This window comes from Cereibacter ovatus (assembly GCF_900207575.1).
In the GTDB taxonomy this organism is placed as follows: Bacteria; Pseudomonadota; Alphaproteobacteria; order Rhodobacterales; family Rhodobacteraceae; genus Cereibacter_A; species Cereibacter_A ovatus.
In genome coordinates this window covers 220716-275812 of record NZ_OAOQ01000004.1, presented here as the reverse complement: position 1 = coordinate 275812, position 55097 = coordinate 220716, and the positions used below count along the sequence as shown (strand labels likewise).

The window sequence follows — 55097 nt, the reverse complement described above, 5'->3', positions numbered from 1 at the left end:
AGGCGGCGGAGGCGGGCCACGGGATCAAGGTCGTCCTCCAGTTCAAGTGGATCGGAGGTCATCATTGCGAAGTTCGGCATGTCGGTGCCGTCGTCGATCTCGCCGGTTAGCGCCAGCCCCGTATCGTCCAGCCCCGGCAGTGCCAGCGGGGTTGCTGGACCAGGCAGGCTTGGCGGCGCATTGGTCAGCACCGGCCTGACCACGAACAACCCAAGGATCAGCGCCACAAGGGCAAGCACCGCCATCTGCACCAAGGTCATCGCATCGACTGTGCCCAGCGAAGAGAACAGCCCCGCCTCGGCCAGCGTTCCTGCGTCCGGCGGCGCCTCGAACGCCAGCGACCGCAGTGTAAGCCGGTCGCCCCGCGACTCGTCCAGCCCGACCGCAGAACCGACCAGTTCGCGCAGAACGGCCAGCTCCTCTTCAGGGCGCGCCTGCCAGGACACTGTGCCGTCAGGGCCGGTCGTCTTCAGGCCATCCACCAGCACCGCCACCGTGATGCGTCGAACCGAGCCCGGTTGGCGCAACAGTTCCCGCTGGGTCTGGGACACCTCGAAGTTTACCGTCTCGCGGGTTTCGCTCGAGTTGCTTTTTCCGCCATCGCCGCCCTTCGCATCCCCTTCGGGCAGGTTCGAGGCCACGGTGACATCCGGCGAACCCTGCGTCGAAGAACTGGTGCGCTCCTGGGTCTCGGACGAGATCTGCACCCGGCCCTGAGGATCGAAATTCTTTTCCACAATCGTTTCGGTGGCGGTTTCGACATCCACGCTGACCTCGACGACGGCCCGACCGGGTCCGACGCGGGCTTCAAGCAGACGCTCGACATTGCGCCGCATCTCGGCGGCGCGTGTGTCGCCAGCCAAGGTTGTCGCATCGCGATCAGTGCCCGCGAGGATCAGCCCGCCCACACTATCGATCACCGAGACATCCTCGGGCTTCATGCCGGTCACGGCCGAGGCCACCAGGTGCTTGAAGGCACTGGCCTGTTCCGGCGTCAACGTGCCGCCTGACGTTGTCACCGTCACGCTTGCAGTGGCGCGTTCGTCCCGCCGGAACGGTTGCGCCGGGGCGCGGGCAATGTGAACACGCGCGGCCTTCACTTGCGGCGTGGCGAGAATCGTCCGTGCCAGCTCGCCTTCCTTGGCCCGCATATAGGCCGCATCGAACATCTGCGATGTCGTGCCGAACCCCGACAGACCGTCAAGCAGTTCATAACCCGCAGCGCCAGAGGCCGGCAGGCCCTCGGCCGCAAGCGTCATGCGAACCTGATCCCGCTGGCCTGCATCGACATGGATCGAATCGCCCCTGACCTCGTAGGCGACGCCCTGCGCATCAAGCGCGGCAATCACCTCTCCGGCAGCCTGGCCTTCAAGGCCGGCGTAAAGCAGCGCCATGCTGGGTTGCCCGGCAAGCCGCGAAAGGCCGAAAACGGCAAGAAACATTGCCAGTGTCGCCCCTGCGACCACCGCGCGTTTCCGGCCATCAAGCGCGCTCCACATCGAAATCAGGTTCTGCACATCGGTCTCCGAAAGTGGCTGGCTTCTGCCTTGCCGCATCAGCAATGCCGGATGTGGCTTAACAATCGGTTAGGAGGATCCGGTTTATAGAACGGACATCGAAGGGACGGAGACGATCATGGCAGATGCCACGGAACAGCAACCCGAAGCGCCACGGAAGCGGTCGAAGCTTCCGCTGATCCTTGGACTCGTGCTGGCGCTTTTGCTGGGCGGCGGGGGGTTCTGGGCCACCTGGTCGGGGCTGATTCTCGGGTCGTCCGACCATCAGACGGTCACAGAGCCAGCGGTGACGCCGCTGCCTGATCTTGCCTTTGTTCCGGTGGAGCCGATCGTCATCAGCCTGGGGCGGGGCGCGTCGATGTCGCACCTGAGGTTTGCCGCCCAACTTGAGGTGGGTGCGAACCACACGTCCGAGGTCGCGCTGCTGATGCCACGCATCCTGGATGTGCTGAACGGCTATCTTCGAGCGGTCGAAATCTCGCGGCTGGAAGATCCAGCCGCCTTGGTCGAGCTTCGGGCGCAGATGTTGCGCCGTATCCAGATCGTCACCGGAGAGGGCCGCGTGCGCGACCTTCTGGTGACGGAATTCGTGCTGAACTAGGAGGTCGGAATGACACTCATCGCGGACATCCTGATGGCTGGCGGTGCATTTGGGGCTGCGCTTTATTGCTATGTTCTGTCCCAGCGCCTGCGGCGGTTTTCCACGCTGGAAGGCGGAATGGGCGGTGCGATTGCCGTCCTGTCGGCACAGGTCGACGACATGACCCGCGCGCTTGACAAGGCACGGGCCGCGGCCACGATTTCGGCAAGCTCGCTTGAAGCCCTGACGGGACGGGCCGAATCCGTCGCCTCCCGGCTGGATCTTCTGCTCGCCTCGATGCACGACCTGCCGGACACACCGGCAGAGGCGCGGGCCGAGTTCGAACCCGAGGCCGACCGGCGGCTTCGTTTCGTCCGGCGGCGCAGCCTTCGCGAAGACGCCGAGGTTGAAGCATGAGCGGTCGGTTTCGGCCCAAGGGACGCGGGGCCCTGATTGTTCTTGCGCTGCTGCTCGCCTCGTCGGGGGCAATGCGGCTTGGCTCTGGCTTGGGTGTGGCGATGGCCCGTGCGCCCGACGCGGCGACGGACGGCGCCCCTCTGAATTGCCCCGAGCCGCCACTTGCCTTGGCCGAGGCGCTGCGCGACCGCGAATCGGAGGTCCGCGCGCAGGAAGATGCGCTGAAAGAACGCCGCGCTGCACTCGACCTTGCCGAGACGGCGATCGAGTCACGTTTGACCGAGTTGGCAGAGGCAGAGGCCGAACTGTCAGAGACCCTCGCACGCGCTGACGGCGCCGCCGAAGGCGATCTGGCACGCCTCACATCGGTTTACGAAACGATGAAGCCGAAAGAGGCGGCCGCATTGTTCGAAGCGATGGCGCCCGAGTTCGCAGCGGGCTTCGTGGGGCGCATGCGCCCCGAAGCAGCGGCGGCCGTGATGTCAGGCATGTCTGCCGAAGCAGCCTACAGCGTAAGTGTGCTTCTCGCCGGCCGCAACGCCCTCGTCCCTACCGAATGACGAGGACGTTGCTGTCTGCTTGAGCAATTTCTTTACCAAGTTCAGCCTGAACAACGCGATCAGGCCGCGGCATGACGGTATCTGTCGGTTCGCTCCTGCCTGCCGGATCATCGCCAGGACGAGGGCGATGACGGCGGCAAGAAGAGCCCTCACATGGGCGAGGATCTTGCGGATGTTGTGGCCGCAGCCGCAGAGGACGGCGAAGAGGGCGTCGCCGAGGGTGCCTTTCAGGAAGCAGCGTGACAGCCGTCCGTCGGTCTTCATGTGGCCGATCTCGGGCTCGATGCTGCTGCGCCGTCGGAGCACCCTCGCCAACGCCGGGGTCAGGCCGCGGCGGGTGCCGCTGATCAGGACTTGGGTGTGCTGAACTCCATGGCCCTTGTAGCCGCGATCGACGACAACCCGCTTCGGCGGGTGGCCGGTGAGGATGCTGACCTGCTCCAGCGCCTCGCCGAGGGTGTGGCCGTCGTAGGGGTTCCCCTGCAGCGAGCGCATGCCGACCACGAAGCCACCCGTCAGCGTGGTGGCCACGGTGACCTTGGTGCCGAACTCGTAGCGGACGCGGGCCTTCCCTTTTGAGATGCAGTCGACCTCGGGCTCATGGAGCGAATAGATCTTGCCGGGATCCTTCGGCCGCTGGTGCAGCAGCCGCGAGACCAGCACGAGCTTGTCCAGCACCCGCTTGCGCAGCGGCCCTGCGGGGATCTCGTCGATCTGCCGGCGGATGTCCCGCATCACGCGGCCGGTGTAGCCCTTCAGCGTTCTCAACGCCTTGCGCATGCGCCGGAACTGCTTCGCGTGCGCGTAGCGGCCGACCTGCGCCGCCAGCCGTGGCGCAAGGCGCGCATAGGTCTGGCGCAGATCGATGCCCGCTTCCCGGGCCAGATCCACCAGTTGGCCGCGCGCCCGCGCGTAGAGCCGGGAGTCCGTTGGGTGCGCAATGTTCTTCTCCATGACGGTGGTATCGACCGCCACCTCGTCCAGGCTGGCATCATCAACGGTGCCCGACTTCCGCCCGGCCTCGATGGTCTTTGTCAGCAGCCATTCGACCCCCTCTTCCCCGATCCGCTTCCGCCACCGGATCAGCGATGTCGGGTCAATCGGCGGGCGGTGTTGAAAGAAGGTCTCGCCGGTGAAGTGCTGGAAGTACGGGTTCTCGACCCAGCGCGCGACCACAGCCTCGTCTGACAGCCGGAACGCGTGCTGCAGATAAAGAAGCCACCAGCCGCGGCGACGTCGCCGGCCGACCCGTCGTGGACGGGAAGAACCCGGCCCATTCGCGCTCGAAGAACTCCCAGTCGATCAGCGCCGCCAACGCGACCAGCTCGTGGCGCAGGTCGATCATGTCGACGAGGCGCGGTCGGAAGAGATCGTTCTGCTCGGGAGGACGGGAGCGGTGCTTCATGCGGTGAGCCGAAATTGCAGGGTTCTGGGCTAAATCCTATGAAATCCTGCAGGCCATGGCGACAGAAACCTCCAGTTTCTATCGATGCATCAACCACTTCGCCGTTGTTCAGGCCGGACGACCAAGTCCGCCAAAGCACATTCTGTTCGAAAACAATCGGCCCCACGTCGGCAGCAAGTGCCAGCAGCCCCTTGGTCAGGCGCAGGCGCCAGTCGCAGATCTGCCACCGCTTCGCCCCGTAACGCCGCACAACATCGGCGACATGAACGCCGGGGCGATACCTCTCGGAGGCGATCCGGGCCTTCTCCTCATCGCTCCACCGCCGCCGACCCGACGGACCCTCAACCACCTCGATCCGCCCCGCAAAGCCATCCGGCGAGACGTCCATATAGCCGTCCATTTTGACGTCCACTCCCGTGAAAAACACCCGATCATTCGCACGTTCGGCAGATCACGGACAGGAGAGGATCGGCGCGGCGCTTACGATCGAGATGCTCCTGGAGCCACCGCTTACGCAATTTGTTCGTGAGGGTGGCGGAACGCTCATGGAATGAACGGCCTGGAACCCGCGCATTGCGCATTCAGGCACCCTATGCATGCTTCTGCTTTAACAGCCGAAGAGCCTCGGAGCGCGCAAAGGCCTGTTGGGCCGTGTCGCGCTTCATCGTCCAGTCAGCTGTCTGCCGCGCAAGAGCGAGGTTGATCTCGGCTCGTCGACCATCGGCCCAGATCTGATAGCGCAGAGACAGCCGTGCCGCGAGAAGCGGGTCGATATCGTCAGCCGCCGGAACCTCGAGTCCGCGCAGCAAGTCGATGCTTTCCTGTCGCGCACGGGCGGCGCGTTCCAGATCAGCAAGACGCATGTCAAGCATGAGACTGGCGATACTTTCCATTTTCTCTAATGATTTGCCGTTCATTTCGCCCGCACCTTCCGACGCATCGCTTCCGAGAACCGGATTGCCGCCGCCACAGCCCGATATTGCTCGGGTCGGATCTCGTCCCCGATCTTGACCGTCGCATGGATGGCGCGGGCGGTCGGCGGATCGCAATGGATCGGAACGCCGGCCTCGATTGCACGTTCGCGGATGCGAGCGGCGATCTCATCGACGCCTTTTGCCACGCAAACCGGGGCCCGTCGGTCGCCGCGTTTCCACTTCAATGCCACCGCATAATGGGTGGGGTTCACCACGATGACATCCGATTTCGCGACATCCTGAAGCATCCGGTTGGTTGCCACATCCATCGCCCGCCTGCGCCTTTGCGCCTTCACATGGGGATCGCCCTCGGAATCCTTCGATTCGTCGACCAATTCCTGGCGCGACATCCTGTGGCGACGCAGATGCTCGGCCCGCTGCCAGAGATAGTCGAGGCCGCCGACCGCCGCCGAGAACAGGACGACAAGCAGAAGAAACTCCATCATCATGCGGAACATAAGGACAGCGGCGAGTGCTGGCTCCATATGCAGCATGTCGAGCACTTCCGGGCCGTGGCGCATCATGCTGATCGCAAAAAGCAGGCTGACCGCAACAAGCTTCAGGAAACTTTTGGCAAATTCGAACAGTCCATTGCGGCCGAAGCGATTGCGAAAACCAGCGAGCGGCGAGATCCGATCGAGTTTGGGATTAAGCTTGGTGGGCGCAAAAACAAGAGCACGCTGGACTGCAAGAACGGCCAGAACGGCTGCTGCCGGCAGAAGAAACAGCGGCGCCAGCGAAAGACCAATCTGCCCCATCAGCCCCCCCATCGGGGCCCTCGCCCCGGCCATCAGCTGCGGCGCAATCTGGTCGGCCTGACCAAGAAGGACCATACCGATCTCGCCTGAGGTGCGAAGAATAACGCCCCCAAGCCCGAGGATGACGACGAAAAGGCCGCCATAGCCAGCCGCCGTCGCAAGATCCTGCGAGCGCGGGATCTCACCTTTGCGGCGGGCATCATCGAGCCGCTTCTGGGATGCCTCATGCGGTTTTTCCTGGTCGTCGTCCGGCCCGCTCATGGCTTTGCCGCGAAAGGCGAGGCAAGAAAGCCATGCAACGCCTCGAGCCAGAGCGCGAGCGCGGCCGGAGCTGCCAGCGAGAGAAGAAAAAGGCCACCAAAAGTGAGTGCGGGCGCCCCGACAAAGGTGACCATGAGTTGCGGCATCGCCCGATTGATTACGCCCAGTGCGATGTTGAAAATGAAGGAAGCCGCGACGAAGGGCATCGACAAGGTGAAGGCCAGCGCGAATGTGCGGGCGATCTGGTCAAGCCCCCAGGCCGAGACATCCGCAGCCAGCGGCAGACGCCCCGCGGGCAGAAAGTCATAGGAAAGGATGAAAAGTTCGGCCGCCCTGACATGCAAGCCGTTCGCGACCGCCAGCGCCAGCCCCGCCATGACCAAGAGGTTGCCGATCACAGGCTGCGGTTCGGTCGACGGGCCGCCAAAAGGTTGCGAAAGCGACATCGCCTGTGCTGCAATCGTTCCCGCAGTCAGAAGCGCCAGAACGAAAAGGCGCATCCCGATGCCGAGAAGCAGGCCCGCGGCAGTCTCGGTCAGCAGAAAGTAGGGCGAGCCGTCAAAATCGGGGATGCGCGTCTGGACTGCGGGAAAGACGATGGCGCTGAAGGCAAGGGCCAGCACAAGCCGGATACGCTGCGGAACGACCATCTCGCCGAAGGCCGGCAGAAGTGCCATGGCCGCGCCGATCCGAAGGAAGACCATAAAACCCGCACGAAACGCCTCTTGCGCAAGAAGAACCAACTCGGTCAGGCTTTCCTGAAACGTCATGCCGGAACCGTGCCGACCATCGAGGCGCGCGCTTCGGCGCCGATTTCGTCATAGGACAGCACCGGCACCATCAACCCCTTCGCCGAAGCCACCGTCCTGAGAAACCGCCGCCGAAGGGTCGAGGTAACAAGTGCTGGCTGAATGCCATTGTCCGACGCCCGGGCGATCCGGTCGGCCAGACCGTTGGCGAGACGGCTGAACGCCTCGGGTGGAAGCGCCACGTCGCGCAGACCACGCTCGCCTTCGATCTGATGGGTGACGAACGCCTTTTCCCACTCTGGCGCAAGCTGAATCAGAGGAATCGTCCCGTCGTCGCGCCGCAGTTCGGCAACGATCTGGAAACCAAGACGTTGGCGCACATGTTCACAGATCGCCTCGGCCGTGCCAAGCGACCGCGCTTCCGAGATCGCCTCGAGAATTAGCGGCAGGTTGCGGATCGAGACCCGCTCTTCCAGCAACAGCCGAAGCACGGCCAGCAGCAGATCAACCGGCACGCGATCAGGAACAAGTTCATCCAGAAGCCGCCGGTTCGCCTCGGCCCTTGCGCGATCCGAGAGATTCACGAATTCGTCCAGCAGCCGCCGCAGCCCCTTCAGGGTGAGAAGCCGCGCGAGGTTGCCCTTCATCACCTCAAGCAGATGCGTCGCCAGAACCTCGGCCGGCGTGACCACCGTCAACCCCGCAAGCGCCGCATCTTCTTGATGATAAGGCATAATCCAGCGCGCGGGGGCGCCATAGACCGGCTCTCGCACATCGACGCCCGCGGGCGCCTCTCCATCGCCCAAAAGAACAAGAACGCGGTCCGGCACCAGCCGATCCCGCACCCTCTCGACCCCCTGAAGACGAATGCGGTAGGTGCCGGGCGGCAGCATGGCCTCATCGGTGACGCGAATTTCGGGCAGGATCAGACCGAAGGCACTGGCAATGTGGGTACGCATGTTCGTGATCCGCGCATCAAGCCCCGTCGCGGGATCCAGCACCATCCCGACCAGATTTGGCGCGAATTCGATATGGATATCGTCGAAATCAAGCACATCCCCCAAGGGGCGCTGAGGTGCGGGCTCGGGCTCGGCAGCCGGTTCGGCGGCCGGTCGGGCCTGCCGTTTCCAGCCGGCATAGGCCAGCGCCGCGAGGGAAATGGCCGCAACCATGAACGGCAGGAAGGGAAGTCCGGGAACCAGCGCGAAGACCGCCATCAGACTTGCAACCGTGCCGAGAGCGCCCGGATAGCGTCCGAGTTGCTCGAAAAAGGGCACGTCGGCGGCGCCGGTCGTTCCCCCGCGCGCCAGAAGCAGCGCCGCCGCGATCGAGATGATGACCGCCGGAATCTGGCTGACGAGCCCGTCGCCAATGGTAAGAATCGCATAGGTTTCAAAGGCACGGCCAAGCGGCATGCCATGAATCAACACACCGACCAGCAAGCCGACCACGATATTGAGGGCCGTGATAAGAAGGCCTGCCACCGCATCGCCCTTCACGAACTTCGAAACACCATCCAGCGAGCCGAAGAAATTGGTCTCGGCAAGTTCGACCTCGCGCCGGCGCTTGGCTTCGGCATGATCGATCGCGCCGGCAGACATGTCGCTGTCGATGGCAAGCTGTTTGCCGGGCATTCCATCCAGCGCAAAACGCGCGCCAACCTCTGCCATCCGCCCGGCGCCCTTCGTGATGACCATGAAGTTCACGATGAGCAGGACACAGAAGATGACCACACCCATCATCACACTGCCATTCATGATGAAGGCGGCAAACCCTTCGATCACATGGCCCGCGGCGGCCGTTCCGGTATGACCATTGCCGATGATGAGTTTGGTCGATGATACGTTCAGCGACAGCCGCAGCATCAGCGATGCAAGCAGGATTGTTGGAAAGGCCGAGAACTCCAGCGGACGCTCAATGAAAAGCGTGACCGTGAACATCAGGATGGCAAGCGAAAACGACAGGGCCAGCCCAAGGTCGAGCATCCAGGCCGGCACCGGCAGGATCATCATGATAATGACCGCCATCAAGGCAAGGGCCAGCAGGACCGTAGGTTGGAACAGTTTCTGCACGGAAATCGAGGGCATCTTGGATCACTTTCCAAACAGAGGACGCGCCGAGGCCGCGAGCGGCACGAGGGAGCCGGTCGATCCCGCGTCACCAAGTTGCAACAATGGATAACGGTTCGTGCGGACAAGAAACTGATCGGCTGGCGTGGCGTCATCGCTCAGTCGGGAATAAAGTTGATCGAACCTGCTTCTGTAACGCTCGGCCAGCGCAGGCGTTGCGGAATGATAGGCGCCGGCGGCCTCGGCCCAGTCGCCAGATCGGTCCTTGAGGGTTTTCAAGTAGCTTGCCGCGTAAAGCGCATTGGCTTCGGGATCGAACATCTGGTCGGGCGAGGTGAAAGCGCCACCATGCCAGCGATGATTTAGCTGGAAGCAGCCGACGTCGAAATTGCTTGAGCCATTGCGGATGTGATCTTCGGCAAAGCCAACGGCCTCTTCACGACTGGCGAACCAGTGGCCCTGCCCAGCGACATTGACGGCCCAAGGCCATGGCCGAAGGGGACCGCCATCGGTTGCACGACCCGTCTCTGTCAGCGTGATCGCGAGCAGCACGTCACGAGGGACACCGGTTTGACGTGCGGCGCGGACTGCCGCCTGCTCACATAGCCCGGCATCACGGGCACTCGCCTCGGCGGGCGCACTGATAGTTACCGCCAACGCGAGCGGGCCGGCAAATATGGCCAATCGTTTCACGACGGCAATCCTCATCAGGGTTTCACCCTTCGTTCCGGTTACCGGCGAGCATCGCGGACGAATCCTACGATCCGGTTACCGACTCAGCGATCCGGATTGCGCAGAAGCGCCTCGATCCGCGCGCGTGCGGCTGAACTTTCCGAAATGAGCGCGCGGCTCCGCGCGAGCGGGCCAGAATCCCCATCTCCTTTAGACTGCGGCGACGACCCGGCCCCCGTCAAAAGATCGGTCTCTGGCGTTTGCGTCACATCCTCCGTCGCGCCCGACGAACTAGCCGACGGACGAGATGCCGGATCTTCCTGCACAACAGGCGATCGAATGTCTGGCGCAACAGCATCCGCGCCCTGTGTTGGCAGAACACGCACCTCCAAACGAGCCGCCTCGGCCGGAAGCTTCGGCCCATCCCGCAGCCAGAAGTCTGCCGGCCCGGAAAGACTCAAGGCGAGCAGGCGCTCGGCCAGCATCTGTCGGGTTGCGTCTGGAAGCTCTGGCCGGGGCTTGTCTGCGCCCATTACGGCATGAGCGAGGATCGCGCTGTCTGCGCCTCGCTCTGCAAGTATTTTCCAGATTTCAGGCTCTATCGTCGGCGCGAGATCCGACCGCCTGAAGGCAGTCTCGAAATCGCCGGTAGCGGCAAGTGCAAGCCGGTAGGCATGCCCGAGGCGGGCGCCGACCTCGGTTCCCTGGTTTTCCGCAAGCAACGCCGCCATTGTCGTGAGATCCGCACCTGGCGGCACCTCACCCCTGCCAATGCGCTCAAGAGTGAGAAGAGCAAGCGCCTCGGCGCCAGTCGGACCCGTTCGCCGACTGATATTCGAGAGGTCTTCAAGCGATGTTCCGGCGTCCTCAGCCAGATCGAGACGGGCATCTGCAAGATGTGCCGCCACACCCGCATCGCCGGGAGCCCGCATCATCGCATCGCGCACGGATCGGGCGCTTGCAGCATCGCCAAACGTCAGAAAGTCCTCGGCCAAACGCGGGCCGAGGTGGCGGCGCAGGTGCACCGGAAGCGCCGAGAAGCTGCGCAAAACTGCGGGGCTGTTCAACGAGCGCCCCGAAACCGGAGGCTGGGCGAGCACCGACCAGAGCGAAGCGGCGGTGTCACATCCCGCCATCCCGGCGAGCGGACCTTCTGGGTTTCTTTTTCCATCAAGCACTTGCGCCAGAGAGTCCCAAAGCTCGCGGTCGGGATCGCTGGCCTGAAACGCATGCATCAACTGGCGCGCCTCTGCACCGAACCCAAGATAAAGATAGAACCGGATTGCGATGCCGAGATCCTCAGGGCGAGGTTCGTCGAATTCGCCACTCAGGCCGGCAAGGGCAGCGGCCATCTGTTGGGCGACAGGCTGGTCGTTGCCCCAGGTCGCAATGGCGAGCCGATCATCGGATACGCAGTCAGATCCCGCGGCCGTCAGTGTTTCAGGCAGCCGATCTGCAGAGGCGGGATCGAACCCCGGCGTAGGCAGTATCTGCATCTGGGGCGGAAGTGCGTCTGTCGGGCTTTCGTCAACAGTGGGCGGCGCGACGAAATCGACAGCACCAGACGCGGCGCCGCGGCTGAGTTGCTCGATGAGCGACATTCGCATGGCTTCGAGTGCCGGCTCTTGAATTACAGGTTCAAGCTGCTTCGTCGGCGTCTCGACAGCGCGCCAATCATAAGGTTTCGATTCGGCCACGGGCCTCGGACGTGGACGAAGCCCGGCGATGGGTGGCGCGCCCGCCGCGGGCAGACTGTTTTCAAAGATGGACCCGACAGGAGCCGAGCCGTCCTGAATATCGATAACAATGACCCCTGGTCTGATTTCGCGCGGCATCACATGACAGTTGCAAGCCAATCCCAGATGCAATTGCCCTGCATCATCAACCCGAATGGAGGCAAGTCGATCGCGGCCAATGGATCGAAATGCGTTCGCCAGATCGAAACCGAAGCCTTCGGGCATCAATCGCAGAATATAACCGTCCGGTGACCGTCCAACCTGCCAGCCTTGAATTTTCGGGTCATCAACGACAATCCGCGTGAAACCTGGGTGCTCTCCTGTTCTGATTGCTACATTGGCAGCGATCAGCGGCGACGCGACCACAGCCAGCAGTGGGACCAGCCCCAGAAACGCGCCGCGCGGTATCATTTATGCGGCCTCCTGCTTCAGTGCACGCAGAGCCTCTTCCAGGTCGGTAAAACTTGGACGGACGTGATGGGGCGTATTCTGGCGGCCCACCTCAATACACATGTTTGCGGGATGGTTGTGCAGATTCGCGACCAGAACTTCGCGAATAAGATTGTAGAAATGCCCGTCTTCCTCGACCACGGTCTTCACGCGCGCCGAGAACGGGCCCACGATCCCATAGGCGAGGAACACCCCAAGAAACGTCCCGACCAGAGCACCGCCGATCATTTTTCCAAGAATTTCAGGGGGCTGATCGATCGACCCCATCGTCTTGATCACACCCAGAACTGCTGCGACGATCCCAAGCGCAGGCAAGGCGTCAGCCATCGACTGAAGCGCATGACTGGAATGCATCGAATGCAGGTGAGCCTTTTCCATCCGCTTGTCGAGCACCTCCTCGACCTGGTGCGGATCGTCATAGTTCATCGAAGCCGCCCGCAGCGTATCGCAGATCAGATCAATGGCCTCATGATCGTGCTGGATCCTGGGATAGCGCGAAAAGACGGATGATTCTTCGGGGTTTTCAATGTGTTCTTCAAGACCTACAGGGTTCACCCGCGCGATCCTGACAAGCTCGAAAAGAAGGCATAGAAGGTCGCGGTAATCGGCCGGCTTCCAGCGCGGCCCCTTGAACACCTTGCTTATATCCTTCAGCGTCTGCTTTACTGAAGCAAGGTCATTCGAAAGCAGAAAGGCGCCCGTCGCAGCGCCACCGATCATAATCATCTCAAACGGCAACGCCTTGATAATGATCCCGAGTTTTCCGCCCGCCAATGTGTATCCGCCGAACACCATTACGAAAATCACGACGATGCCGACGATCCCGAACATTCCGCACTCCATTTCAACCGTGGACCGGACGCTGGCAGGAAAAGATTAAAAATCCCTTCAGGATGCCCGGTTGAGGGCGTGAACGATCCGGCCGAAACGCGAGCGCCTCGCCGGTACCCCATGCGGCCTGCTTCGACGATCTGGCGCAGGCGATGACAACAGGCAGGGGGCCTGCGCCTGCAACCGCAGCACCCGTGGGGCAGGAGCGCCAGAACGGCAGGCCATCGCGCTGACCAAGCCTTTTGGCGTAAAGGTGCATGACGGGCGCCGGATGGGTGACACCCCGCGCGACGACCTCTGCGCTTGCGGAAAAGGCCCGGCCTTGCGGCGGCCCCGCCCTGCTTTTCATCTGGACGCGGGGCGCTTCACCTGGCCCGAGGTTGGTCAGATGGGGTAACCCCTGCGAACCCGGTCCGGCCACGACCTGATTGCCGGTGCCAAAGGCCAATGCGGGGCAAAACGCGCGCGTGAAGGGTCGGGCCGTTGACAGTGTGTCCGGCCGTGCTCATCTACTTCGAAATCCGGGTCGGGCGGTGGTGTCCGTGGTTGATAGGCCTTGTCTGAATCGTAACGAACCCATGCATGGGTTCCACGCGCTCCAGCATCTCGCGTTTAAGGATAAGCGCGCGTTCCCTTTGCAGGGAAGGGGCCGACCAAAGTCCACCCTCGCGCCGCCCAAGTCGCGCTGCAAGAAGGAGAACGCCCATGTGGCCAATCGCGGCAATCCTTGCCCTGCCGCTGATCGAAATCGCGCTGTTTGTCACCATCGGCGGCGCAATCGGTCTGCTTGCCACCATGCTGGTGATCCTTGGCACCGCAGCACTGGGCATCTTTCTGTTGCGCCGGCAAGGGGTCGAGATGCAGACCGCATTGCGGATGCCGCAGCGGATCGATCCGCTGAAGCCTTTGGCGGATGGCGCGGTGATATCGCTGGCCGCGGGCCTTCTGATCCTGCCCGGCTTTCTGACCGATACGGTGGGCGCGCTTTTGCTGATCCCGCCGCTGCGCCATGCGCTGATCCGTCGGATCGGGCGCAATGTCCGGGTTCATGCCACGGGATTTCAGACGAGCACGGTCCGTCGCGACCAGCCCATAGACGCCGAGTATTACGAGATCGATCCCGGTCCGCGCGACTCGTTGCGCCCGCCGGGGGATTTGGGGCGCCCGCCGGGGGATTCGGGTTGGACGCGGCATTGAGCCACCCCGACCGACCTGATACATCTGCGCCAAAGGCCGTGATGCAGGGAGTGACACGATGACCGAAGCCAATGGAGCGCCTGCCGAAGCCGGGCCGCAGGTCCGGATGCAGGTGCTGGCGCAATATGTGCGCGACATGTCGTTCGAGAACATGGTGGCCCAAAAGGGGCTTCAAACCGCCGATGTTCAGCCCGACATTCAGGTGCAGGTCAGCCTTGATGCGCGCAAGCGCACGACCGAACACCAGTATGAGGTGATCTCGAAGTTCAAGGTCACGTCGAAGAACAAGACGAACGGCGACACGCTGTTCCTGCTGGAACTGGATTACGGCGGGATCTTCCATATCGAGAACGTGCCGGAAGAGCAGCTTCACCCGTTCCTGCTGATCGAATGTCCGCGCCTGCTGTTCCCGTTCGTGCGCCGGATCATCTCGGACGTGACGCGCGACGGTGGCTTCCCGCCGCTGAACATCGACACGGTTGATTTTCTTGCGCTTTACCGGATGGAGCTGGCCCGCCGCGCCGAGGCACAGAAGGCCGCCCAGCCGCTGGCGAACTGATCAGCCGCGCTTCAGCCAGATCGCGCCGTCGCCCAGCTTGGCCACAAAGGCGGCATGGGCGGCGGCTTCTTCTTCGGTGATCCGCGACGGCAGCGGGGTCGGACGCGGGCGTGGGCGCCATTCGCCCGCCTCGCCACCGGACCGGCTGCTGTCGAGACGGGCCAGCCCGAAATCCGGCTGCCGGCCGCCGACAAGCTCTAGATAAACTTCGGCCAGAATTTCGCTGTCCAGCAGCGCCCCGTGCTTTTCGCGCGTCGAGTTGTCGACGCCAAACCGCCGGCACAGCGCATCGAGCGAGGCCGGCGCGCCGGGAAACCTTTGCCGCGCCAGCGCCAGCGTATCCAGCGCCCGGTCGAAGGGCAGGGCGGGCAGACCCACGCGCTTCAGTTCGAAGTTCAGGAATTTCATGTCGAAGGCGGCGTTGTGGATCACCAGCCGCGCCTCGCCGATGAAGGCCAGAAACTCGGACCCGATGGCGCGGAACACCGGCTTGTCGCGCAGGAACTCGTCGCCAAGACCATGAACCTCGAACGCCTCGACCGGCATCGGGCGTTCGGGGTTGATATATTGGTGATAGGTGCGACCGGTCGGCATGTGGTTCATCAGCTCGACCGCGCCGATTTCGACGATGCGGTGGCCTTCTGACGGCTCGAATCCGGTGGTTTCGGTGTCCAGAACGATTTCACGCATGGGGCAGGGTCCGGATATAGGCAAGAAGGGCGTGAACCGAGGCGCAGGCGGCGTCATGGCCAAGCGTCTCGATGATATGGGTGGCGCGGGCGCGTTTCTCGTGGTCGGGCATCTGCCGGGCAAGAATGGCGGTGAACTGTGCCTCGGTCATGGTGCCGCGCGCCAGCACGCGGGCACGTTGCAGGGCGGGCGGGGCCGTCACCAGCAGCGTGGCATCCATTCCGGCCTCGGCGCCGGTTTCAAACAGCAGCGGAATGTCCAGCACGACGATATCGGCGGCTGCCACAGCGACAAAAGCCGCGCGGTCGGCCGCCACCGCCGGATGCACGATGGATTCCAGCCGGGAAAGGGCGGTCGGATCGGCCCCGATCCAGTCGCGCAACGCCGCGCGATCCACCGCGCCCGCGACCACGGCGGCCGGGCAAAGCGCACCCACCGGCCCCACCAGCGCGCCCCCAGCGGCGTAAAGCCGGTGCACCGCGGCATCGGCATCCCAGACCGGAACGCCGGCTTCGGCAAAGAAGGCGGCGGTCGTGGATTTGCCCATCCCGATCGAGCCTGTCAGGCCCAGCCGGAACGGCGTCATTGTGCCAGCACCGCCGCGCGGGTGGCCTCGTCGATTTCGGGTCGGATGCCGAACCAGCGTTCGAACCCGGGTGCCGCCTGATGCAGCAGCATCCCCAGCCCGTCCACCACCCGGCAGCCGATCGCCTCGGCGCTGGCGAGAAGCCCGGTCTGTAGCGGCGTATAGACCAGATCCGAAACCACCGCCTTCGGGCTGAGCGCATCAAGCGGCACCCGGAATTCAGCCTTGCCGACCATGCCAAGCGAGGTGGTGTTCACCACCGTCGCCGCATCTTCCAGAATATTGCCGGCCTGAACCCAGTCTGAAACCACCAGCTTCGGCCCGAAATCGGCGCGCAAAGCATCGGCGCGGGCACGGCTGCGGTTGGCCAGCCGGATTTCAGGCACGCCCACTTCGATCAGCGCGGCCACCACCGCCCGCGCCGCACCGCCCGCACCCCAGACCACGGCAGGCCCGGCCTGCGGCACCCAGTCGGGCGCCTGCTGACGCAGGTTGGCGATGAAGCCCGCGCCATCGGTATTGTCGGCGTGAACCTTGCCATCCTTGCGGAAAATCAGCGTATTGGCCGCCCCGATCAGTGCGGCGCGATCGGTCACGATATCGGCAAGGCCAAGGATGGTTTCCTTGTGCGGGATCGTGACGTTCAGCCCCACGAACCCCAGCCGTGGCAGCATCGACAGCGCCTCGCGCAGGTCGGCCTGCGCCACATCCATCGGGATATAGTGCCCCTTCAGCCCATACCGCTTCAGCCAATAGCCATGCAGCGCCGGCGAGCGGCTGTGGGCGATGGGCGATCCGATCACCCCCGCCAGCGGAATGCGTGCAAGTTCGGTCATGTCGGGATGAAGCCTCTTTGTCCGAGATAATTCAAGAGCGGCAGAAGCGGCAGGCCAAGAACGGTGAAATAGTCGCCCTGCACCGCCGAGAACAGCCGCACACCCTCGGCTTCCAGATGATAGCCGCCGACGGAATGACGAACGGCGTCCCAGTTCCGGTCGATATAACCATCCAGCCAGTCATCGGAAAAGTCGCGCATGGTCAGGCGAACCTCGTCGGCATGGCGCCAGACCGGGCGGTTCGCCTCATACAGCACAAGCGCCGAAATCAGCCGATGGGTCTGGCCGCGCAGACGCAAAAGCTGGGCGCGCAGCGCGGCCGGGTCGGGCGCCTTGCCCCAGACCTCGGGGCCGAAGGCCAACACCTGATCGCAGCCAAGCACCAGCGCCTCGCGGTGGCGTTCGGCCAGTTTCTGCGCCTTCATCTCGGCCAGTGTACCGGCCACGTCGCGGGGAAGGGCGCCTTCGGCCTCCAACGCGGCGCGGATGCCGTCTTCGTCGATGCGCGCAGGCATCGGTTCGACCTGAAGGCCCGCCGCCCGAAGAAGCTGAAGCCGCGTTTCCGAGGCAGAGGCAAGGATCAGACGCATGGGGAGGATGCTGTGGATAATCTGCTTCTGTTCCTGACGGCGAATCCGGCACAAACAGGGCCGTTTCAGTCCGAAGCGCCGTCAAGCCCCCCTGTTATCAGGCAAAGCGCCAGAGTTGTCCACTCGTGCACAAACGCTTGTGATGGCCGTGGGTTTTTCCTCTACCCCAAGGGCGTGGACAGATGGGAAGCACGTCATCCACAAGACACCAAGCCCGCAACCATCTGTTCAAGCAGCGTAAATCGACCACTGTGAAAAATCGTCCACATCGATTCACACTTTTGCCCCCAGACCGCAGCCTGTGGAGAACCCATGGGGCAGATCCCGAAATCCAGTTATCCCTGCGCCCTACTGCATCATTCCTTTCTCTCTTTTCTTTTCTTAAGAGGATGTGCACGCCACCCGCAGGAGACGACGATGGGCACTTTTCTGGCCGAGTACTATTTGTGGACCAAATCGCTGCATGTGATCTCGGTCCTGGCCTGGATGGCGGGCCTGTTCTACCTGCCGCGGCTGTTCGTGTATCACGCCGAGGTGGTGAAGACCGGAACCGACACGGATGCGCTGTTCCAGACGATGGAACGGCGGCTGCTGCGGGCGATCATGAACCCGGCGGCGATCTCGACCTGGATCTTCGGGCTGGCGCTGGTGTTCACGCCGGGGATCGTCGACTGGTCGATGCTGTGGCCCTGGACCAAGGCGGGATCGGTGGTGGCGATGACGGCCTTCCACATGTGGCTGGCCGCCCGGCGCAAGGAATTCGCGGCCGGAACCAACACCCGGCCGGGGCGGACCTACCGGATGATGAACGAGCTTCCGACCCTGCTGATGCTGGTGATCGTGTTCTCAGCCGTGGCCAAGTGGAACTTCTGGGAGTTCTAAGACGATTGACTCGAAGGCCCGGTGCGCCTATGTGCGGCCTTGCAGGGCCGTCCGGCCCATTGCATTTCCCGTGCATCCCATTGGCGGCCGCAGTCCGTGGCCCCTTCAGTAACGGCAGATCGCCATGACCGAACGCCTCAATCTTGCCGACCTGAAAGCCAAGACACCGGCCGACCTGCTGGCGATGGCCGAGGAATGGGAGATCGAGAACGCCCCGTCGATGCGCAAGGGCGAGATGATGTTCTCGATCCTGAAAGAGCATGCCGAGGAAGGCTATGAGATCGGCGGCGACGGGGTGCTGGAAGTCTTGCAGGACGGCTTTGGCTTTCTGCGCTCGCCCGAGGCGAACTATCTGCCGGGCCCGGATGACATCTATGTCTCGCCCGAGATCCTGCGCCAGTTTTCGTTGCGCACCGGCGACACGATCGAAGGCGTGATCGTCGCCCCGCGTGAAAACGAGCGGTATTTCAGCCTGACGCGCGTCACGCGGATCAACTTCGACGATCCCGAACGGGCGCGCCACAAGGTGCATTTCGACAACCTGACGCCGCTTTACCCCGACGAGCGGCTGAAGATGGAAGTGGACGACCCGACGATGAAGGACCGCTCGGCGCGGATCATCGATCTGGTCGCGCCAATCGGCAAGGGCCAGCGCGGCCTGATCGTGGCGCCGCCGCGGACCGGCAAGACAGTGCTGTTGCAGAACATCGCCCATTCCATCGCGACCAACCATCCCGAGTGCTATCTGATCGTGCTGCTGATCGACGAGCGGCCGGAAGAGGTCACCGACATGCAACGCTCGGTCAAGGGCGAGGTCGTGTCCTCGACCTTCGATGAGCCGGCGACGCGGCATGTCGCGGTGGCCGAGATGGTGATTGAAAAGGCTAAGCGTCTGGTCGAACACAAGCGGGACGTGGTGATCTTGCTTGATTCGATCACCCGTCTGGGCCGAGCGTTCAACACCGTTGTGCCGTCTTCGGGCAAGGTGCTGACTGGCGGCGTCGATGCGAATGCCTTGCAGCGCCCGAAAAGGTTTTTTGGCGCAGCGCGGAACATCGAAGAGGGTGGCTCGTTGACGATCATCGCGACCGCGCTGATCGATACCGGCAGCCGGATGGACGAAGTGATCTTTGAAGAGTTCAAGGGTACCGGTAACTCGGAAATCGTGCTGGACCGCAAGGTGGCCGACAAGCGCGTGTTCCCGGCGATGGACATTCTGAAGTCCGGTACCCGGAAAGAGGATCTTCTGGTCGACAAGTCAGACCTGCAAAAGACCTATGTGCTGCGCCGCATCCTGAACCCGATGGGAACCACCGATGCCATCGAGTTCCTGATTTCGAAGCTGCGGCAAACCAAGAGCAACGCCGAATTCTTCGATTCGATGAACACCTGACCTGTTACGGGTTTTCGAGATGGAGACGATCTACGCCTTGGCCAGCGCACGCGGCAAGGCCGGGGTGGCGGTTTTGCGCCTTTCCGGTTCGCGGGCCCATGAGGCGGTGGCGGCCTTCAGTGCCGCATTGCCTGCGCCGCGCCGCGCCGCGCTGCGGCGGCTTCACTGGAACGGTGAGGTTCTGGATGAAGCGGTTGTGTTGCTGTTTTCCCATGGCGCCAGCTTCACCGGTGAAGAATCCGCTGAACTGCATTTGCATGGTAGTCCTGCGATCGTAGCCGCTGTGCTACGCGCCCTGTCAGAGCAACCGGGCCTGCGCCCGGCCGAACCGGGTGAGTTCACCCGACGCGCGCTGGAAAATGGGCGGCTTGATCTGGCACAGGTCGAGGGGCTTGCCGATCTGATCGATGCCGAAACCGAGGCGCAACGTCGGCAGGCGCTTCGGGTTCTGTCAGGCGCGATCGGCGCACGGGCGGAAGCCTGGCGGCGGGATCTGATCCGGTCAGCGGCCCTGATCGAGGCAACCATTGATTTCGCGGATGAGGACGTTCCGGTGGATGTCTCGCCCGAGGTTCTGGCACTTATCGATGGCCTGCTGGCGAATATGCGGCAAGAGGCGGCTGGATCTCGGGTTGCAGAGCGGGTCAGGGACGGGTTTGAGGTGGCCATTGTTGGCGCCCCGAATGCGGGTAAGTCCACACTGCTGAATGCTCTTGCACGGCGAGAGGCCGCGATTACATCCGAGATTGCCGGGACGACACGGGATGTCATCGAGGTTCGGATGGATCTTGAAGGCTTGCCGGTGACGCTTCTTGACACCGCCGGGCTGCGACAGACCACCGATCCGATCGAGCAGTTGGGCATAGATCGAGCCGTGGCCCGGGCGAATGGCGCGGATCTGCGCGTCTTCCTTCTGGATGAACCTGGGGCTGTGTCAGGAGTCGCAGCGCGGGACGGTGACATTTTCGTTCGGGCCAAAGCCGATCTGGTTGCCACGACGGACCTTGGTGTTTCCGGGCTGACGGGCCAGGGGGTGTCGGATCTCGTGTCCCTGATCACTCGACGATTGCAGGACCGGACCCTGACGGCCGGAAGTTTTACCCGAGAGCGCCATCGTCTGGCGATTGAGCGGGCGATTGGGGCTATGGAATCAGCCAGGTCTGAGGTAATGAGAGGCGCGCAACGGATAGAGTTGGCGGCGGAAGATCTGCGGCGGGCGATCCGTGCGCTTGACTCGCTTGTCGGTCGCGTGGACGTCGAGTCTCTGCTGGATGAGATTTTTGCCAGCTTCTGCATCGGGAAGTAAGGGTGTTTCACGTGAAACATTTTGACGTTGTCGTGGTCGGGGGAGGGCACGCCGGTTGTGAGGCTGCGGCGGCCGCAGCCCGGATGGGCGCGCGCACGGCACTGGTGACTCTGAAGCGGGATGGTATCGGCGTCATGTCATGCAACCCCGCAATCGGGGGGCTGGGCAAGGGGCATCTTGTCCGCGAGATCGACGCGTTTGACGGACTGATGGGCCGCGTTGCTGATGCGGCGGGGATTCAGTTTCGGCTTTTGAACCGGAAGAAGGGGCCCGCTGTCCAGGGGCCGCGCGCCCAGGCTGATCGGAAGCTGTATCGGCTTGGCATGCAAGCGGCGTTGGCTGCGCAGAACGGCTTGACGATTATCGAGGGTGAGGTGGTGGAGCTTCGCCTTCACCTTGGTCGAGTTTCCGGTGTGTTGCTCGCCGATGGAACAGGTATCGGCGCGGGCGCGGTCATTCTTACTGCGGGAACATTTCTGAACGGAACCATCCATATTGGGGACAGCCGCCGCCCTGGCGGGCGGATGGGTGATCAGCCCTCGGAACGCCTTGCGACACTTCTGGCAGATCTCGTCCCGGCACGAGGTCGTCTTAAAACCGGAACGCCGCCGCGGTTGGATGGGCGCAGCATCGACTGGTCGGGCTTGGAAATGCAGCCGGGCGATGATGACCCGGTGTTGTTTTCATTCCTCAGCCACGCCCCGCAAGCGCAGCAGATTGCGTGCGGCATTACATATACCAATGCGGCGACGCATGATATTGTTCGCAGCAACCTTCATCGGTCGGCGATGTATGGCGGGCATATTGACGGCGTGGGACCGCGTTATTGCCCTTCGATTGAGGACAAGATTGTCCGGTTTGCGGACAAGACAGGACATCAGGTTTTCCTTGAACCGGAGGGGCTGGATGATCCGACGGTTTATCCCAATGGGATTTCAACCTCGCTTCCGGCAGAGGTTCAGGAATCCTATGTTCGGACGATCCGCGGTCTTGAGCGGGTGACGATCCTGCAACCAGGCTATGCAATCGAATATGATTACTTTGACCCGCGCGAGTTGCGCCCGACGCTGGAAGTGAAATCGCTTGATGGCCTCTATTTCGCGGGGCAGATCAATGGAACGACCGGTTACGAGGAGGCCGCCGCACAGGGTCTGGTGGCGGGCCTGAACGCTGCGCTTGCGGTGCAGGGGCGTGCGCCAGTGCTGTTCGGTCGTGCCGATAGCTATATCGGCGTGATGATCGACGATTTGACCACCCGCGGAGTGACAGAGCCCTATCGGATGTTTACGTCACGGGCCGAATTCCGTCTGTCATTGCGGGCAGACAATGCAGATCAACGACTGACGCCGATCGCGCTGGGCCTTGGGTGCGTCGGGCGTCGTCGACAGGATGCATTCCTGCGCAAGGCTACGCTGTTGGCCGAGGGCAGGGCGCTGCTCGAAGCGGCAAGCCTGACGCCCGCTCAGATCGAGGCTGCCGGGGTTCGCATCAGCCAGGACGGCAATCGGCGTTCGGCCTTTGCGCTCATGGCGTTCGGACCGGAAGGCGTCGAGGCGGCCGATCGTCTTGTTGATGGTTACAGCGACCTGCCAGGGGATGTGCGTGAGCAGCTCGCCAAGGATGCCCTCTACGCGCAGTTCATCGATCGACAGGCGCATGAGGCGGCGGCGCTCCGGCGTGACGAGGCGGTCAAGATTCCCTCCGATTTCGACTACGGTGCCATTTCCGGCCTCTCGAACGAGCTGAAAGGCAAGCTTATGCGTGGTCGCCCCGAGACGATTGCTCATGCTGCGCGGATTGAAGGCATGACCCCATCAGCCCTTACCCTGATTTTGGCGCGCATTCGCCGCAGTCAGCGCGACAGGGTCGCGGGATGAACAGTGTAGTCGACGATGCCCTGAAGGGTGAGGATGTTTCACGTGAAACAGTGAAGCGGCTCCAGGATTTTGTGACGCTGGTGGTGAAATGGAATCCGGCGATCAATCTTGTCGCAAAATCCACGATCCCCGAAATCTGGCAACGCCATGTCCGGGATTCGATGCAGCTTTATCCGCTCGTGCAGGCCAATCCAAAGCGATGGCTTGATCTTGGCAGTGGAAGCGGATTTCCCGGCGTCGTTTTAGCCATTCTCGCACACCAGCGTGCACCCGAGGCGCGCTTTACTCTTGTCGAATCGGACCAGCGCAAGGCGGCCTTTTTGCGAACGGCATGCCATTCGCTTGGTCTGAACGCGCAGGTGCTGGCTGCACGCATCGAAAACCTGCCACCCCAGGCCGCGGATGTCATCACCGCACGGGCGCTTGCGCCGTTGGATAAGCTTTGCGCTCTGGCGGCACCCCATATTGCTGCCGGCGGTATCTGCCTGTTTCCGAAGGGCGGCTCTTACGCAGAAGAGGTTGCGGAAGCGCGACGGAACTGGAAGATGGATCTTGAGACGTTCGCAAGCGTCACCGATCCCGAAGCCGTCATCTTGAAGTTGAAAGCACTGGTTCATGTCTGACACGATGCTTCGCCCACCCCCGCGTATCATGGCAATCGCCAACCAGAAGGGGGGCGTGGGCAAGACCACGACAGCCATAAACCTTGCGGCAGGCTTGTCGGAACTGGGCGCGCAGGTTCTTGTGGTCGATCTCGATCCGCAGGGGAATGCTTCCACCGGCCTCGGCATCGATGCGGGTCGTCGGAAGTTGACATCGTACGATCTGATCCTGGATCGGCCGGATCTTGCCGATGTCATTCTGCCCACAAAAACCGACCGGCTTTTCATCTGCCCTGCCAATGCCGATCTTGCCTCTGCGGATATCGAACTGGCGGTGAACGAAAAGCGCAGCCAGCTTCTGCGTGAGGCCTTGCGCCAGCCAGCAATGGATGCCTTCGGCTTCGACTACGTTCTGATCGATTGCCCGCCTTCGCTCAGCCTGCTGACGGTGAACGCTCTTATTGCCTGCGATTCGGTGTTGGTCCCGCTTCAAAGCGAGTTTTTTGCGCTGGAAGGGCTGTCGCAATTGATGCTGACCATCCGCGAGGTGCGTTCGACGGCAAACACCAGCCTGCGGATCGAGGGCGTCTTGCTTACGATGTATGACAAGCGAAACAACCTGTCCCAGCTTGTCGAAGGCGATGCCCGGCAAAATCTTGGCGAACTTGTGTTCCAGACAATGATTCCGCGGAACGTCCGCGTGTCAGAGGCGCCGTCTTATGCCATGCCGGTTCTGGCCTATGATTCCGCCTCGAAGGGCAGCGAAGCGTATCGCGCGTTGTCGCAGGAAATTGCACGCCGGCACGGATTCGTTCGGACTCTGCCGGAAGCCGTTATTTGATGGAGAAGAAGATGGAACGTCGCGGGCTTGGTCGCGGCCTTTCGGCGCTTATGGCCGATATCCAGGTCGAGGTGGACCCGTCGGGGCAGGCGAGTGCCCGCCGGCCGGAACTGTTGGTGCCGGTCGAAAAGATCGTCCCGAATCCGAACCAGCCGCGCCGCGATTTCAGCCCTGACGCGCTTGAGGATCTGGCCGCATCGATTCGCCAGAAGGGTGTCATTCAGCCGCTGATCGTGCGGCCGCTTCCCAATTCGGATCGGTTCGAGATCGTCGCAGGAGAACGCCGCTGGCGAGCGTCGCAGCTTGCTCAGGTCCATGACCTGCCGGTGATTGTGCGGGACTTCGACGATACCGAAGTTCTCGAAGTTGCGATCATCGAAAACATCCAGCGTGCCGACCTTAATGCCATCGAAGAGGCGATGGGCTATCGTCAGTTGATGGACCGCTTCGGCCATACGCAGGAAAAGCTTGCCGAAGCCTTGTCAAAAAGCCGCTCTCATATCGCTAACCTTCTGAGATTGTTGCAACTTCCGGAAGATGTCCAGGGCTGGCTGCGTGAAGGCAAGCTGACGGCGGGCCATGCCCGCGCCCTTATTACAACGCCGAACGCGTCCGAACTGGCGCGTCAGGTCATCACCCGCAACCTGTCCGTCCGCGATACCGAGCGTCTGGCAAAGGGCACGCCCGAGCGGACAAAGGCCAGTGGCCCCCGCGCGAACCGGGAAAAGGATGCTGACACCCGCGCGTTGGAAGGGGATCTGTCCGCCAATCTGAAAATGGCGGTCACCATCGATCACGAACCGGGGGGTGAGGCTGGGCGTCTGATCATCCGCTACAACACGCTCGACGATCTCGATCTGCTCTGCCGCGCGCTTTCGGTCATGCCGAGGGACGGGTCCATATGAAGATCCCGGTGACGGTCAACACCGCCGCCTGAATCGCCAGGATTGTCGGCCGCAACTCCATCCCCACCGACAGGCCCAGCACCGCGACCATCGACAGGGTCGCAAGCTTCTTGCCCCGCAAAGAGATCGCGCCGGACCTTTCCCAGTCCTGAATCGGCGGCCCCATCACCGGGTGCGACAAAAGCCAGCGATGCAACCGTTCGGACGAGCGTGCAAAGCAAAACGCGGCCAAGATCAGGAACGGAACCGTCGGCACCAGCGGCAAAAAGATCCCGATCATGCCAAGCCCCAGCGCCGTCAGGCCGCCGGTCACCCAAAGCCAGTGCATTCTCAATCTCCTGCCAGGTCCGCGATCACCGAGTTCAGCACCATGCGCCCGTCGGTCGTCGCGCGCAGCCGGTTGCCGGCTCTTTCGATCATGCCAATTTCCACCAGATCGCGAAGCTTTCGCTCGTCAGGGTCCGCGCCGGAAATTGCCCTATAGCGCGGCAGGTCCAGTCCTTCGGACAGACGCAGGGCCATCATCAGATATTCCAGTCCTTGCTCTTGCCGGTCCAGCCGTGCGCGCGGCACTTCGCCATTTCCGTCACGCTCCACCTGTGCCAGCCATTCACCGGGTGACCTGGGCGCTTCGGTTGCCCAGCGATCCCCGTTCAGCGTCAGTCGCCCATGTGCGCCCGGCCCGATACCGGCATAATCTCCTGCACGCCAATAGATCAGATTGTGCCGTGATTCGCTTCCCGGTTGTGCGTGGTTTGACACTTCATAGGCCGGCAGCCCTGCGGCGGCGCAAATGTCCTGTGTCAGCACATACATATCGGCCGAAAGATCGTCGGGCGGCAGTCCCCGCAGTTTCCCGCGCTTGAAGCGGTCGCCAAAGGCGGTGCCGTCCTCGATGGTCAGTTGATACATCGACAGGTGGTCGGCGGCCATGGTCAGCGCCTCGGTCAGTTCCTGCCGCCAGTCGGCCAGAGACTGGTCCTGTCGCGCGTAGATCAGATCGAAGCTGACCCGGTCGAAGGTCGTGCGCGCCACATCGAAGGCCGCCCGCGCTTCCGCCACCGAATGCAGCCGGCCCAGCTTTTTCAGGTCGGCATCGTTCAGCGCCTGAATCCCCATCGAGACGCGGTTGACGCCGGCCTCGCGAAAGCCGCGGAACCGGCCGGCCTCGACCGAGCCGGGGTTGGCTTCCAGCGTCACTTCCAGATCATTGGCCAGCGGCCATGTTGCGCGCACCGTCTCAAGGATCGCCGCGACCAGATCGGGTTGCATCAACGAGGGCGTTCCGCCGCCGAAAAACACCGAATTCAGCACCCGGCCCGGCGTTTCGGCCCCGATACGGTGGATTTCGGACAAATAGGCGCGGCCCCAGCGATGCTGGTCTATTGTCGCAGCGACATGCGAGTTGAAATCGCAATAGGGGCATTTCGACTGGCAGAACGGCCAATGCAGGTAAAGCCCGAAGCCGCCGTTACGCCAGTCGTCCATTGCTACCCCTTGAAGGCTGTCACCTCGATCTCGACCAGCATCTCGGGCCGGATCAGCCCTGCGATGACCATGGTCGCTGCCGGGCGGATCTCGCCCAGCACGTCTCCCAGAACCGGCGTCAGCGCCTCGACAAGGCCGGCATCGGTCACCGTATATTGCACCCGCACGATGTCGGCCATGGTGAAGCCGGCTTCCTCAAGCACTCGTGCGATGGTGGCAAAGGCGGTGCGGGCCTGATCGGCGACGCCCTCGGGCATCGCCATCGTGGCATAATCATAGCCCGTCACGCCCGACACAAAGCACCAGCCGCCCTTCACCACCGCGCGGGAATAGCCCATCGTGGTCTCGAACGGGGATCCGGTGGAAATCCTTTTCACTTGAAGCAGCCATGCATCAGGTTGCGAAAGGCGCGGGCGCGGTGGCTGATCTCGTTCTTTTCCCAGCGGTCCATTTCGCCGAAGGTCTGGTCGAACCCGTCGGGCTGGAAGATCGGGTCATAGCCGTGGCCCTGATCGCCCCGCATCGGCCAGACCACCTGTCCCGGCATCACGCCTTCGAACACCTCGTCATGGCCGTCCGGCCAGGCAAGGACCAGCGTGCAGCGGAACTGCGCCTTGCGCGGGCAGGGGGCGTTCACCGCCTCCAGCTTTGCCCATGTGTCGGTCATCGCCTTCACGAAATCGCGGCCCGTGGGGGTCATCGCCCAGTCGGCGGTATAGACGCCCGGTGCCCCATCCAGCGCGTCGATGGTGATGCCGGAATCGTCGGCCAGTGCGGGCATGTTGGCGGCTTTCGCCGCCGCATGGGCCTTGATCCGGGCATTGCCGACAAAGGTGGTTTCGGTTTCTTCGGGTTCCGGCAGGTTCAGATCCGCGGCCGAGATCACCTCGACGCCAAAGGCTTCGAACAGCTGCGCGATTTCTTCCAGCTTGCCGCGGTTGTGGGTGGCGACCAGCAGCCGGTCGCCCGTGAATTTCCGCGTCATGCCAGCGCCGCCTTCTGTGCCTCCACCAGACCGGCAATCCCGGCCTCGGCCAGATCCAGCAGATGCCCCATTTCCTCGCGCGAGAAGGTGGCGCCTTCGGCCGACATCTGCACCTCGATCAGCCGGCCCCGGCCGGTCAGGATGAAGTTGCCGTCGGTGCCGGCGGTCGAATCCTCGGCATAGTCCAGATCCAGCACCGGCTGGCCGGCATAGATCCCGCAGGACACCGCCGCCACATGGTCCACGATCGGGTCCGATGTGATAAGGCCGGCCTTCAGCAGTTTGTTCACCGCCAGCCGCAGTGCAACCCACCCCCCGGTGATCGAGGCGCAGCGGGTGCCGCCGTCGGCCTGGATCACGTCGCAGTCGATCACGATCTGGCGTTCCCCCAGCGCCGAGCGGTCGATGCCCGCCCGCAGCGCGCGGCCGATCAGGCGCTGGATTTCCTGCGTGCGGCCGGTCTGCTTGCCGGCGGCTGCCTCGCGGCGGTTGCGCGAGGTGGTGGCGCGCGGCAGCATGCCGTATTCGGCCGTCACCCAGCCAAGGCCGGTGTTCTTCAGGAACGGCGGCGGCTTGTCCTCGATCGAGGCCGAGCACAGGACATGGGTCTCGCCCATCTTGATCAGGCACGAGCCTTCGGCGTGTTTCATCACATTGGGCTCGATCGAAACCGCCCTCATCTGGTTGAGCAGTCGGCCGGAAGGACGCATGGGGAACCTCATTTCTGGATTGCCGCCAGATAGGCCTCGGGACGTGTCGGATGCAACCCTGATTGACGGCGGGCAGGGGCGGTCGCTAAAGTCGGCAGTCGCTTGGAAGGCAAGGGAATGAACGAAGGCCGCAAGATCCTTTCCGAGATGAGCGACCGCTCGCGCGAGGTGTTCCGGCGGGTGGTCGAGGGCTATCTCGCATCGGGCGATCCGGTGGGGTCGCGCACGTTGACCCGCGCGATGTCCGAGAAGGTCAGCGCCGCCACCATCCGCAACGTCATGCAGGATCTGGAGTATCTGGGCCTGCTGGACAGCCCGCATGTCTCGGCGGGGCGGATTCCCACGCAGTTGGGGCTGCGGATGTTCGTCGACGGGCTGCTGGAGGTGGGCACCGTTTCAGACGAGGATCGGGTTCGGATCGATTCCAGCGGTGGCGGGAACGAAGATGATGTGACCTCGTTGCTGGACCGGGTGGGGGCGACGCTGTCGACAATCACCCATGGCGCAAGTCTGGTTCTTGCGCCCAAGCACGAGGCGCCGATCCGGCATATCGAATTTGTCAGCCTTGGGGCGGACAGGGCGCTGGTGGTGTTGGTGTTTGCCGATGGCCATGTCGAGAACCGGGTGTTCCGGCCGCCGCCGGGGCAGACGGCGTCTTCCATGCGAGAGGCTGCGAATTTCCTGAATGCGCTGGTCGAGGGGCGCTCGTTGTCCGATCTGCGCCGCAGCGTCGGTGACGAGATTTCCCGGCGGCGGCAGGAAATCGACGCGCTGGCGCATGAACTGGTGCAAAGCGGGCTGGCCTTGTGGGAAAACCCCGGCGAGCAGTCTGAACGGCTGATCGTGCGCGGACGGGCCAACCTGCTGGACGGATCGACCGAAGCCGCCGATTTCGACCGCATCCGCAGCTTGTTCGACGATCTGGAACGCAAGCGAGACATCGCCGAGTTTCTGGAACTGGCCGAGGGTGGTGAAGGTGTGCGCATTTTCATCGGTTCTGAAAACAAGCTTTTCTCACTTTCGGGTTCCTCTCTGGTGGTCTCTCCCTATATGAACACGGATCGGAAGATCATCGGCGCCATTGGCGTGATCGGACCGACGCGGCTGAACTACGGCCGCATCGTGCCGATCGTCGATTATACGGCGCAGCTGGTGGGTCGGCTGGTGTCGGACCGCGGCAAGGGATGACGGATATGACGAACGCAAGGAAAGACGAGATGGCCGAGGATCAGGCACCCCGGGACGAAATGGCAGAGGCACCCGAGTTGGCGCAGGCGCCCGGATTTGGCGAGCTGGAGGCGCTGCGCGCCGAGCGCGACGAGTTGCGCGACAAGTTCATGCGGGCGCTGGCCGATGCCGAAAACAGCCGCAAGCGTGCCGAACGTGACCGGCGCGAGGCCGAGCAATATGGCGGCACCCGTCTCGCCCGCGACCTGCTTCCGGTCTATGACAACCTGAGCCGTGCGCTGGATGCGGCTGGCGACGAGCATGGCGCTGTGGCCGCGGCCCTGATCGAGGGGGTGGAGCTGACGCTGCGCGAATTGCGCAACGTGATGACGAAGCATGGCGTGCAGCCGATCACGCCCAAGGTGGGCGATGTCTTCGATCCGCAGCATCATCAGGCGATGTTCGAGGCCCCGGTTCCCGGCACCAAGGCTGGCCATATCATTCAGGTGATGACCGAGGGCTTCATGATCCACGACCGGCTGTTGCGTCCGGCGCAGGTGGGTGTGTCGTCCAACACCGGCGCCTGATCCGGGGCCGTTCGTTGCCGGTTCCGGCGGCCGGGGCGCTGCCCCGGACCCCGGGATATTTGGGCCAGAATGAAACGGATCAGTTGACGAGGGTTTTCAACTCATAGACCAGGCGGAGGGCTTCGAGCGGGGTCAGCTCGTCGGGGTGGATCTGTTTCAGCCGCTCGATGGCGGGTGACGGTTTGGGTGTGGCGGGCGCCGGGGCGGCGCGGAACAGCGGCAGGTCGTCGATCAGGGTCTGGCGGCGGGTATTGCTGTCACGTTCGCCGGATTCGAGCGCATCGAGGACGGTTCTGGCGCGATCGATCACCGAAGCGGGCAGGCCCGCGAGGCGGGCCACCTGCACGCCATAGGAGCGGTCGGCGGCGCCCTTGTGGACCTCGTGCAGGAAGATCACCTCGCCTTCCCATTCCTTGACGCTGACGGTGGCGTTTTCGACGCCGCGCAGTTTGCCGGCGAGGGCGGTGAGTTCGTGGTAATGGGTGGCAAACAGGGCGCGGCAGCGGTTCTGGTCGTGCAGGTGTTCGAGTGTGGCCCAGGCGATCGAGAGGCCGTCCCAGGTGGCCGTGCCGCGGCCGATCTCGTCCAGGATTACCAGTGCGCGGTCGTCGGCCTGATTCAGGATTGCCGCGGTTTCCACCATTTCCACCATGAAGGTCGAGCGGCCGCGGGCGAGGTCGTCGGCGGCGCCGACCCGGCTGAACAGCTGGCTGACAACGCCGATATGGGCGTGTCGGGCCGGGACGAAGCTGCCAGCCTGGGCCAGGAGCGCGATCAGGGCGTTCTGGCGCAGGAAAGTGGATTTGCCGGCCATGTTCGGCCCGGTGATGAGCCAGATCGCCGGGGTGTCGGCGGTCGAGAGTGCGCAGTCATTGGCGACGAAGGGGGTGCCGCTGCGGCGAAGGGCGCGTTCGACGACAGGGTGGCGGCCGGCCTCGATCGCGAAGGCGCGGCTGTCGTCGACCTGTGGTTCGGACCAGTCTTCGGTGGCTGCAAGGTCGGCCAGTGCGGTGGCGAGGTCGATTTCGGCCAGCGCCCGGGCGGCAGTGCCGATGGCGCCGGCCGCGTTGAGGATCGTGGTTCGCAGGGTGGCGAAATGCGCCTTTTCCAGCTCCAGTGCGTGGTTGCCGGCGTTCAGGATCCGGGTTTCCAGTTCCGAGAGTTCGACGGTGGTGAAGCGGACCTGCCCGGCAGTGCTCTGGCGGTGGATGAAGCCGGGGTCGGCGTGCATCTTTTCGGCGTGGGTCTGGGTGGTTTCGATGAAATAGCCCAGCACGTTGTTGTGTTTGATCTTCAGGCTGGCGATGCCGGTCCTGTCGATGAAGCCGGCCTGCATCGAGGCGATGACGCCGCGGCCTTCGTCGCGCAGGCGGCGGGTTTCATCCAGATCGGCATCGAAGCCGGGGGCGATGAAGCCGCCGTCGCGGGTCAGCAGCGGCGGTTCGGCCACCAGCGCCTGATCCAGAAGGTCGATCAGCCCTTCATGTCCGCGCAGGCTGGCGGCGGCTTTGGCCAGCAGCGGGGGGGCGGTGTCTGGCAGGCGGGCGGCGACGGTTTCGGCCTGTGTCAGCCCGGCGCGGATCGCGGTCAGGTCGCGCGGGCCTGCCCGGTCCAGTGCGAGGCGCGACAGGGCGCGGTCCATGTCGGGGACGCGGCGCAGGCTGTCGCGCAGGTCTTCGCGCAGGCGGGGTTCCTCGGTCAGCCAGCGCAGGGCCGCAAGGCGGGCGTGGATCGTGGGCAGATCGCGCGAAGGGCTGGACAGGCGCCGTTCCAGAAGCCGGGCCCCGGGCGCCGTGACCGTGCGATCCACCGCTGCCAGCAGCGATCCTTCGCGCCCGCCCGAAAGCGCCGCGGTGATTTCAAGGTTGCGCCGGGTCGAGGCGTCGATCTGCACGGTTCCGCCCGCGATTTCGCGCAGGGGCGGGCGCAGCAGTGGCAGCTTTCCGCGCTGCGTCAGGTCAAGGTAGTCGACCAGCGCGCCCATGGCGGCAATCTCGGCGCGGGTGAAGCTGCCGAAACTGTCCAGCGTGCCGACCGCGAACAGCGCGCACAGCCGCTTTTCGGCTGAGGTGCTGTCGAAGCTGGACCGGGCAAGGGATGTTATCGCGCAGCCGATCTCGGGCAGGCCATCGGGTTCGCGGCCTTCGGCCAGCAGCAGTTCGCGCGGGGCAAGGCGGGCCAGTTCCGGCAGCAGGCGCGGCAGCGGGCAGGGGGTCACGCGCAGTTCGCCGGTCGAGATGTCGGCCCATGCCAGCGCCGCTTCGTCGCGGACCTCGGCGAAGGCGGCCAGAAAGTTGTGGCGGCGGGCCTCCAGCAGGCTGTCTTCGGTCAGTGTGCCGGGGGTCACCAGTCGAACCACTTCGCGCCGCACCACCGATTTCGATCCGCGCTTCTTCGCCTCGGCCGGGTCTTCCATCTGTTCCGCGATGGCCACGCGAAAGCCCTTGCGGATCAGCGTCAGCAGGTAGCCTTCGGCCGAATGGACCGGCACGCCGCACATGGCGATATCCTCGCCCTTGTGCTTGCCGCGCTTGGTCAGGGCGATGTCCAGCGCCTCGGCCGCAAGGGCCGCGTCGTGGAAGAACATCTCGTAAAAGTCGCCCATCCGGTAGAACAGGATGGCATCGGGGTGCTGCGCCTTGATGTCCAGATATTGCGCCATCATCGGCGTGACGGTTTCGTCGTTCACTTCGGCCCCCCTTCAGGTCGGCAGACCCTACAAAAGCGGGTGTGCGGGGAAAAGCCGCAAATCCTATGCCGTTGTGGCAAAGGGCCAGCGGCGCTAGAAGGGCCGTGCTTGCACAGGATGGCCCCCTCATGACCAAGACCAAGATCACGCCCGAAGAGGCGCTTCTCTACCATCTGGAACCGCGACCCGGCAAATACGAGATCACCGCCACGACGCCGATGGCGACGCAGCGTGACCTGAGCCTTGCCTATTCGCCGGGGGTGGCCGTCCCGGTTCAGGCGATCGCCGACGCACCCGAGACGGTCTATGACTATACCGTGAAGGGCAACATGGTTGCCGTGGTCTCGAACGGGACCGCGATTCTTGGCATGGGCAACCTCGGCGCCATGGCATCGAAGCCGGTGATGGAAGGGAAAGCCGTCCTTTTCAAACGCTTCGCCGATGTGAACGCCATCGATATCGAGCTGGACACCGAAGACCCGGATGAAATCATCCAGGCGGTGAAGCTGATGGGGCCGACCTTCGGCGGCATCAACCTTGAAGATATCAAGGCGCCGGAATGCTTCATCATCGAGCAGCGGCTGAAGGAACTCATGGACATCCCGGTGTTCCATGATGACCAGCACGGCACCGCGGTGATCTGCGCGGCGGGCCTCATCAACGCGCTGGAGATCTCGGGGAAGAAGATCGAGGATGTCCGCATCGTGCTGAACGGCGCGGGCGCGGCGGGGATCGCCTGTCTGGAACTGCTGAAGTCGATGGGCGCGCGGCACGACAACTGCATCATGTGCGACACCAAGGGCGTGATCTGGCAGGGTCGCACCGAGGGCATGAACCAGTGGAAATCGGCCCATGCCGCGCGGACAGATTGCCGCACGCTGGAAGAGGCGATGGTGGGCGCCGACGTGTTCCTTGGCGTCTCGGCCAAGGGGGCGGTGACGCAGGCGATGGTTGCCAGCATGGCTGAAAACCCGGTCATCTTCGCCATGGCGAACCCCGATCCCGAGATCACGCCGGAAGAGGCCCACGCCGTGCGCGCCGATGCCATCGTGGCCACCGGCCGGTCGGACTATCCCAATCAGGTGAACAACGTTCTCGGCTTTCCCTATCTGTTCCGCGGCGCGCTGGACATCCATGCCCGTGCGATCAACGACGAGATGAAGATCGCCTGCGCCCGGGCGCTGGCAAAGCTGGCGCGCGAGGATGTGCCGGACGAGGTGGCGATGGCCTATGGCCGCAAGCTGTCGTTCGGGCGCGATTACATCATTCCCACGCCGTTCGATCCGCGGCTGATCTATACCATTCCGCCGGCGGTGGCGAAGGCCGGGATGGACACCGGCGTTGCGCGGCGGCCGATCATCGACCTTCAGGGCTATGAACTGGCGCTGAAATCCCGGATGGACCCGACCGCCTCGATCCTGCAGGGCATCCATGCCCGAGCGAAGGCGGCGCAGGCCCGGATGATCTTTGCCGAAGGCGACGACCCCCGCGTGTTGCGCGCCGCCGTTGCCTATCAGCGTGCCGGAATGGGCAAGGCGCTGGTGGTCGGCCGCGAAGCCGACGTGCGTGAAAAGCTGGAAGCCGCCGGTCTTGGTGATGCGGTGCGAGAGCTTGAGGTGGTGAATGCCGCCAACTCTCGCCACATGGATGCCTACAAGCATTTCCTTTATGAGAGACTTCAGCGCGGCGGTTTTGACAGCTATGATATTCAGCGGCTGGCGACGCGGGATCGGCATGTGTTCTCGGCGTTGATGCTGGCGCATGGGCATGGCGACGGGCTGGTGACGGGCGCCACGCGCAAATCGGCCTATGTGATGCAACTGATCAATCACGTCTTCGATGCCAAGGCATCCGATGGCGCGGTGGGGGTGACGGCGCTTCTGCACAAGGGGCGGATCGTGCTGATCGCCGATACGCTGGTGCATGAATGGCCGGAAGCCGAGGATCTGGCCAATATCGCGATCAAATCCGCCCGGGTGGCGCGAAATCTGGGGCTGGATCCGCGGGTGGCGTTCGTGTCGTTCTCGACCTTCGGCTATCCGGTGTCCGAGCGCGCAGCCAAGATGGGCGCTGCCTCCAAGGTGCTGGACGGCATGAAGGTCGATTTCGAATATGAGGGCGAGATGACTGTGGATGTGGCGCTGAATGCCGCGGCCATGGCGCAATATCCGTTCTGCCGTCTGACGGGCCCGGCCAATATCCTTGTGGTTCCGGCGCGGCATTCGGCCTCGATCTCGATCAAACTGATGCAAGAGATGGCGGGTGCGACGGTGATCGGGCCGATCCTTACCGGCGTGTCGAAGCCGATCCAGATCTGTTCGGTGAACTCGACGGTAAATGATATCTTGAACATGGCAGTGATGGCCGCCTGCAAGGTGGGGTGATGCTTCTCAACCTCGGCTCGATCAACATCGACCATGTCTATCGGGTGCCGCATCTGCCGGCACCCGGCGAGACGCTGGAGGCCGGGGGCTATGCGATCGGGCTGGGCGGCAAGGGGGCGAACCAGTCGGTCGCCGCCGCCCGGGCCGGGGCGCGGGTCTGCCATATCGGTGCGGTCGGCCCCGAAGCGGCGTGGGCGCGCGAGGCGATGGCCGGCGATGGTATCGATGTGACCCATATCGCCGAGGTGGCTGTGCCCACCGGCCATGCGATCATCACGGTTGATCCGGCGGGCGAAAATGTCATCGTGATCTTTCCCGGCGCCAACCGCTCGCTGTCCGACAGGCAGGTGGCGGCGGCGCTGGCCACGGCCGGCCCTGACGATACCTTGTTGATTCAGAATGAGACTTCGGCACAGGTTCAGGCAGCCCGGCTGGCCGTCGCACGCGGGCTGCGGGTGATCTATTCCGCCGCGCCCTTCGATGTGGCCGCGGTGCAGGCGGTTCTGCCCCATGTCAGCCTGTTGGTGCTGAACAAGGTCGAGGCCGAGGCGCTTCGCACGGCGCTGGGGGCGCTGCCCGGCGTCGAGATGATCGTGACCCGTGGCGCGCAGGGGGCAGACTGGCTGCGCCCGGGCGCGGACCCGCTGCATGTGCCGGCCTTTGCCGTCGCTGCGGTCGATACCGTGGGGGCGGGCGATTGTTTCACGGGAAACCTTGCGGCGGCGCTGGACGCAGGACTGCCGCGGCATCAGGCAATGCGCCGTGCCGCCGCCGCCGCCGCGCTTCAGGTGACGCGGCCGGGCGCGTCGCAGGCGATGCCCTCCGCGGCCGAGGTTACGGCCTTTCTGGCGCGCTGACGCCCCTTGGCGCGACCCGGCGCCCGGTCTAGCGTGGCGCCAAAGGAGCGCCAAATGACCGATCACGTCACTACCCATCAGGCCGAAGAAGATACCCGAAATGAGGATTTGCGCCTTTGGCTGAACGGCCGGATCCTGCCCAGGGCCGAGGCGCTGGTCTCGGTTTACGATTCCGGTTTCATGCTGGGCGATGGCGTGTGGGAGGGCATCCGGCTTTACAACGGACGCTGGGCCTTTCTGGACGAACACCTTGACCGGCTGTTTGAAGCCGCAAAGGCGATCGATCTGGATATCGGGATGGATCGCGCGCAACTGGCGCAGGCGATCCATGACACGCAGGCCGCGAACGGGATGCAGACCGACGCCCATGCCCGGCTGATGGTGACGCGCGGGGTGAAAAGCCGGCCGTTCCAGCATCCGTCGCTGTCGCGGCAGGGGCCGACGGTCGCGATCATCATGGAACACTCACGGCCGAAACTGCCCCGGCCGATCCGGCTGGCGACGGTGCCCCATATCCGCGGCCTGCCGATGAGTCAGGACCCGAAGCTGAACTCTCATTCCAAGCTGAACTGCATCCTTGCCTGTATCGCGGCCGAAAAGGCCGGCGCGGACGAGGCGCTGATGCTGGATGTGCATGGATTCGTGAATACGACCAATGCCTGCAACTTCTTCATTGTGAGAAAAGGCGAGGTCTGGACCTCGACCGGGGACTACTGCATGAACGGGATCACGCGGGGCAAGGTGATCGACCTCTGCCGGTTGAATGGCATCCCCGTGTTTCAGAAAAACTTTTCTCTCGTCGATGTCTATTCCGCCGACGAGGCCTTTCTGACCGGCACTTTCGGCGCCCAGACCCCGGTGGGGATCGTCGATGGGCGGGTGATCGGAACCGGCCAGATGGGTCCGATGACCGAGCATCTGCGCACGCTTTACAAGGCGCTGGTGGCGGCATGAGGATCGCGATGTGGTCCGGGCCGCGGAACCTGTCCACGGCGATGATGTATGCGTTCGCGGCCCGCGGCGACTGTGCGGTGTGGGACGAGCCGTTCTATGCCGCCTATTTGCAAGCCACCGGCCTTAACCATCCGATGCGCGACGAGATCGTGGCCGGCCACGAGGCAGATCCGGCCATTGTCGCCGCGCGCTGCGCAGCCGAGGCGCCGGGCGGCAAGCCGGTTTTCTATCAGAAGCACATGACGCTGCACATGATTCCGGGCTTTGACCGGGGCTTCATGCGGGCATGTGAAAATGTTTTCCTGATCCGCCATCCCGCGCGCGTCGTCGCCAGCTACGCGAAAAAGCGCGAGGGGCCAACGCTGGCCGACATCGGCTTTGTCCAGCAGGCCGAGCTGTTCGATCAGGTTGCGGACTGGTTGGGCCATGCGCCTGTGGTGATCGACAGTGCGGACATTCGCGCCAACCCAGGGGCGGCGCTGTCGGCGCTGTGTTCGGCGTTGAAAATCCCTTTCACCCAAAACATGCTGCACTGGCCGGCGGGCGGTCATCCCGCCGATGGGCTGTGGGCGCCGCATTGGTATGGCGCGGTTCACCGCTCGACCGGGTTTGAAGACCCCGAAGGCCCGCTGCCGGCCCTGCCGCCGGCCTATGCCGATCTGGTCGCGCAGGCATTGCCGCATTACGACCGCTTGGCGGCCTGTCGGTTGCGTGGCTGAAGCGGGGCGCCCGACCGCAAGGCCGGGCGCCCCGAAGCCCTTAACCCTTCACGCGGGCGTTCCGGGTGGCGATCAGTTTCAGCCGCAGAGCGTTCAGCCGGATGAAGCCGGCAGCGTCCTTCTGGTCGTAGGCGCCAGCGTCGTCTTCAAAGGTCACATGCTTTTCGGAATAGAGCGAATGTTCCGACCAGCGCGCCACGGTCCGGGCGAAGCCTTTGTAAAGCTTGACGCGGACGGTGCCCGAGACATGCTCCTGCGATTTGTCGATCAGCGCCTGAAGCATCTCGCGTTCGGGCGAATACCAGAACCCGTTGTAGATCAGTTCCGCATAGCGCGGCATGATCGAATCCTTCAGGTGGCCGGCGCCCGAATCCAGCGTGATCTGCTCGATTCCGCGGTGGGCCTCCAGCAGGATCGTGCCGCCGGGGGTTTCATAGATCCCGCGCGATTTCATGCCGACGAAACGGTTTTCCACCAGATCCAGACGGCCCACGCCATGCTTGCCGCCCAGTTCGTTCAGGCGGGTCAGGATCGTCGCGGGCGACATCGCCTCGCCGTTGATCGCGACCGCATCGCCCTTTTCGAAAGTGATTTCCACCATCTCGGGGGTGTCGGGCGCCTTCTCGGGGTCGGTGGTGCGCTGGTAGACGTAATCGGGCGCCTCATCGCCGGGGTTCTCCAGCGCGCGGCCCTCGGACGAGGTGTGAAGCAGGTTGGCATCGACCGAGAACGGCGCCTCGCCGCGCTTGTTCTTGGCGATCGGGATCTGGTTCTGTTCGGCGAACTCGATCAGCTTGGTGCGCGACGTCAGATCCCATTCCCGCCACGGGGCGATCACCTTGATGGCCGGGTTCAGCGCATAGGCGGTCAGTTCGAACCGCACCTGATCGTTGCCCTTGCCGGTCGCGCCATGGGCCACCGCATCGGCGCCGGTCATGGCCGCGATCTCGACCAGACGCTTGGCGATCAGCGGGCGGGCGATCGAGGTGCCGAGCAGGTAAAGCCCCTCATAAAGAGCATTTGCCCGGAACATCGGGAAGACGAAATCGCGCACGAATTCTTCGCGCACATCCTCGATGAAAATATTTTCCGGCTTGATGCCCAGAAGCTCGGCTTTCTGGCGGGCGGGCTCAAGCTCTTCGCCCTGACCGAGATCGGCGGTGAAGGTTACGACCTCGCAGCCATATTCGGTCTGCAACCACTTCAGGATGATCGAGGTGTCGAGCCCGCCGGAATAGGCAAGGACGACTTTCTTCGGGGCGGACATGGCGGGCTCCATCGGGGGAAAACTTCGCACGCCGGTCTAGTGAAGTTTGGCGTTCCAAACAAGGGGCGCGCCGTGCGTCTGGCCGTGGCGCCCGGCGCGGGAACCGGCTAGGGTGCCGCCATGACCCAGTTTGCCGACAACGCCCGTGCCGCCACCCGCGCCCTGCGCGATCTGTTCCCCGAGACGCCGTTGCAGCGCAACGACCACCTTTCGGCACGCTATGGCGCCGAAATCTGGCTGAAGCGCGAGGATCTGACGCCGGTTCGCAGCTACAAGTTGCGCGGCGCCTTTACCGCGCTGCGCAAGGTGCGGGCCGCGAACCCGGGTCAGCGATCCTTTGTCTGCGCGTCGGCCGGGAACCATGCGCAGGGGGTGGCCTATGCCTGCCGGCATTTCGGGGTGGAGGGCACGATTTTCATGCCGGTGACGACGCCGCAGCAGAAGATCGACAAGACCCGCACCTTTGGCGGCGACGCGGTCAGGATCGTGCTGACCGGCGACTATTTCGACCAGACACTGGCTGCCGCGCAGGCTTGGTGTGCCGAACAGGGGGCGCATTTTCTGGCCCCCTTCGACGATTCCGATGTGATCGAGGGTCAGGCGAGCGTGGGGGTCGAGATCCTGGCCCAGCTTGGCCGCGGGCCCGATCTGGTGGTGCTGCCGGTGGGTGGCGGCGGTCTGGCGGCGGGCGTCACCGGCTTTCTGCGATCCGAGGCGCCGGGCACGGCCTTTCGGTTCGTGGAACCTGCGGGCGGCGCCAGTTTCCGGGCCGCGCTGGAGTTTCACCGCCCCGTGGCGTTGCCCAAGGTCAACAGTTTCGTGGACGGAGCGGCGGTTGCCAAACTGGGCGAGTTGCCGTTCCAGCGGCTGGATTGGGTCAGTCCCGACAGCGTCCATCTGGCGCCCGAGGATCGGATCTGCATCACCATGCTAGAGATGCTGAATGTCGAAGGCATCGTTCTGGAACCCGCGGGCGCGCTGGCGGTGGATGTTCTGCCCGAGATTGCCGACGAGATCCGCGGCCGCACCGTGGTCTGCGTGACATCCGGCGGGAATTTCGATTTCGAGCGGTTGCCAGAGGTGAAGGAACGCGCGCAACGCTATTCCGGGTTGAAGAAATACTTCATCCTGCGGATGCCGCAACGCCCCGGTGCGCTGCGCGAGTTCCTGATGATGCTTGGCCCGGATGACGATATTTCCCGGTTCGAGTATCTGAAGAAATCGGCGCGCAACTTCGGTTCGGTCCTGATCGGGATCGAGACGAAACGGGCCGAGAACTTCCCCCGGCTGTTGCGGGTGATGGAAGAGGCGGGGCTGAATTACCGCGACATCACCGGCGACGATGCGCTGGCCGAGTTCCTGATCTAGATCGGCGGCAGGCGGCCCAGCCCGGCCAGAAAATCGGCGCGCGCGCGCCAATAGCTTTCGGCCAGCGCGTCCAGATCGACGTTCGCGCCCTGGCCGTCGGCGGCCAGCCGCTCGCCTTCCTGGCAAAGCCGCGAGACGGTGACAAAGCCCAGATTCAGCGCCGAACCTTTCAGGAAATGAAGCGTCTCTTCCAGCGCGCCGCTTGTGGCGGCGGCGGAAAGGCTGCGGACGGCCGCGTCCGTTTCTTCCATGAACAGCAGGACGACTTCTTCAAAGCCATCGCTTCCGACCTCGCCGCGCAGATCCGCGACCCTTACCCAATCGATCATGCCGACCTTTACTGTCCACCGGAACACCAATGACCGCAGGGTGCGGCCCCCGTCTTAACAGCCGGTAACGCGGCCTCGGCTCAACACGGGGCATTTTATGTTTCACGGTCTCTTAAGATCGTGGGGGCATAACTCGGGGAAGCCATGCATCAAGAGGAACGCCTTGCACGCCAGATCGTTCATGCCGTCGGACCCGTCCCGCCTTCGACCGAAGGCGGTTTCGCGGCATGTTCTGATCGTTGACGACAGCCGGGCACAGCGCCGGGTGCTTGCGCTGTCGCTGCGCCGTTGGGGCTATCGGGTGACCGAGGCCGCAACCGGGGCCGAGGCGCTGGATCTGTGCCGCGCCGATCCGGTTGATATCGTTCTCAGCGACTGGATGATGCCGGGAATGTCGGGGCTGGATCTGTGCCGTCAGATCCGGGCCATTCCGCGCGAAGGCTATTGCTATTTCATCCTTCTTACCTCGCGATCGGGCACGGGCGAGGTTGTGGATGGGCTGGATTGCGGCGCCGACGACTATCTGGTGAAGCCGGTCGCCGCGGGCGAGTTGCGCGCCCGCCTGCGCGCGGGCGAGCGGATTCTGGGGATGCAGACCGAACTGGTCGAACAGAATCACCTGCTGGAAGATGCACTGGACGAACTGCGCAAGGTCTATGCCACGCTCGACGGTGACCTGATCGAGGCGCGCAAGCTTCAACAGACGCTGGTCCGCGAACGGTGCCGGCCCTTCGGGCGCTCGTCCGCGACGTTGCTGATGCGGCAGTCGGGCCATGTCGGTGGCGATCTGGTCGGCTGCTTTGAACTGGCGACCCGGCGGGTGGGCCTGTATTCCGTGGATGTGTCGGGGCATGGAGTCGCCTCGGCGATCCTGACGGCACGGCTGGCGGGGCTTTTGTCCAGCGCCTCGCCCGATCAGAATTTCGCGCTGACCGGCGGAAACTGCTATCGCTGCAAGGGTCGGCAGACCTGGCCGCCCGAGATGATCGCCAAGCGGTTCAACGAGATGATGCTGGATGACCTTCAGGTGGACCAGTATTTCACCATGGCCTATGCCGAGATCGATCTGGACACCGGCCGGGCCGAACTGGTTCAGGCCGGCCATCCCCATCCGCTTGTGCTGCGCGTCGATGGGCAGATCGAAAGCCTTGGGCAGGGCGGCCTGCCGATTGGCCTGCTGGAAGGGGCCGTCCATGACCGGATCGAGACGCGGCTGAACCCCGGCGACCGGCTGTTTCTGGTCTCGGACGGGGTCACGGAATGTCCGGACCTGCTGGGTCAGGAACTGGGCGAGGACGGGCTGATCGAGATCCTTCGCGCCAATGCCTGCCTGCCAAGCGAAGCCTTGCTCGAGGCGCTGGTCTGGACCCTGGCCGAGCGGATGGACGGCGCCGATTTCCGGGACGACGTCTCGGGTATCATGTTCGATTACGCGCCATGACCCTCAGAACCCGCGCCAGCATTGCCCGGTCGCCCGCGTTGCCCAGCCGGTCCAGTGCCTCGGCTGTGGGCAGCCAGATGGCGTGGTGGCCCGGTTCGGTCGGCGGGCCAAGACGCAGGGTCGGGCGGGCAACATAGATGGCGCACAGTTTTTCGGCCCAAAGGTCGTATTCCGGCATGTAGGTATAGCGGCGAAAGGCCCCGAACCGTTGCAGGCCGCCGATCCGCCAGCCGGTTTCCTCGCGCACCTCGCGGTGCAGGGCTGTCACCGGATGCTCGCCCGGATCGATGCCGCCGCCGGGCAGCTGGAACTCGGGCAGGGGATGGTCCTGAAACGTGGTCAGGATGTCGTCGCCCCGCAGCAGGACCGCATAGACCCCCGGTCGGCGGCGGTAGTGTTGCGCTGGCCGCACGGCCTCACCATATCGCCTGATCATCTGCTGTCTGTCCCGCGGTTGCCCTGCCCCTGTCGGCACGGTATGCCAAGGCGCGTGCCTCAAGGAAACCCCATGACCATCGGTTCACAGATCGCCTGGGACGACACTGTCCTGCCTTTCCAGCTTGACCGCTCGGACATCCGCGGCCGTGTCGCGCGACTGGATGGCGTGCTTGAAGAGGTGCTGTCCAAGCATGACTACCCGCCGCAGATCGAGGCGCTGGTGGCCGAGGCGTCGCTGCTGACCGCGCTGATCGGCCAGACCATCAAGCTGCGCTGGAAGCTGTCGTTGCAGATCCGCGGCAATGGCGCGGTCAAGCTGATCGCGACCGACTATTACGGCCCGTCCGAAGATGGCCAGCCCGCGCGCATCCGCGCCTATGCCAATTTCGCGGCCGATCAGCTTGACCCCGCGGTGGGGGCTTTTGGCCAGCTGGGCGCGGGCTATTTTGCCATCCTGATCGATCAGGGGCCGGGGATGGTGCCGTATCAGGGCATCACGCCGATCGCCGGCGGCTCGCTCACCGCCTGCGCCGAGACCTATTTCGCGCAATCCGAACAGTTGCCGACCCGGTTCGCGCTGTCCTTTGGCCAGTCCACCGCTGCGGGCGAAACCCACTGGCGCGGGGGTGGCGTGATGATCCAGCACATGCCCAAGGCATCGCCGGGGGTGGCGGGCGACGGTGGCTCGGGCGAGGGCGGGCTGCTGCAAAACCACGACATCCTGGACGGCGACGAGGGCGAGAACTGGCGCCGCGTGAACCTGCTGCTGGATACGGTCGAGGATCTGGAACTGATCGGCCCGTCGGTGCAGCCGACCGACCTGCTGGTGCGACTGTTCCACGAGGAATTCCCGCGCGTGTTCGATGCCCAGCCGCTGCGCTTCGGCTGTTCCTGCTCGGCCGATCGGGTGCGCGAGTCGCTGTCGATCTATTCCCCCGACGAGATCGCCGAGATGACCACCGACGAGGGCATCCTGACCGCCGACTGCCAGTTCTGCGGCGCGCATTACGAATTCGACCCTGCCACCCTTGGCACCGGGGCGCGACCCGAATGATCCCCGAGGCGTTGCGCCGCGCGCTGGAAGGCGGCGGCGCCGCCTCGTCCGATCACGATCTGAACCCCGAAGTGGTGCTGCCCGCCGACCGCCGTCTGCGGGCCGCGGCGGTTCTGGTGCCGGTCTGGCAGCGCGAAGGCGGCGCGCGGCTGATCCTGACCAAGCGCGCGTCGCATCTGGCGCATCACCCCGGCCAGATCGCCTTTCCCGGCGGCAAGATCGAACCTGCCGACGAAAGCCCCGACCATGCCGCCCTGCGCGAGGCGCAAGAGGAAATCGGCCTGCCGCCCGCGCAGGTCGAGGTGCTTGGCCGCCTGCCCCTGCACGAGACGGTGACGGGGTATACCATCGTTCCGGTCCTGTCGCTGGTGCGGGGCGATTTCATGCCGGTGCGGCAGGAATCCGAGGTCGAAGAGGCCTTTTCCGTGCCGCTGTCGCATGTTCTGGACCTGTCGCGCTATCGGGTGGAACAGCGGCTGTGGCGCGGTGGGTGGCGCAGATATTATGTTGTGCCCTATGGCCCCTACTACATCTGGGGGGCTACGGCACGCATCCTGCGCTCGCTTGCGGAACGGGTGCAGCCGTGAAGGTGCGGGGCGACTGGATCGCGGCAGCGGCCACGCAAGAGCTGTGCGCCGTGCTGGCCCGTGGCGGCCACCGGGCGCTGTTCGTCGGTGGATGCGTGCGCAACGCGCTTCTGGGCGTGCCGGTCGCGGACATCGACCTGTCCACCGATGCCCGCCCCGACCGGGTGACGGCGCTGTGCCGCGCGGCCGGGCTGAAGGTGGTGCCGACCGGGATCGATCATGGCACGGTCACCGTGATCGCCGGCGGCATTGCGCATGAGGTCACGACCTTCCGCCGCGATGTCGAAACCTTCGGCCGGCACGCGGTCGTTGCCTTTTCCGACGATGTGGCCGAGGATGCGGCGCGGCGCGATTTCACCATGAACGCGCTTTATGCCGAAGCCTCGGGCGAGGTGATCGACCCGCTGGGGGGCCTGCCCGACCTGATCGCGCGCCGGGTTCGGTTCGTGGGCGAAGCCGGCCAGCGCATCCGCGAGGATTACCTGCGCATCCTGCGCTTTTTCCGCTTTCACGCGATCCATGGCGATCCTGCCAACGGGCTGGATGCCGAGGGGCTGGCCGCCTGTGCCGAACTGGCCGATGGCATTGGCCAGTTGTCGCGCGAACGGGTGGGCGCCGAGATGCGCAAGTTGCTGTCGGCCGCCGATCCCGCGCCTGCGGTGGCGGCGATGGCGCAGGCGGGGGTGCTGGCCCATGTGCTGCCGGGCGCCGATCCGCGGGCGCTGCCGGTTCTGGTGCATCTGGAATCCGGCCGCGCGCCCGACTGGCTGGCCCGCCTTGCCTGTCTGGGCGGCGAAGACCCGGCCGAGCGTCTGCGCCTGTCGCGCGCCGATGCGCGCAGCCTGTCCCGTCTGCGCGACGAGATCGCAGAAAGCCGCACCCCGGCCGAGCTGGGCTATCGTCTGGGGCTGGCCGAGGGCGCGGCGGTGGTCCTTGCCCGCGCCGCCCTGCAAGAGATGCCGCCCCCCGCCACATGGGCCGAGGATCTGGCCCGGGGCGCCCTTGCCCGCTTTCCGCTGTGCGCCGCCGATCTGATGCCGGGGTTGCAGGGCCCTGCGCTGGGCGCCCGGCTGAAGGAACTTGAGGATCGCTGGATCGCCTCGGGTTTTGCGCTGACGCGGCAGGATCTGCTGGGCTGAGGCCCGCGTTCCCTTCCCTGCAAACCGGGCTATAGTCTGGCGGCACCGATGAGGCCGCCGATGTTCCGCTTTTTCGAGACTCTGGTCGATCCTTATGCCCCGTGGGAGCGGACCGATACGCCGCCGCGGCGGCTTTGGCCGTTCCTGAAGGGCTATGTCCGGCCGTTCCGCAAGGTGTTCGCGGTCACGGGGGTGATGTCGGTTCTGAACGCCTCGGCCGAGGTGATGCTGATCTGGTATGTCGGCCGGCTGGTGGACCTGCTGGCCGAAGGCACGCCGCAGGCGGTCTGGGCCAGCCATGGCACCGAGATCCTTGCCGTCGCCGCCGCGATCCTGCTGGTCCGCCCGCTGGTGGCGGGGCTGGATGTCGCGCTTTTGCACAACACCATCCTGCCGAACTTCGGCACCATGATCCGCTGGCGGGCGCACAGCCATGTGCTGCGCCAGCCCGTCGGCTGGTTCGAGGGCGATTTCGCCGGCCGCATCGCCAATCGCATCATGCAGACCCCGCCCGCCGCGGGGGATGCGGTGTTTCAGACCTTTGACGCCGGTGCCTTCGCGCTGACCACCGTCATCGGCGCCGTCTTCGTTCTGGCCGATGCCGATCCGCGGCTGACGCTGCCTTTGCTGGCGTGGTTCGTTCTTTATGCGCTGCTGGTGCGCTGGACGATCCGGCGTGCGGGGCCGGCCTCGAAAGCCTCGTCGGATGCGCGGTCGGCGGTGACGGGGCGGGTGGTGGATGCCTATACCAACATCCATTCCGTCAAGCTGTTCGCCCATCACGACCGCGAACTGACCTATGCCCGCGAGGCGATCGAACATGCCCGCGCCACCTTCCAGAAGGAAATGCGGATCATCACCCGGATGGATGTGGCGCTGACGCTGCTGAACGGGGCGCTGATAACCTCGGTCACGGGCTGGGCGATCTTGCTGTGGTATCAGGGGCAGGCCAGCGTGGGCATCGTGGCCGCCTCGACCGCGCTGGTTCTGCGGTTGAACAACATGACCTACTGGATCATGTGGGCGACAAGCTCGCTGGTGCAGGCGCTGGGTGTGGTGGCCGAGGGGATGGAGACCATCGCCCAGCCCATCGCGCTGGTGGACAAGCCCGGCGCCCCCGCATTGCGCCTGACCGAAGGTCGGATCGAGATCCACGACCTGTCGCACCATTACGGCCGGGGGCAGGGCGGGCTTGACCGGATCAGCCTGACGATCCAACCGGGCGAAAAGGTCGGTGTGGTCGGACGCTCGGGCGCGGGGAAATCCACGCTGGTCAAGCTGATGCTGCGGTTCTACGACCCCGAGGGCGGCCGGATCCTGATCGACGGACAGGATGTGACCGACGTCACGCAGGACAGCCTGCGCCGCGCCATCGGCATGGTGCAGCAGGATGCCAGCCTTCTGCACCGCTCGGTCCGCGACAACATCCTTTACGGCCGCCCCGATGCATCGGAAGCCGAGATGGTTCTGGCCGCGCAGCGCGCCGAAGCGCATGACTTCATCCTGACGCTGGAAGACCCCGAGGGCCGTCGCGGCTATGATGCCCATGTCGGAGAACGCGGGGTCAAGCTGTCGGGCGGCCAGCGCCAGAGGGTCGGCCTTGCACGCGTGATCCTGAAGGACGCGCCGATCCTGATCCTGGACGAGGCGACCTCGGCGCTGGATTCAGAGGTCGAGGCCGCGATCCAGCAGACGCTTTACGGCGTGATGGAAGGCAAGACCGTGATCGCCATCGCACACCGGCTGTCCACCATCGCCGCCATGGACCGGATCGTGGTGCTGGACGAAGGCCGGATTGTCGAAACCGGAAGCCATGCCGCGCTTCTGGCACAGGACGGGCTTTACGCCCGGTTTTGGGCGCGGCAATCCGGGGGTTTCATCGGAACAGAGGATACCGCGCAATGAACCTGAAGCCTCTTGGCCGCCTGATCGACGCCTTCCGCCCCGCTGGCGGGCCGCCGCCGCAAAAGCTGTCAGGATTCGTCGGCTGGAGTTTGCGCGGAGCATGGCCGATGCTGTGGCTTGCCGCGGCGCTGTCGGCGCTGGCCGGCATGTCGGAAGTCGTCTCGGCCGCCATTCTGGGCTGGGTGATCGATGCCGCGGTGGCCAGTGGCCCGGACGGCTTCTTTTCGGCCCATGTCGGGCTGCTGGCGGCGTTTTTGCTGTTCTACCTCTTGCTGCGGCCGCTGGCCTTTGGCGCCTCGTCGGCGGCGAACTCGATCATTGTCGGGCCGAACGTGTTGCCGCTTGTCCTAAGCCGGCTGCACCGCTGGACCATGGGCCAGTCGGTCACCTTCTTCGACAACGATTTCGCCGGCCGTATCGCGCAAAAGCAGATGCAGACCGCCCGCGCCGTCACCGATGTCGCCACCGAATCGATCAATACGATCGCTTTCGCGCTGGCCTCGGTTCTGGCCTCGGCGCTGTATCTGGTGGCGATCGACTGGCGGGTGGCGCTGGGGCTGGGGCTGTGGCTGGTGGGCTATCTGGCCTTCATCCGCCATTTCCTGCCCAAGGTGCGCGAAAATTCCGCCGCCCGTGCCTCGGCCCGGGCGATGGTGTCGGGGCAGGTGGTGGATACGATCACCAACATCAAGACGGTGAAGCTGTTCGCCCATTCCGCCTTTGAAGATCGCGTGGCCCTGCGCGCAATGGAGAAATTCCGCGACCGCTCGTTGGAGTTCGGACAGATCTCGACCGCGTTCCGGTTCGCGCTGATGGCGATTTCGGGCGTGCTGCCGGTGATCCTGATCGGCGGCACGCTGATCCTGTGGCAGCAGGGGCAGGCCAGCGCGGGGGCGATTGCCGCGGCGGGGGCGATCTCGTTGCGGATCGCGCAGATGTCGGGCTGGGTCAGCTTCACGCTGATGTCGATCTATACTTCGGTTGGCGAGGTCGAGGACGGGATGCGCACCCTGTCGGTGCCCCATGCCCTGCCCGATCGCCCCGGCGCGGCGGATCTGACCCGCGTCCGGGGCGAGATCCGGTTCGAGGGCGTCAGCTTTGCCTATGGCCGGCAGCGCGGTGGCATCAGCGGGTTGGATCTGACGGTGCGGCCGGGGGAAAAGCTGGGCATCGTCGGCGCTTCGGGGGCGGGGAAATCCACGCTGGTTTCCCTGCTTCTGCGCCTTTACGACCCCGAGGACGGCCGCGTGCTGATCGACGGGCAGGATCTGCGCGACGTGACGCAGGAAAGCCTGCGCCGCCAGATCGCCATGGTCACGCAGGAAACCGCGATGTTCAACCGCTCGGCCCGTGACAACATCATGTATGGCCGCCCCGATGCGTCCGAGGACGAGATGATCGCCGCCGCCCGCGCCGCCGAGGCCGATGGCTTCATCCGCGAGATGGCCGACCACCACGGCCGCCACGGCTATGATGCCCATCTGGGCGAGCGGGGGGTCAAGCTGTCGGGTGGTCAGCGTCAGCGGATCGCGCTGGCCCGCGCCTTCCTGAAAGACGCGCCGATCCTTGTGCTGGACGAGGCGACCTCGGCGCTGGACAGCGAGGTCGAGGCGTCGATTCAGGACGCCCTGTCGCGGGTGATGCAGGGCAAGACGGTGCTGGCCATCGCGCACCGGCTGTCCACCATCGCGGCGATGGACCGGATCGTGGTGCTGGACCGTGGCCGGCTGGTCGAGGAAGGCACCCATGACGCGCTTCTGGCGCGGAACGGGCTTTACGCGCGCTACTGGAACCGGCAAAGCGGAGGCTTCATGGGATGTGACGACGAGGCTGCCGAGTGATCCTGACCATCGACAGGCTGGGCCATCTGGGTGACGCGCTGGCCCAGGGCGTTTTCGTGACCGGCGCGCTGCCGGGTGAGGTGGTGGAAGGCGAGGTCGAGGCCGGTCGGATGGCCGCGCCGAGGATTTTGACGCCCTCGGCCGACCGGGTGCGCCCGCCCTGTCCGCACGCGAAAAGCTGCGGCGGTTGTCTGCTGCAACATGCCTCTGACCCGTTCGTGGCGGGCTGGAAGCAAGAGGTCGTCCGTTCGGCGCTGGCCGGGCAGGGGCTTCAGGCTGATTTCCGGCCGATTCAGGTCTCGCCGCCGGCGTCGCGGCGTCGCGCGGTGCTGTCGGGGCGGCGCACCAAGGGCGGGGCGCTTTTGGGCTTTCATGCGCGGCAGTCGGATGTGGTCGTGGCGGTGCCGAACTGCCGGCTGCTGCATCCCGATCTGATGGCGGCCTTCCCGGCGCTTGAGGCGCTGGTGGTGGCGGGTGGGTCACGCTCGGCCGAGTTGACGTTGACGGTGACGCGCAGTCTGGGCGGACCCGATGTGGTGGTGGCGGGTGGCAAGCCGCTGGATGTGGGGCTTCGCGCCACACTGGCGGGGGTGGCCGAACGCTTCGGGCTGGCCCGGCTGACATGGGGCGACGAGACGGTGGCGCTGCGGGTGCCACCCGCGCAGGCGGTGGGGCCGGCGCGTGTCGTGCCGCCGCCGGGTGCCTTTCTTCAGGCCACCGCCGAGGGCGAGGCCGCCCTGCTGGCCGCTGTCATCGATGCCATTGGCGAAGCGCGAATGGTGGCCGACCTTTTCGCCGGGGTTGGCACCTTTGCCCTGCCCTTGGCGGCAAGGGCCGAAGTGCTTGCCGTGGAAGGGGATTCCGCCATGGTCGCCGCGCTGGACCGCGGCTGGCGGCAGGCGCCGGGGTTGAAGCGGGTCCGGGCCGAGACCCGCGATCTGTTCCGCCGCCCGCTGGAACCGGACGAGTTCCGCCATATCGATGCCGTGGTGATCGACCCACCCCGCGCCGGCGCCGAGGCGCAGACCGCGCGTCTGGCCGCCGCCCGTGTGCCGGTGGTGGCCTTTGTCTCGTGCAATCCGGTGACCTTCGCGCGCGATGCCGCGGCGCTTGTGCGCGCCGGCTACCGGCTGGACTGGGTTCAGGTGGTGGACCAGTTCCGCTGGTCGGCGCATGTGGAACTTGTTGCCCGTCTCAGCCTGCCGGGCTGAAAGACGCTGCACGCCCTGGCTTTGTGTTAACCGGCCTTGCAAAAGATGGGCTAGGCACGAAGGGGCTTTGGCAGTATCTCGAAAAGAAAAACATAACGGGCAGTGAAACGATGCAGTTCCTGAGACTCACCCTTGTCGTGCTTGTGCTGGGCCTTGCGGCCTGTGGCGCGGACGACTCGAAATTCCGGCGCTACAGCGGGCCGGATGTCACCAGCGTTCAGGTCCACAAGGCCGAACGCAAGATGTATCTGCTGCACGGCAGCAAGGTGCTGCGTCAGTATGATATCGGTCTGGGCCCGATGCCGGTCGGCCACAAGCGGCACGAAGGCGACGGGCGCACGCCGGAAGGCATCTATTACATCGACCGTCAGAACCCGAACTCCAAGTATCACCTGTCGCTGGGCATTTCTTACCCCAATCCGTCGGATCAGCAGATGGCCTTTCTGGCTGGCAAGCCCCCGGGGGGCGACATCTTCATCCACGGCCGGGGCGCCGGCGGGGCGAGCGTGCCCGCCAATGTGCGCGACTGGACGGCCGGCTGCATCGCCGTCTCGGATGCCGAAGTCGAAGAGATCTACGCGATGGTCAAGGTCGGCACGCCGATCCTGATCCTGCCCTGAGACCGCTGGCGGGTCTGCGACCCGCCATGGTCCGCAGGCGGGGCTACAGCCCCGCCATCGAGATCGGGCTTGTCCCCATGGCCGAGCCGGTAACGATCGTCCACCAGATCTTGCCCTGCGGTTCCTGATACCAGCCAAAGCCCAGATCCGTGGTCTTGGGGTCCAGAACGATGTTGCGGGTGTCGCTCTGTTCCATCCAGGCGGCCAGCGTTTCCAGCTCGGTCTGGTAGGTCTCCGAGATCAGTTCGCCCATCAGCTTGCCGCGATAGCCCGAACGCTGCACCCGAACCAGCGGCGACGACCCGTCCGAGCCGAAGTGCCAGGGTCGGTTCTGCACCGACATGTCGCGCGCATGGGTGGCCGCGGCCGCCGTCAGTTCGGCGTTCAGCGCCAAAGGCGCCGCGCCGCGCGCCTGCCGCAGCGTGTTGACGGAATCAAGCAGCCGGTAGGTCACGTCGCTTTCCTGTCCGGCGATCCGATAGACTTGCGGCAGCGGCTTGCCATCGGGTCCAAGCGCCATGGGCGAGGTTGTCGCGCAGGCCGACAAGGCCAGGGCGCCGCAAAGCGCAAGCGCAGAGAGAGTTTTCATGTGCCATCCACCCGATAGGTTCTTCGCGCCCTCATAGCAGAAAGGCCGCAGACTGTTCAAACCCTGTCCGAATGGCCAGTTGCCAGTTGACGTGGCCGTGAATTGTCGCCACCTCGCCGGGAATATAGATTGCTCGGGTCCGAAATCGACGGACCAAGATCAAGGAGACGAGCGGATGGGTGCGGATCACTCGAACAGGTTTGACCGGCGGACGCTGCTGGGCTGTGCGGCAGCCGGCCTTGGCGCCTTGGCCATGCCGTCACTTGCACGGGCACAAGAGGGCACGACCGAGATGATGCCCCCGGTCAACAGCCCGGTGCGCAACAATATCTCAAGCTTCCGGATGCTTGATTGGCAACCCTATTTCTCCAGTTTGCGCAACGGCGCGGTGCTGGTCGACCTCACCTCGCGGGCGCTGCACTTCTGGTCCGAGGATGGTCAGACCTATCTGCTGTTCCCGACCTCGGTGCCGCTGTCGGACGACCTGACCCGTCGTGGCCGGACCGAGGTGGTGCAGAAGGTGGTGGCGCCGCCGTGGCGGCCGACGCCCTCGATGAAGGAGCGCAATCCCGAATGGCCGGATGTGGTGGCGGGCGGTGCCCCGGACAACCCGCTGGGCACCCATGCGCTGTATCTGTCCTGGACCTATTACCGAATCCACGGCACCCACGACACCCGCAAGATCGGGCGCCGCTCATCCAACGGTTGTATCGGGCTTTACAACGAACATATTCAGCAACTGTTTCCCTTGGCCAAGGTCGGCACACAGGTGTTGCTGATTTGACAAAAGGCTGAACTGGATATCGGAACCCTTTAGGCCCCGATTGCATTCCGATCTGGAAGCTGCTTACACAGCTTTACGAGGTACAGTCTTGGGGGCATCCGGCCGCCTCAGATTCCCGTCCGGATGCCAAAATTGGAGGTCACAATGAAGAAACTCGCGCTCGCCGCCGCCCTCACGCTCGCTGCTTCGGCCGCCGTTGCCGGTGGTCTCGCCGAGCCGGTTATGGAACCGGCCGTCGTTGAAGCCCAAACCGCTTCGTCGGGCGGCATCCTGGTTCCGCTGCTGCTGCTCGTGGTTGTTGCTGCTGTTGCGGCGAACTAAGATCCAGCACCCTCGGGTGCTTCGGGCGGCGGGTCTTCCCGCCGCCTTTTTATTTGCGCTCGATCCAGCCGGCCAGGTTGTCCTCGATCACCGCGACAAGGGCACGGATATGGGCCTCGGCGTCGTTCAGGCAGGGAATATAGGTAAATTCCTCGCCACCGGCTTCTTCGAACGCCTCTCGGATCTCGCCGTTGATTTCTTCCAGCGTCTCGATGCAGTCGGCCGAGAACGCCGGCGCGATCACCGCGATCCGCTTTTTGCCGGCGCGGGCCAGCTCGGCCACATGTTCGACGGTGTAGGGCTGAAGCCATTCCTCGGGGCCGAACACCGACTGGAAGGTGGTGTCGATCGCGCCCGGCGCCCAGCCCAGCCGTTCCCGCAGCAACCGCGAGGTTTTCTGACACTGGCAATGGTAGGGGTCGCCCGCCATCAGGTAGCGTTTCGGCATCCCGTGATAGGACGCCACCAGCACATCGGGCTTGTGATCCAGCGCGGCGTAGGCCTGCTCGACCGACTGCGCCAGCGCGTCGATGTAAAGCGGGTGTTCGTAATATTCCGGCGCGGTGCGGACGGCGGGCTGGCGCTTTTCCTTCATCATCGCGCGGAAGAACTGGTCGTTCGCCGTGGCCGAGGTGGCGCCCGCGTAATGGGGGTATAGCGGGAAGAACAGGATCTTCTCGCAGCCGGCATCCACCATCCGCCGCACCCGCGCCTCGGTCGAGGGGTTGCCATAGCGCATGCAGAAATCGACCATCACCCGGTTGCCATAACGCGCCGCCAACTGGTCCGCGATGCGGGCGGTCTGGTCCTTGGTGATCGTCATCAGCGGGCTTTCGCCCTTGTCGTGATTCCAGATCAGCTTGTAATTCTCTCCGGATGAGAACGGCCGCTTGGACAGGATCAGGATCTGAAGCAGCGGCTGCCACTTCCATGCCGGATAATCGATCACCCGTTTGTCCGAGAGGAACTCGTTCAAATAGCGCCGCATCGACCAATAGTCGTAATTGTCCGGCGTGCCGAGATTGGCCAGCAGAACGCCGATCTTGGGTTGCGGAAGGTCGGGGTGGTCTGCGGGGGCATGGGCAAGGCGCCCCTCGCCGGGATGGATCGGCTGTTCGGCTTCCAGGGCTTTCGCCTCGTCCGGTGTGGCTTGCAGCATGGCCGTCATTCCGCTTCCGTTCCTGTAATCGTCAGACACATATAGGCATCTGGCCGGGGGTCAACCATCCCGCTTTGGCAGGTTCCCTGTCCTTGCGGCAGCAAGGGCATCCGCAAGGCTTTGTGCGGCCGAGCCGGGGCGCAGCGGTTTCTGCTGGCTGTCGTGCGGCGCCCAGCCGGTCAGGCAGATGATTTCGAAGGTGGCGGCGATCCGCCCGTCCGCCCGTGGGGGATAAAGGGCTGCGGCTTTTGCAAACAGCGCGCGGCTTGTGGGGCGGCGCAGGCGGTCGTGCAGGGCGTTCGCCTCGCCCATCGCGCGCAGGTCGTGCATCAGATGGGGCAGGTCGCGATAGATCACCTCGCGCGGGATCGCATCCGCCACCGGCAGCGCAAGGCCCGCGCGTTGGAGCAGCGCGCCCAGATCGCGGATTTCGGCCATCGGCAGCACGCGGGGCGACAGGCCGCCCGTGATCGCGGATTCGGCCTCGGCCAGGGCGGCGCGCAGTTCCCACAGCGTCCGGCCGCCGAACATCAGGCCAAGGAACAGCCCGTCGGGTTTCAGCGCCCGCCGGCATTGCACAAGCTGGCCGACCGGGTCGTTCGCCCAGTGCAGCGCCAGCGCGTGGATCACAAGATCGTGCGCCCCCGGATCAAGCGCCAGCTCGTCGGCATCGGGCACGATCTTCGCGCCGGGCAGGCGATCCTGCCAGACCTGCGGAAAACCCGTCACCACGGCCGGCGATGTAAACCGTCTGTTAACCTCGTTCAGTCTCTCATCGACCTCGGCTGCGGCGTCCTCGTGCAGAAACAGCGCCGGGGCGCGCAGGGCGCGGGCGCGGTGACGAAGCAGGGCGGTGCGGTCGGTAAGGATGGGGGTCATGGCGGCTCCGGTCCCGCAGGTAAGAGGGTCCAGATGCGATTGCAAGCCGCGCTCCACCTGCTTTATCCGCCGCAGTGCCTGTTGTGCGACACACTGGTGACATCGGATTTCGGGCTGTGCGGACCGTGCTGGCGCGACACGCCGTTTATCGCCGGGCTGGTCTGCGACCTGTGCGGCACGCCGCTGCCCGGCGAGGATCCGGGCCACCCGATCCATTGCGACGATTGCCTGACGCTGACGCGGCCGTGGGACCATGGCCGCGCGGCGATGCTTTACAAGGACAACGGGCGCAAGATCGTGCTGGCGCTGAAACATGGCGACCGGCTGGATCTGGCCCGTCCGGCGGCGGGCTGGATGCTGAAGACCCTGCACCCGATCCTGA

The 55097-nt window shown here is 64.4% G+C and carries 54 protein-coding genes and 2 pseudogenes (2 of these 56 cut by a window edge); 30 read left to right on the top strand and 26 right to left on the bottom strand.

Annotation, left to right across the window (positions count from 1 at the left end):
- A protein-coding gene (gene fliF, locus CRO07_RS07570; protein WP_097030099.1) for a flagellar basal-body MS-ring/collar protein FliF crosses the window boundary here: on the bottom strand, nt 1–1556 show its 5' portion. The gene continues 73 nt to the left of window position 1, outside the view; only the first 1556 of its 1629 coding nucleotides appear in the window; the start codon lies at nt 1554–1556; its stop codon lies off the left edge, out of view.
- Between the two features lie 79 nt (nt 1557–1635).
- Between fliF and CRO07_RS07565 the strand changes: the two genes are divergently transcribed.
- The 3 genes from CRO07_RS07565 to CRO07_RS07555 are packed head-to-tail and all read left to right on the top strand — an operon-like array spanning nt 1636 to nt 3074.
- Nucleotides 1636–2118 carry a flagellar basal body-associated FliL family protein gene (locus tag CRO07_RS07565; RefSeq protein WP_097030077.1) on the top strand — a complete coding sequence of 161 codons (483 nt, stop codon included), beginning with the start codon at nt 1636–1638 and terminating at the stop codon, nt 2116–2118.
- A 9-nt stretch (nt 2119–2127) separates the two neighbouring features.
- Entirely contained in the window at nt 2128–2514 is a 387-nt protein-coding gene (locus CRO07_RS07560) for a hypothetical protein (protein WP_097030076.1), read from the top strand.
- Nucleotides 2511–3074: a MotE family protein gene (locus tag CRO07_RS07555; RefSeq protein WP_097030075.1), complete on the top strand. Its 564-nt coding sequence runs from the start codon at nt 2511–2513 to the stop codon at nt 3072–3074. The genes CRO07_RS07560 and CRO07_RS07555 overlap by 4 nt, the downstream gene beginning before the upstream one ends.
- Before the next feature lie 99 nt (nt 3075–3173).
- Here CRO07_RS07555 and CRO07_RS07550 read toward each other — a convergent pair.
- The 9 genes and pseudogenes from CRO07_RS07550 to motA all read right to left on the bottom strand — a co-directional run.
- Nucleotides 3174–4479 (bottom strand): annotated as a pseudogene (locus CRO07_RS07550) (IS5 family transposase); the annotation flags it as partial.
- 178 nt (nt 4480–4657) lie between these two features.
- A pseudogene (locus CRO07_RS07545) lies at nt 4658–4867 on the bottom strand (transposase); the annotation flags it as partial.
- Between the two features lie 202 nt (nt 4868–5069).
- Complete coding sequence (locus CRO07_RS07540; RefSeq protein ID WP_097030074.1) at nt 5070–5396, bottom strand: hypothetical protein; 327 nt, start codon at nt 5394–5396, stop codon at nt 5070–5072.
- The gene (gene flhB / locus CRO07_RS07535) at nt 5393–6472 is read right to left on the bottom strand and encodes a flagellar type III secretion system protein FlhB (protein WP_097030073.1); all 1080 of its coding nucleotides are present in this window, start codon (nt 6470–6472) and stop codon (nt 5393–5395) included. Before flhB ends, CRO07_RS07540 begins: the two co-directional genes overlap by 4 nt.
- On the bottom strand, nt 6469–7242 hold the full coding sequence (locus tag CRO07_RS07530; protein ID WP_097030072.1) for a flagellar biosynthetic protein FliR: 774 nt from the start codon (nt 7240–7242) through the stop codon (nt 6469–6471). The genes flhB and CRO07_RS07530 overlap by 4 nt, the downstream gene beginning before the upstream one ends.
- Complete coding sequence (gene flhA / locus CRO07_RS07525; RefSeq protein ID WP_097030071.1) at nt 7239–9308, bottom strand: flagellar biosynthesis protein FlhA; 2070 nt, start codon at nt 9306–9308, stop codon at nt 7239–7241. The genes CRO07_RS07530 and flhA overlap by 4 nt, the downstream gene beginning before the upstream one ends.
- Before the next feature lie 6 nt (nt 9309–9314).
- Nucleotides 9315–9998 carry a lytic transglycosylase domain-containing protein gene (locus CRO07_RS07520; RefSeq protein ID WP_097030070.1) on the bottom strand — a complete coding sequence of 228 codons (684 nt, stop codon included), beginning with the start codon at nt 9996–9998 and terminating at the stop codon, nt 9315–9317.
- A 68-nt stretch (nt 9999–10066) separates the two neighbouring features.
- Entirely contained in the window at nt 10067–12109 is a 2043-nt protein-coding gene (locus CRO07_RS07515; protein ID WP_097030069.1) for a hypothetical protein, read from the bottom strand.
- Nucleotides 12110–12979 (bottom strand): flagellar motor stator protein MotA, encoded by an 870-nt coding sequence (gene motA, locus CRO07_RS07510; RefSeq protein ID WP_097030068.1) that lies wholly within the window; start codon nt 12977–12979, stop codon nt 12110–12112.
- Nucleotides 12980–13684: 705 nt separating this feature from the next.
- Here motA and CRO07_RS07505 point away from each other — a divergent pair.
- Together CRO07_RS07505 and secB are read left to right on the top strand one after the other, a co-directional pair.
- On the top strand, nt 13685–14176 hold the full coding sequence (locus CRO07_RS07505) for an FxsA family protein (protein WP_097030067.1): 492 nt from the start codon (nt 13685–13687) through the stop codon (nt 14174–14176).
- A gap of 58 nt (nt 14177–14234) precedes the next feature.
- Nucleotides 14235–14735: a protein-export chaperone SecB gene (gene secB, locus CRO07_RS07500; protein ID WP_097030066.1), complete on the top strand. Its 501-nt coding sequence runs from the start codon at nt 14235–14237 to the stop codon at nt 14733–14735.
- Here secB and dnaQ read toward each other — a convergent pair whose 3' ends face one another.
- Genes dnaQ through CRO07_RS07480 form a run of 4 tightly spaced genes read right to left on the bottom strand, consistent with a single transcriptional unit; the run spans nt 14736 to nt 17437 of the window.
- On the bottom strand, nt 14736–15425 hold the full coding sequence (dnaQ, locus tag CRO07_RS07495) for a DNA polymerase III subunit epsilon (RefSeq protein WP_097030065.1): 690 nt from the start codon (nt 15423–15425) through the stop codon (nt 14736–14738).
- The gene (coaE, locus tag CRO07_RS07490) at nt 15418–16011 is read right to left on the bottom strand and encodes a dephospho-CoA kinase (protein ID WP_097030064.1); all 594 of its coding nucleotides are present in this window, start codon (nt 16009–16011) and stop codon (nt 15418–15420) included. Before coaE ends, dnaQ begins: the two co-directional genes overlap by 8 nt.
- On the bottom strand, nt 16008–16847 hold the full coding sequence (locus tag CRO07_RS07485) for a shikimate dehydrogenase (protein ID WP_097030063.1): 840 nt from the start codon (nt 16845–16847) through the stop codon (nt 16008–16010). The genes coaE and CRO07_RS07485 overlap by 4 nt, the downstream gene beginning before the upstream one ends.
- On the bottom strand, nt 16844–17437 hold the full coding sequence (locus tag CRO07_RS07480) for a Maf family protein (RefSeq protein ID WP_097030062.1): 594 nt from the start codon (nt 17435–17437) through the stop codon (nt 16844–16846). Before CRO07_RS07480 ends, CRO07_RS07485 begins: the two co-directional genes overlap by 4 nt.
- A 417-nt stretch (nt 17438–17854) precedes the next feature.
- Here CRO07_RS07480 and hemJ point away from each other — a divergent pair, with 417 nt between their 5' ends.
- The 7 genes from hemJ (at nt 17855) to CRO07_RS07445 (ending at nt 25243) form a co-directional block, all read left to right on the top strand.
- Nucleotides 17855–18319, top strand: coding sequence for a protoporphyrinogen oxidase HemJ (gene hemJ / locus CRO07_RS07475; RefSeq protein WP_097030061.1), 465 nt, complete (start codon nt 17855–17857; stop codon nt 18317–18319).
- Nucleotides 18320–18443: 124 nt separating this feature from the next.
- On the top strand, nt 18444–19712 hold the full coding sequence (rho, locus tag CRO07_RS07470) for a transcription termination factor Rho (RefSeq protein WP_097030060.1): 1269 nt from the start codon (nt 18444–18446) through the stop codon (nt 19710–19712).
- A gap of 19 nt (nt 19713–19731) precedes the next feature.
- Nucleotides 19732–21018: a tRNA uridine-5-carboxymethylaminomethyl(34) synthesis GTPase MnmE gene (gene mnmE, locus CRO07_RS07465; RefSeq protein ID WP_097030059.1), complete on the top strand. Its 1287-nt coding sequence runs from the start codon at nt 19732–19734 to the stop codon at nt 21016–21018.
- Nucleotides 21019–21029: 11 nt separating this feature from the next.
- Nucleotides 21030–22895 (top strand): tRNA uridine-5-carboxymethylaminomethyl(34) synthesis enzyme MnmG, encoded by a 1866-nt coding sequence (gene mnmG / locus CRO07_RS07460; RefSeq protein ID WP_097030098.1) that lies wholly within the window; start codon nt 21030–21032, stop codon nt 22893–22895.
- Nucleotides 22892–23518 (top strand): 16S rRNA (guanine(527)-N(7))-methyltransferase RsmG, encoded by a 627-nt coding sequence (gene rsmG, locus CRO07_RS07455; protein WP_097030058.1) that lies wholly within the window; start codon nt 22892–22894, stop codon nt 23516–23518. Before mnmG ends, rsmG begins: the two co-directional genes overlap by 4 nt.
- Nucleotides 23519–23522: 4 nt before the next feature.
- Nucleotides 23523–24338 (top strand): ParA family protein, encoded by an 816-nt coding sequence (locus CRO07_RS07450; RefSeq protein WP_176504510.1) that lies wholly within the window; start codon nt 23523–23525, stop codon nt 24336–24338.
- Nucleotides 24338–25243, top strand: a complete 906-nt coding sequence (locus CRO07_RS07445) for a ParB/RepB/Spo0J family partition protein (protein ID WP_176504508.1) — start codon at nt 24338–24340, stop codon at nt 25241–25243. The genes CRO07_RS07450 and CRO07_RS07445 overlap by 1 nt, the downstream gene beginning before the upstream one ends.
- Here CRO07_RS07445 and CRO07_RS07440 read toward each other — a convergent pair.
- Genes CRO07_RS07440 through rph form a run of 5 tightly spaced genes read right to left on the bottom strand, consistent with a single transcriptional unit; the run spans nt 25218 to nt 28426 of the window.
- On the bottom strand, nt 25218–25571 hold the full coding sequence (locus tag CRO07_RS07440; RefSeq protein ID WP_097030056.1) for a YbaN family protein: 354 nt from the start codon (nt 25569–25571) through the stop codon (nt 25218–25220). The genes CRO07_RS07445 and CRO07_RS07440 overlap by 26 nt on opposite strands.
- Nucleotides 25572–25573: 2 nt before the next feature.
- The gene (hemW, locus tag CRO07_RS07435; RefSeq protein ID WP_097030055.1) at nt 25574–26731 is read right to left on the bottom strand and encodes a radical SAM family heme chaperone HemW; all 1158 of its coding nucleotides are present in this window, start codon (nt 26729–26731) and stop codon (nt 25574–25576) included.
- A gap of 2 nt (nt 26732–26733) precedes the next feature.
- Nucleotides 26734–27108 carry a RidA family protein gene (locus CRO07_RS07430; RefSeq protein WP_097030054.1) on the bottom strand — a complete coding sequence of 125 codons (375 nt, stop codon included), beginning with the start codon at nt 27106–27108 and terminating at the stop codon, nt 26734–26736.
- Nucleotides 27105–27716, bottom strand: coding sequence for an RdgB/HAM1 family non-canonical purine NTP pyrophosphatase (gene rdgB / locus CRO07_RS07425; protein ID WP_097030053.1), 612 nt, complete (start codon nt 27714–27716; stop codon nt 27105–27107). The genes CRO07_RS07430 and rdgB overlap by 4 nt, the downstream gene beginning before the upstream one ends.
- The gene (gene rph / locus CRO07_RS07420) at nt 27713–28426 is read right to left on the bottom strand and encodes a ribonuclease PH (protein WP_176504507.1); all 714 of its coding nucleotides are present in this window, start codon (nt 28424–28426) and stop codon (nt 27713–27715) included. The genes rdgB and rph overlap by 4 nt, the downstream gene beginning before the upstream one ends.
- A gap of 117 nt (nt 28427–28543) precedes the next feature.
- Here rph and hrcA point away from each other — a divergent pair, with 117 nt between their 5' ends.
- The gene (gene hrcA, locus CRO07_RS07415) at nt 28544–29614 is read left to right on the top strand and encodes a heat-inducible transcriptional repressor HrcA (protein WP_097030051.1); all 1071 of its coding nucleotides are present in this window, start codon (nt 28544–28546) and stop codon (nt 29612–29614) included.
- A 5-nt stretch (nt 29615–29619) separates the two neighbouring features.
- Nucleotides 29620–30180 (top strand): nucleotide exchange factor GrpE, encoded by a 561-nt coding sequence (locus CRO07_RS07410; RefSeq protein ID WP_176504506.1) that lies wholly within the window; start codon nt 29620–29622, stop codon nt 30178–30180.
- A 79-nt stretch (nt 30181–30259) separates the two neighbouring features.
- Here CRO07_RS07410 and mutS read toward each other — a convergent pair whose 3' ends face one another.
- Nucleotides 30260–32869: a DNA mismatch repair protein MutS gene (gene mutS, locus CRO07_RS07405; RefSeq protein ID WP_097030049.1), complete on the bottom strand. Its 2610-nt coding sequence runs from the start codon at nt 32867–32869 to the stop codon at nt 30260–30262.
- 128 nt (nt 32870–32997) lie between these two features.
- Here mutS and CRO07_RS07400 point away from each other — a divergent pair, with 128 nt between their 5' ends.
- The 4 genes from CRO07_RS07400 to CRO07_RS07385 are packed head-to-tail and all read left to right on the top strand — an operon-like array spanning nt 32998 to nt 37783.
- Entirely contained in the window at nt 32998–35253 is a 2256-nt protein-coding gene (locus tag CRO07_RS07400) for an NADP-dependent malic enzyme (RefSeq protein WP_097030048.1), read from the top strand.
- The gene (locus CRO07_RS07395; RefSeq protein WP_097030047.1) at nt 35253–36110 is read left to right on the top strand and encodes a ribokinase; all 858 of its coding nucleotides are present in this window, start codon (nt 35253–35255) and stop codon (nt 36108–36110) included. Before CRO07_RS07400 ends, CRO07_RS07395 begins: the two co-directional genes overlap by 1 nt.
- Before the next feature lie 54 nt (nt 36111–36164).
- Nucleotides 36165–37064, top strand: coding sequence for a D-amino acid aminotransferase (locus CRO07_RS07390; RefSeq protein WP_097030046.1), 900 nt, complete (start codon nt 36165–36167; stop codon nt 37062–37064).
- The gene (locus CRO07_RS07385; protein ID WP_097030045.1) at nt 37061–37783 is read left to right on the top strand and encodes a sulfotransferase-like domain-containing protein; all 723 of its coding nucleotides are present in this window, start codon (nt 37061–37063) and stop codon (nt 37781–37783) included. Before CRO07_RS07390 ends, CRO07_RS07385 begins: the two co-directional genes overlap by 4 nt.
- A 40-nt stretch (nt 37784–37823) precedes the next feature.
- On the opposite strand, the gene CRO07_RS07380 is transcribed toward CRO07_RS07385, so the two are convergent.
- A complete protein-coding gene (locus CRO07_RS07380) occupies nt 37824–39050 on the bottom strand; it encodes an argininosuccinate synthase (protein ID WP_097030096.1) in 1227 nt (408 codons plus the stop codon).
- 120 nt (nt 39051–39170) lie between these two features.
- Between CRO07_RS07380 and ilvA the strand changes: the two genes are divergently transcribed.
- A complete protein-coding gene (ilvA, locus tag CRO07_RS07375) occupies nt 39171–40418 on the top strand; it encodes a threonine ammonia-lyase IlvA (protein ID WP_097030044.1) in 1248 nt (415 codons plus the stop codon).
- On the opposite strand, the gene CRO07_RS07370 is transcribed toward ilvA, so the two are convergent.
- Nucleotides 40415–40747 (bottom strand): Hpt domain-containing protein, encoded by a 333-nt coding sequence (locus tag CRO07_RS07370; protein ID WP_097030043.1) that lies wholly within the window; start codon nt 40745–40747, stop codon nt 40415–40417. The two genes, ilvA and CRO07_RS07370, sit on opposite strands and share 4 nt — an antisense overlap.
- A gap of 181 nt (nt 40748–40928) precedes the next feature.
- Here CRO07_RS07370 and CRO07_RS07365 point away from each other — a divergent pair, with 181 nt between their 5' ends.
- A complete protein-coding gene (locus CRO07_RS07365; RefSeq protein WP_097030042.1) occupies nt 40929–42188 on the top strand; it encodes a PP2C family protein-serine/threonine phosphatase in 1260 nt (419 codons plus the stop codon).
- Here the strand turns inward: CRO07_RS07365 and CRO07_RS07360 are convergent.
- Nucleotides 42166–42624 carry an NUDIX hydrolase gene (locus CRO07_RS07360; protein ID WP_097030041.1) on the bottom strand — a complete coding sequence of 153 codons (459 nt, stop codon included), beginning with the start codon at nt 42622–42624 and terminating at the stop codon, nt 42166–42168. The genes CRO07_RS07365 and CRO07_RS07360 overlap by 23 nt on opposite strands.
- A 72-nt stretch (nt 42625–42696) precedes the next feature.
- Here CRO07_RS07360 and hslO point away from each other — a divergent pair, with 72 nt between their 5' ends.
- From hslO to CRO07_RS07325, 7 genes are all read left to right on the top strand, one after another.
- Complete coding sequence (gene hslO / locus CRO07_RS07355; protein ID WP_097030040.1) at nt 42697–43680, top strand: Hsp33 family molecular chaperone HslO; 984 nt, start codon at nt 42697–42699, stop codon at nt 43678–43680.
- Nucleotides 43680–44267 (top strand): CoA pyrophosphatase, encoded by a 588-nt coding sequence (locus CRO07_RS07350; RefSeq protein WP_097030095.1) that lies wholly within the window; start codon nt 43680–43682, stop codon nt 44265–44267. Before hslO ends, CRO07_RS07350 begins: the two co-directional genes overlap by 1 nt.
- Complete coding sequence (locus CRO07_RS07345; RefSeq protein ID WP_097030039.1) at nt 44264–45406, top strand: CCA tRNA nucleotidyltransferase; 1143 nt, start codon at nt 44264–44266, stop codon at nt 45404–45406. The genes CRO07_RS07350 and CRO07_RS07345 overlap by 4 nt, the downstream gene beginning before the upstream one ends.
- Before the next feature lie 60 nt (nt 45407–45466).
- On the top strand, nt 45467–47311 hold the full coding sequence (locus CRO07_RS07340) for an ABC transporter ATP-binding protein (protein WP_097030038.1): 1845 nt from the start codon (nt 45467–45469) through the stop codon (nt 47309–47311).
- Nucleotides 47308–49152 (top strand): ABC transporter ATP-binding protein, encoded by a 1845-nt coding sequence (locus CRO07_RS07335; protein WP_097030037.1) that lies wholly within the window; start codon nt 47308–47310, stop codon nt 49150–49152. The genes CRO07_RS07340 and CRO07_RS07335 overlap by 4 nt, the downstream gene beginning before the upstream one ends.
- Nucleotides 49149–50363 (top strand): class I SAM-dependent RNA methyltransferase, encoded by a 1215-nt coding sequence (locus tag CRO07_RS07330; RefSeq protein ID WP_097030036.1) that lies wholly within the window; start codon nt 49149–49151, stop codon nt 50361–50363. Before CRO07_RS07335 ends, CRO07_RS07330 begins: the two co-directional genes overlap by 4 nt.
- A gap of 110 nt (nt 50364–50473) precedes the next feature.
- Nucleotides 50474–50983: a L,D-transpeptidase family protein gene (locus CRO07_RS07325; protein ID WP_097030035.1), complete on the top strand. Its 510-nt coding sequence runs from the start codon at nt 50474–50476 to the stop codon at nt 50981–50983.
- A gap of 43 nt (nt 50984–51026) precedes the next feature.
- Here CRO07_RS07325 and dalA read toward each other — a convergent pair whose 3' ends face one another.
- Entirely contained in the window at nt 51027–51572 is a 546-nt protein-coding gene (dalA, locus tag CRO07_RS07320; protein ID WP_097030034.1) for a divisome-associated lipoprotein DalA, read from the bottom strand.
- Nucleotides 51573–51747: 175 nt separating this feature from the next.
- Here dalA and CRO07_RS07315 point away from each other — a divergent pair, with 175 nt between their 5' ends.
- Both CRO07_RS07315 and CRO07_RS07310 read left to right on the top strand, forming a co-directional pair.
- Entirely contained in the window at nt 51748–52356 is a 609-nt protein-coding gene (locus tag CRO07_RS07315; protein WP_097030033.1) for a L,D-transpeptidase, read from the top strand.
- 144 nt (nt 52357–52500) lie between these two features.
- Nucleotides 52501–52677, top strand: coding sequence for a hypothetical protein (locus CRO07_RS07310; protein WP_097030094.1), 177 nt, complete (start codon nt 52501–52503; stop codon nt 52675–52677).
- Nucleotides 52678–52726: 49 nt separating this feature from the next.
- Here the strand turns inward: CRO07_RS07310 and hemH are convergent, their stop codons facing one another.
- A complete protein-coding gene (gene hemH / locus CRO07_RS07305) occupies nt 52727–53845 on the bottom strand; it encodes a ferrochelatase (protein WP_097030032.1) in 1119 nt (372 codons plus the stop codon).
- Between the two features lie 51 nt (nt 53846–53896).
- Nucleotides 53897–54715, bottom strand: coding sequence for a methyltransferase domain-containing protein (locus CRO07_RS07300; protein ID WP_097030031.1), 819 nt, complete (start codon nt 54713–54715; stop codon nt 53897–53899).
- Between the two features lie 33 nt (nt 54716–54748).
- Between CRO07_RS07300 and CRO07_RS07295 the strand changes: the two genes are divergently transcribed.
- Nucleotides 54749–55097, top strand: partial view of a ComF family protein gene (locus tag CRO07_RS07295; protein ID WP_097030030.1) — the 5' portion only. 374 nt of this gene lie beyond the right edge of the window; the window shows 349 of its 723 coding nt (coding positions 1–349); the start codon lies at nt 54749–54751; the stop codon falls past the right edge of the window.

Coding starts and splice junctions, on each gene's coding strand:
- CRO07_RS07395 (WP_097030047.1), top strand. CDS start 35,253: ATGCTTCTCAACCTCGGCTCGATCAACATCGACCATGTCTATCGGGTG.
- hrcA (WP_097030051.1), top strand. CDS start 28,544: ATGAACGAAGGCCGCAAGATCCTTTCCGAGATGAGCGACCGCTCGCGC.
- CRO07_RS07360 (WP_097030041.1), bottom strand. CDS start 42,624: ATGATCAGGCGATATGGTGAGGCCGTGCGGCCAGCGCAACACTACCGC.
- mnmE (WP_097030059.1), top strand. CDS start 19,732: ATGGAGACGATCTACGCCTTGGCCAGCGCACGCGGCAAGGCCGGGGTG.
- secB (WP_097030066.1), top strand. CDS start 14,235: ATGACCGAAGCCAATGGAGCGCCTGCCGAAGCCGGGCCGCAGGTCCGG.
- CRO07_RS07445 (WP_176504508.1), top strand. CDS start 24,338: ATGGAGAAGAAGATGGAACGTCGCGGGCTTGGTCGCGGCCTTTCGGCG.
- CRO07_RS07335 (WP_097030037.1), top strand. CDS start 47,308: ATGAACCTGAAGCCTCTTGGCCGCCTGATCGACGCCTTCCGCCCCGCT.
- CRO07_RS07520 (WP_097030070.1), bottom strand. CDS start 9,998: ATGAGGATTGCCGTCGTGAAACGATTGGCCATATTTGCCGGCCCGCTC.
- CRO07_RS07315 (WP_097030033.1), top strand. CDS start 51,748: ATGGGTGCGGATCACTCGAACAGGTTTGACCGGCGGACGCTGCTGGGC.
- coaE (WP_097030064.1), bottom strand. CDS start 16,011: ATGACGCCGTTCCGGCTGGGCCTGACAGGCTCGATCGGGATGGGCAAA.
- CRO07_RS07365 (WP_097030042.1), top strand. CDS start 40,929: ATGCCGTCGGACCCGTCCCGCCTTCGACCGAAGGCGGTTTCGCGGCAT.
- CRO07_RS07385 (WP_097030045.1), top strand. CDS start 37,061: ATGAGGATCGCGATGTGGTCCGGGCCGCGGAACCTGTCCACGGCGATG.
- CRO07_RS07380 (WP_097030096.1), bottom strand. CDS start 39,050: ATGTCCGCCCCGAAGAAAGTCGTCCTTGCCTATTCCGGCGGGCTCGAC.
- flhB (WP_097030073.1), bottom strand. CDS start 6,472: ATGAGCGGGCCGGACGACGACCAGGAAAAACCGCATGAGGCATCCCAG.
- hemH (WP_097030032.1), bottom strand. CDS start 53,845: ATGACGGCCATGCTGCAAGCCACACCGGACGAGGCGAAAGCCCTGGAA.
- CRO07_RS07410 (WP_176504506.1), top strand. CDS start 29,620: ATGACGAACGCAAGGAAAGACGAGATGGCCGAGGATCAGGCACCCCGG.
- hemJ (WP_097030061.1), top strand. CDS start 17,855: ATGGGCACTTTTCTGGCCGAGTACTATTTGTGGACCAAATCGCTGCAT.
- CRO07_RS07555 (WP_097030075.1), top strand. CDS start 2,511: ATGAGCGGTCGGTTTCGGCCCAAGGGACGCGGGGCCCTGATTGTTCTT.
- rho (WP_097030060.1), top strand. CDS start 18,444: ATGACCGAACGCCTCAATCTTGCCGACCTGAAAGCCAAGACACCGGCC.
- CRO07_RS07540 (WP_097030074.1), bottom strand. CDS start 5,396: ATGAACGGCAAATCATTAGAGAAAATGGAAAGTATCGCCAGTCTCATG.
- rsmG (WP_097030058.1), top strand. CDS start 22,892: ATGAACAGTGTAGTCGACGATGCCCTGAAGGGTGAGGATGTTTCACGT.
- hemW (WP_097030055.1), bottom strand. CDS start 26,731: ATGGACGACTGGCGTAACGGCGGCTTCGGGCTTTACCTGCATTGGCCG.
- dalA (WP_097030034.1), bottom strand. CDS start 51,572: ATGAAAACTCTCTCTGCGCTTGCGCTTTGCGGCGCCCTGGCCTTGTCG.
- CRO07_RS07440 (WP_097030056.1), bottom strand. CDS start 25,571: ATGCACTGGCTTTGGGTGACCGGCGGCCTGACGGCGCTGGGGCTTGGC.
- CRO07_RS07480 (WP_097030062.1), bottom strand. CDS start 17,437: ATGCGTCTGATCCTTGCCTCTGCCTCGGAAACGCGGCTTCAGCTTCTT.
- CRO07_RS07400 (WP_097030048.1), top strand. CDS start 32,998: ATGACCAAGACCAAGATCACGCCCGAAGAGGCGCTTCTCTACCATCTG.
- CRO07_RS07515 (WP_097030069.1), bottom strand. CDS start 12,109: ATGATACCGCGCGGCGCGTTTCTGGGGCTGGTCCCACTGCTGGCTGTG.
- CRO07_RS07390 (WP_097030046.1), top strand. CDS start 36,165: ATGACCGATCACGTCACTACCCATCAGGCCGAAGAAGATACCCGAAAT.
- CRO07_RS07560 (WP_097030076.1), top strand. CDS start 2,128: ATGACACTCATCGCGGACATCCTGATGGCTGGCGGTGCATTTGGGGCT.
- rph (WP_176504507.1), bottom strand. CDS start 28,426: ATGCGTCCTTCCGGCCGACTGCTCAACCAGATGAGGGCGGTTTCGATC.
- CRO07_RS07340 (WP_097030038.1), top strand. CDS start 45,467: ATGTTCCGCTTTTTCGAGACTCTGGTCGATCCTTATGCCCCGTGGGAG.
- CRO07_RS07505 (WP_097030067.1), top strand. CDS start 13,685: ATGTGGCCAATCGCGGCAATCCTTGCCCTGCCGCTGATCGAAATCGCG.
- CRO07_RS07310 (WP_097030094.1), top strand. CDS start 52,501: ATGAAGAAACTCGCGCTCGCCGCCGCCCTCACGCTCGCTGCTTCGGCC.
- ilvA (WP_097030044.1), top strand. CDS start 39,171: ATGACCCAGTTTGCCGACAACGCCCGTGCCGCCACCCGCGCCCTGCGC.
- CRO07_RS07485 (WP_097030063.1), bottom strand. CDS start 16,847: ATGACCGAACTTGCACGCATTCCGCTGGCGGGGGTGATCGGATCGCCC.
- CRO07_RS07370 (WP_097030043.1), bottom strand. CDS start 40,747: ATGATCGATTGGGTAAGGGTCGCGGATCTGCGCGGCGAGGTCGGAAGC.
- CRO07_RS07530 (WP_097030072.1), bottom strand. CDS start 7,242: ATGACGTTTCAGGAAAGCCTGACCGAGTTGGTTCTTCTTGCGCAAGAG.
- hslO (WP_097030040.1), top strand. CDS start 42,697: ATGACCATCGGTTCACAGATCGCCTGGGACGACACTGTCCTGCCTTTC.
- CRO07_RS07450 (WP_176504510.1), top strand. CDS start 23,523: ATGCTTCGCCCACCCCCGCGTATCATGGCAATCGCCAACCAGAAGGGG.
- CRO07_RS07565 (WP_097030077.1), top strand. CDS start 1,636: ATGGCAGATGCCACGGAACAGCAACCCGAAGCGCCACGGAAGCGGTCG.
- motA (WP_097030068.1), bottom strand. CDS start 12,979: ATGTTCGGGATCGTCGGCATCGTCGTGATTTTCGTAATGGTGTTCGGC.
- rdgB (WP_097030053.1), bottom strand. CDS start 27,716: ATGACGCGGAAATTCACGGGCGACCGGCTGCTGGTCGCCACCCACAAC.
- dnaQ (WP_097030065.1), bottom strand. CDS start 15,425: ATGCGTGAAATCGTTCTGGACACCGAAACCACCGGATTCGAGCCGTCA.
- CRO07_RS07325 (WP_097030035.1), top strand. CDS start 50,474: ATGCAGTTCCTGAGACTCACCCTTGTCGTGCTTGTGCTGGGCCTTGCG.
- flhA (WP_097030071.1), bottom strand. CDS start 9,308: ATGCCCTCGATTTCCGTGCAGAAACTGTTCCAACCTACGGTCCTGCTG.
- CRO07_RS07300 (WP_097030031.1), bottom strand. CDS start 54,715: ATGACCCCCATCCTTACCGACCGCACCGCCCTGCTTCGTCACCGCGCC.